Here is a 57,671-nt window from a genome sequence, read left to right as displayed (position 1 = left end):
AAGGCCGGATTTCGGATTTCACCATCACGGACATAGGGGATCTTCGCTATGAAACCGTCTTTCGCATAGCGAAAGGGTCGAAGCAGCATTCGGGCTACGTCTATGAATCCGGTGGACGGACGAAGGACCGAGAAGAGACGGCGCTAGCGAGCCAGCCTTCACGGCTATTGCCGATTCGGCCAGGCTCGCATCCGCGGGAAGCGGCCACGGTGCCGCATAATGGGTACCCGATCTCGTTCTACTTTGAGACGATCGGCAGCTACAGCGGCAAGGACGCAGGCATCCAAATCCAGCCAAGCTTCTGGTTTGTGAGCAAGCAGGGAGGAAGCGCGCAGGAGGTGGACTTGTACTACGACGTATCCGGACCACGGAACAAGCTGATTAAGGTCGGCTCGGCGCGGGATCAGGAGCTGTACAGCCGAACGTATCAGCTGGCGGATTTGCTGCGCGGGGTGACGACGACCTCGCTGAGCCAAACGGCGAGCTATGAATATGATTATCTGTTATCGCCAGCTAATCGGTTTGGCGCTTCCTGGGAGAAGTTCTGGAAGCACTACATTACGCGGAAAACGGTTATTAGTGCAGGCTACAGCTTGGAAGAGCTGTCGTATGCGTCCCGCACGCTAGTGGGCCCAAGCGGCTCGCAGGTGCCGGCAAGTGTGAATGCGGTGCAAGCGCTGCGGAGTGTGCAGCGGTGGTACGGGGAGTACAGCTTGCCGATCGCGCCGTATGTGCTGCCGAAGGGCACGAATATTTTAGAGGTGGCAAGGCAAAACGGCGGAGTACTCAATGGCAGTGAGGCAGCGTTTTTGAAAAACGGCTACCTGATGGTTCATTTTGATCTAAGCGCCTACCAGCAAGAGCGCAAGGCAAATCCGGAAATTCGGTATGACGCGCCGCAAGCAAATATGTGGGAAATTGAAGGACAGCCGCTCAGCAGTGTGAGTTATAGCGGTCAGACGTATCGTTTTCAATACGGGGATATCGCGATGTTTGAATCAAGCTTCTCGGTGCGCAATGACTTCCAAGGCACGGGGAGATAGAACGGGTAAGCGAGGAGGTGTGAAATGGCAGGCAAGCAGGTTGTATTTAAACCAGATGAAGTGCGAAATTTACAGCGCCGAATGATACAAATTGGGGCAGACACCGATGAACTGCGGCGACGGGTGAGCGGGAAAATAGCGAGCTGGGATCGGCCCTTGCCGGTGCTGGGGAATCTGGAGCAAATTCAGAGACAGCTGACGAGTTTGACACAGGAAGCAGAGCAGATGACGGAAGTGATCAGCAAAGCGCTGAAGGGCATCGAGCGTGTGCAGGCGGAAGCAGCGCAAGAAGCGAAGCAGCTGGCGAAGGGGCTCAGCGGATTGGAGCGTTTTGACCTGTTGAAGCGGGTAGGGACGACAGGTGGCGGCAGCTACACGCCTGTCCCCGTCACCTTCCGCCCGATGGTGACGAATCTGATCGACCGTATATTGCCGCAGGCCAGCCGGGACCGCTGGTCGAGCGATCCGTTGGTGAAGGAGCTGCGGCGTGTCGCGGGCCTGCAAGGAGCGACGGCGGCAGAGAAGCTGGATGCGGAAATGAAGCTGGAGGCGATATTCGCCGAACGGGATCTGATTGCAAAGGCGCAGACGGCGTATGCGGTGTACAAGCAGTTTGGCAATCATCTGCTAATGGCGGAGATGCATAAACAGGCGGAGATTAGCCGAGAGAAGCTGAAGGCGCTTGGGGTAGCGGAAAGCTATTTTGCCCCCAACGTGAATATGACGAGCTATTTCAAGCAGGTGCCGCTGCTGGCGTGTGACTATGATCCCTCCTTTGCACTAGAAGGGGACCTCACGACACGGGTGCCGTTGCCGAACAACGCTCGCTATTTGTTTATGGTGATGATGGCGCAAACGCAGGGTCCAATGGGAGAACTGGCGAGGGTGCAGCTTAAGGAAATTCATGCGCTGCAGCAAACGATTCGAACTGCAGCGGGCGGATTAGTCTCGGATATACAGCAGGGGCAAGTGAAAAGCGGTCTGCTGAACGTGCTGACGATTTTGCAGAGCATGCAGGCATTAAGTAAATATGATCCACCGCCAAAGGAAGTCGTCGTAGAGGAAAAGCCGGGCATGCTGGAGAAGTTTGGACAGGATGCGATGCGAACCCTTGAGATCAACTGGAGTGTATTGAAAAACCAAGCGGCGGTGGAATGGGCTGCAATCAAGCAAACTGGAAATAGCATAGCTGAAGTGGCAACGGATTTATATAATGCTCACGTTGATCGAGCGAACAAGAGCAACGACTCGGTCTATGATTTTTTTAACAATGCGACGATGGGCTTGCTTAGTGTGCCAGAGGCATTATGGAAGGAGCACGTTGATCGTACGGCGAATAAGAATGAGTCGGTGTCTGCGTATTTGGACTATTTGAGCTTGGGTCTAACGGGGATGGTGCAGGGAGCCTTTGCCCCAGAAAATCCGAATTCCAAGGAGCATGTACAGGATGTAATCGGAGTGCTCGGCTTATTGTTCTCGGTTAAAATAAAGGTACCAGGAGGAATAGAACCGACGGTTCCGAAAAGCCCCGAGGTCAAACCGGAGGGTGCAGGAAGTGGCCGTGGACTAGGATTTGGCAATCAGCTTGTGACCCCTGAGGGGATACAATTTATGGACTCTTTTCCTAATAACAAGAAGCCTATTGAAGTCCCGAAAACGGACGTGCAGAAACGATATCTGAAAGAGATGGAGCGGCTGAAGCGAGAGGCTGAGGGGACGGGTGAAAATAAATTACCTAATCGGACAATAGATAGCTTATATGAGAAGACTCAAAATGTTAGAGGCGATATTAACAGAGAAATAGAAAAAATAATAAATTCCGACGAATACAAAAATCTCTCAAAAACACAGAGAGATAAACTTGATAGAAAACTAAGAAAGTTAAGTAGTGGGAATGTCGCAGTGGCAGATGTAAGCATTCCTGGTGTTAAAAAAGAATTTCAAGCACACAGTCAGATTCATTCCTCTGATAGCGTTGGTAGTAATGTTGGAGATTTTAGTTCTTCCAAAGTTGATAAGTCATTGGAAACCTATGTTGATGATGAATTTCCAAGATTTAATGACACGGAGGCAAAGATTCTTGAGGATATTGCTTCTCAAATAAAAGACCCAAATGTTAAAGGGCGAATAGATTTGTTTACAGAACTAGATGCATGTCAAAGTTGTTCCAATTTAATTATGGAATTTAGACGTAAGTTCCCAAATATTGAGTTAAATATCTATTCTAAAAATATGAAATAAGGACTGATGATATGAACATGACAAGTTATGAATCAATAAAATCATCTATAGTTTTAGACTTTGAAGAATATATTGAAGAAGAAGGTTTAAATGTGGCGCAGGTTTCAGCAAAAACTTTGGAAGAGGATTGGAGAATAGTAAACGATAGTTTGTTTACTAAAACATTATATTTTGTTTCTATTACAATAGAGAGTTTTAAATATAAAGAAATTGCTGATTTTATATATTCTAGACTGGATAGTTATCTGAAAAACACTAAATTTGAAGAGTATATAGATAAATATGACATTGATAAGCTGTTACAAGACATTCGAATCTGTAAACAATTAATTAATAATAAAAGTGAATACACCATCAGGGAAACAAGCGATTCTACTAAATCAAGAGTAGAATACATCTTAGGTTTGAAAGCTGATTAGAATTTTAAGAGGGGACGCTGTTTATGGGGAATTCTCGTGTTGTACCTGATATGAGTGATCAATATTATGTTGCTAAATTTTATTTTTATTCAATACCAGATGTAATATTTACTAGAGTGATGTACGAGTTATCTTATTGATTTTCCTCAAGAACGCGTGCGAGTGGAGAGTTTTTTGAACAAAATTGCAGCGGGCTTTAGGATTGTGTAATTCAAATTTGATAGTACTTCTAAAATTATAGATAAATTCCTTTGAAAACCTATAACCCAATTTCTATGAGCTAAACGAATTAGCTCATAGTTAATCTTCTCAATAAAATGCCACAATGCGAGGTTACAGTTCAACCCGTATTTTGGCTTTCTTATATTCTGAATGGAGAAGGTGCTGGCTCTGGAGCCTGATCTAATTATCGTGCCAAATTTCCTAGATGCGGCAGAGTTTGAGGAATTGTCCAAAATCGCCCCTACGGTAGTCATTGATTATAGCGGCGACATTTTCAGCCGTCTGCGCACATTGAGCGAAATTGTCGGCAAGCCGGAGCAGGCTGAGGATTGGATTAAAAAGTATGAGGCCAAAAGCAAAGAAAAGCGCGAGCTGCTGAAGCCCGTTGTCGCAGCGGGCGGTACAGCCTCTGCATTTGTTGTATATATCGATGGCAAGCTTTATATTTATGGGCAGCAGCGTCTTGGGCCAACGATGTATGAAGCCCTCGGATTTAAAGCCCCGGAGAAAGTGGCTGAGCTGTTCAAGGACAGCAAGGACCTGTGGAAGGAAATCTCGCTGGAGGCGCTGCCAGATCTTGCTGGCGATCATATTTTCCTTATTTTGCAGGATGACAACGAGGATGCCGTGAAGGGGACGGAAGAAATAATGAATGGTCCAGTGTGGAAAAACATCCCTGCGGTGAAAAATGGACATGCCTACGTTGTAGGCAAACGCTGGTCGTTCAACGATCCGCTTACCCTCGATTGGCTGCTGGATGAAATGACGAATGAGCTTCTAGCAAAGCAATAAGCGGCTGACAGCGAGCCATTGACGAGTATAGCCGTGTTCTTTAGAAGTCTTTATGCGCTTTTTTGGCGTATGAAGGCTTCTTTTTTTAAATATAGGAAAGGATATGATTTTTCCATCCTTTCTCTCTATTTCTCGGAATGAAACGCGCCGCGCCGCCAGAGGACGGCGACAGCCGTTTCACCTTGAGCCGTTTACGTCTCTGCCGGAATCTTTTATAATGGGAGCATATTATTGATAATGGTTATCACTGGGCAGGGGGTAAAAGATGGCATATCAGCATGATGGACCAGCTTCTGCGTTTCCTCCTGCCCTCAAATTTTTGGGGCTGGAGTATCGGCTCTATGACTGCCAGGAAAATGAACAGCAGAGCAGAGGGCGGGCCTTCGTCTGGCTGGCCGCCTACACACTGCTAGCCGTCATGCAGGGGCAGGGCACCATTACGATAAACGGGGTGAGCCATCTCGCTGCATACGGCAAATGCTTTTTGCTGGCGCCCAACACAGCGATCAGCGTCGATAGCGAGGCTTTTCAGCCGCTTCGATTATATAAGCTTTCTTTCGAGATAGATGCACAGGATGAGGAATTGCTTGTTGGCAGCGGCGAAATGGTTTTTGAGCCGTTTACATTATTGGAAGACATGCTGCTGTCGCTTCGTGGCAAGCCGCCCCGTGGCAAGCTGGAGGCGCTCCAGCGCCATATTCGTTTTCAGCAGCTCATGCTGGAGTTTTGAAGCACCAGCACAAAGCGGAGGACGAGTTGGATGCTAGAAGGGCAGTGGAGCGGACGATTGCTTTTATGCAGCATTCGTACAAAGAGGGAATTTCTATTGGGCGCTCCAGCGCAGGAAGTGAATATGAGCCGTTGGCAATATGAGGAAAAGTTCAAAGCGTTGACGGGCAGTACGCCAACCGCTTATTTGACTGCACTGCGGATTGAGCGGGCGAAGCAGCTGCTGCTGAGTCAAACGTCCCGTGTTCGCGATATTGCCGGGCGGGTCGGCTTCGGAGATGAATATTATTTTAGCCGGCGCTTCAAGCAAATGACCGGGCTTACACCGACGCAATACATGCAGGAGTTCGGTCGCGCTCCGCGTATATTTTCGATTCAATAAATTGGGGAGCTGCTGGCGCTTGGCATTCGTCCGATTGCGGGGAGCAGCGCGATGTTCCCTGTTTTGCAGAAGAGCTGCTGCGCGGTGTTCATAGTATTGAGGAGCCTGTTGATGCAGAGCAAATTGTGCGGCTCAATCCCGATTTGATTTTATACCCCAGTTTTACAAAGGCGGCGCTCGTCGATCAACTGGTGAAAATTGGGCCAATGGCACACGTGAGCTGGCAGGATGATGTGTATGGACGGCTGCGTACGATGGGTGAGCGGCTAGGGAATTGCATCCGGCCGGGCGAGACGGCTTCGGCGTTCGTTTATGTGGATCAGACGCTGTATATGTATGGGACACATCATTTTGGGCATACGCTCTATCAAGGGGGCGGCTTTGAGCAGCCGGAGCGTTTGCAAGCACTGACGGAGCCGGAATAAGCAGCTGAACGGTATGGAACAGCCTGCCTGCTGTCCAAAGAGCTGCTTGAAGAAACAGGCTAATGCAGCACCGCTTCTGGTTCCTCAGATGCAGGCTTCTAGACGGCTGCCCGAAAGCAGCAAGGAAATTAGAACTATTTTTGCAGAAAATGGTTTTAAGCGCATGCAGAGGAGGTAATGATTGGGGGAATATTATTATCAATAGACAGGGGTAGATAGATGTGAAAAGCAAAAAAATGGTCATATCCGCAGCGGTATTCGGCATGGTGCTTACCGGCTCGGCAGGTGTATATGCAGGAAGCAATTTGGAGCAAATTAAAGCATATTTGAATAATGGCTTGAAAATCGAACTTAATGGCAGCACTTATACGCCAGTTGATGGCAATGGCGCCAAGCAGGCTCCAATTACTTATAAAGGCTCTACTTACTTGCCGGTACGCTCGATTGCAGATGCTTTGAACGTGCCCGTTACTTATGATGCAGGGAGCAATAAAGTGAAAATTGGCAGCAGCAGCTCCACGGGAGGCGGAGGTACCGGCAGCAATGTGTACACGGGCCAACGCCCGAAATATTTGCCGGCAGATTTCCCGATTCCGAAAGATGCGAAAATAAAAGAGACGGTGGAAAACAACCGGGACAACAAAAAATCAGTGTACTTCGTTTATGAGACGCAAAATGATTTAGACTCGCTTGGCGTATCCTACAAAGCCTATTTCCAAACGAAAGAGCTGACGGACACTTCAGAGGATGTAAGCAGCACATCTTTAACGATGGTAGGCAAAAAGGGTGATGATATAGCTGTAACGATTACCGGTGCTCCTGACCGGGACAAAGATGGCTATAACGAAATTACAGTGGTGTGGTCAGGCAAGTGATATAGTCGTTTTAGCAAGCTGTTATACTCGGTTTGAAAGCAGGCGGACACAGGGATTTCCTGTCGTCCGCTTATTTGCGTTTTGCCTGTTGTATAAATTTTTACATAAGATAAATAACAATTTAGCAAAATCTATTACTATTCGTATCGAATAGGTCGATAGTATTAATAGTATCTGTTGAATAATGTATTGAGCTAGTTTGAGGGGAAACTTTCGGCAGATCATATATAGAGAAATAGGTAGAAGAGCGAGGGAGTGGTTAATGTTTAGAATTTTCTGATAAATAAACCTGTATAAGGCTAAAGAACGAATCGGGAATTAGAAAATTTCGAAGATAGATCTTTAGTCTCAGTCGCGGATGGGAAGCGAATAGAATGCAGACAACTGCAACAGCCGGATGATAAAACCGTGAGCGAACCATCACCATTTTTTTGAAAGTAGCATTACATCATACACATAGGAGCGTTGACAGAATGCAATTCATAAAACGAATGTCCTTTTTTTCTAAAAATTTGCTGCTTGCCTTCTTTAACATTGTACTAATTGGATCGATCTTAATTGCATCAGGCTACATCATTCAAAAGGATATTTTGATAAAGCAGCTTCGCGGACAAATTAGTGCAATTACACAGGAATGGGCACAGGAAATGGACCCTGCGAAAATCCAGCAAGCGATCAACGAGAAAAGCTACGAAGGTGCCACACAATTGGAATTGAAAGCAACACTGGACCTGATACATAAATATAATCCGAATATCGCGCAGGCTTATGTATTCGGAACAGAGCTGACGAATGGCAATCAAACGTCAATTATTGCTATGCCTACGAATCTGGTAGAAGCTTTCTCCAGCGAAAATATGGGCGTGGGCACGATGTATGAGCAGCCAGCGGCGATGTCGACCGCTATAGGGGAAATGCTGAATACAGGAGTACCTACATTCACCAGCTTTTACTCCGATGATTTTGGTATTTGGACGACGATTCTTTATCCGATTAAAGACAGTAGTGGCAATGTATTTGCTTTCTTCGCGGCGGATGTAGATGCGAGTGCTGTGCCTAACGGTTTGCACACGCTGCTGATCAGCGGCATTTCGATCATGCTCATTTTCCTTGTGCTCATTTTCTTGCTTCAGTTCTTTATTTCACGTATGACAATGAAGCCGATTAAAGAGCTCATTAAAGGCATTGAGGAAGTGAGCGGAGGCAACTTGAATGTCGAGCTGAAATCGGGCGTCGACGATCTAGGTGTCGTCAATCACAAATTCAACATTATGATTCGCCGGATCAACGACATGATGGTCAAAGTGCGTCTAACGTCGAATGCTGTAACAGATTCTGCTAAGTCCTTGTATGAGTTTTCCGAAAAGAACAGCAGGACGGTAGAAGAAATTACCGAAAACATGCGGGAAATCAACGTTGAAATTGCTAACCAGGAGCTGTCCTCCAGCGAAGCAGCCAAAGCGATGAACGAAATGTCGACCGTTATTCAGAACATTGCTCACAGCTCGTCGAGCGTAGCAGTAGAAGCTGGCGATATGGAACACAAATCGAAGGAAGGCAACAAGGTCGTTGGCCAAGTTGTTGAGCAAATGGAGCAGATTGAAAAGTTTGTGGTGGAGTCCTCCGGTGCGATTCAATCCCTTGCCAGCCGTTCACAGGAAATTGAAAACATCGTTTCTCTCATTATGGGAGTTGCGACGCAGACGAATCTTCTAGCACTGAACGCAGCGATCGAAGCGGCTAGAGTCGGCGAACATGGCAAAGGTTTTGCAGTCGTAGCAGGCGAAGTTCGCAAGCTCGCTGAGCAGTCCAATAGCTCGGCAACGCAGATTTCCACATTGATTAAAGAAATCCAGCAGGAAATTACGACAGCTGTTGATGCATTGAATCTGGGGACAGGCCAAGTTCGTACGGGCTTGCAAATTTCCAGCGAGACGGGTTCGCTTCTGGACGATATTTTGTCCGCTACTCGCAGTGTAACACTCCAAATTCAAGAAGTATCGAGCTCTACAGAGCAAATTTCTGCAGGTACGGAAGAGTTGACGGCTACGGCTGAAAATCTATCGGCTTCCGCAGGCATTACAGCAGCAAACAGTGCGAAAATTTCTAAATCGATTGCCGAGCAAAAAGAATCGATGAATGCCATTGTGGAATCGTCGACGCAATTGACACAAATGTCGGAAGAACTGCAAGAGCTCATCAACCATTTCCAAGTCCGTACTTCTTAATCCCAGTATAACTATCATAAAGGGAGCCCTGCGGCTGCTTGCAGCTGCAGGGCAATTCCCCCACAGGAGGTTTTACAATTATGACGGAAAATAAACACACTACAATTAACCAGATTGCTTCCAGCGAATTTGTCTTATTAATCCCACTAGATTTTTCGCGTCATAACCGCACGTATTCTTATGCAACGGAAGAATACGCGCTGGGCGAACAGGTAAGCCAACTGATAGAAACGAGAAAAGAACAGGATTTAGAAGCAGAGGCCGCTGCGGCGTATGCAGCGCTCTTATACCGACTTTCAAGCGAGAAGCAGCTGCTCATCGGTGTGCAGGGAGCCCAGGGCAAGGTTAAGCCATGGTTAGCGCATATCGAAGAAACGAACACATTTGCAAGCCTGAAAACCTCGTTATTGCAAGCTGTAAATGATGGATCATCCTCGGCCCAAGCCCATTATGACACTCGCTTCTCGCATCGACACCCGGTACAGCCAACTTCGGAAATGATTAACCTTCAGCTTCTAGAACTCGGTGGAAAGTGGCAGCTCAGCATTCAATATGATCAATCACTGCTGGAAAAAGCGACTGTAGATCGCTATGCCGCTTATTATACGACGCTGTTCCTAGCGGCCTTAACTGATTCGGCCGCGCGTGTGGCAGCCATTGATCTATTAACCGATGTGGACCGGCTCGTCTATGAGAAAATGAATGCAACAACCGGCGCTTATGACCGCAAGCAGACGATTCATGGCATGATTGAGCTTGCAGCATCGCAGCATGGCGAGCGAACGGCTGTATCATCTGTACATGGGGAGCTTACCTATCGTCAGCTCAATGAGCAGGCGAATCAAATGGCGAACCTGCTGATCAGCAAAGGCGTGAGCAAAGGCGATTTCGTCACCATTTATATGGAGCGAAGCTTGGAACTGATCGTCAGCTTGCTTGGCATTTTGAAGGCGGGAGCCGCTTATGTGCCGCTAGACCCCGAGCATCCGGAGGAGCGCAACCGTTACATTTTGCAAGATACCCGGTCGGTGTTCGTGCTGACCAAAGCGAAATATGAGGAGCAGGCGCAGCATCAGTCCGAAGGGCTAGAGCAGTTGAAGGAAATCATCGTAGTGGAGCATATCGCTTATGACCGGGTAGAGGCTTCGAACCCGAATGCTCAGGTAGCGCCTGATGATTTGGCTTATATTATTTATACGTCCGGCTCTACGGGAAGACCGAAGGGAGCTCTCATTGCGCATGAAGGCGTCGTCAATCTAGGCGACACGGTGAGGCTGGACTGTGAAATCGGACATGAGGATATACTGACGCAGTTCGCCACCTACAGCTTTGACGCATCGGTATGGGATACGATTGGAGCGCTGTTCTATGGTGCGCATTTGTATTTGCTTTCTCCAGAGGAGCGCGTATCTGTTGAGGAATTTGCTTCAGCCATTGAACGGACGAAAACGACGATTATTACGATTTTGCCAACCGTCTTTTTTAACCAGCTTTCTGCTTATTTATCAGATGAGGGTTACAAAAAGCTTGCAGGCGTAAAGCTGATCACTGTAGCAGGAGAGGCGCTTTATGGCGAGCAGGTTCGGGCGTTCCAGCGGAAGTTCCAGGACAGCATTGCGATCGTCAATGTATATGGGCCAACGGAATGCACGGTGTGCACCACTACGCATAAAATCAGCAGCTATATTTCCGATGATTTGACAAACGTGCCAATTGGCAAGCCAATTCAAAACTACAAAGTGTATATCGTCAATGAGCTGAACCAGCTATGCCCCGTACATGTGCATGGCGAGGTGCTGATTGAAACAATTGGACTTGCGAAAGGGTATTTAAATCAACCGGAGAAAACGGCGGATGCGTTTGTAGCCAATCCATTTGGCGATGGTCAAATTTATAAGTCAGGCGATATTGCGAAGCTGCTGCCGGACGGCACAATTGAATATGTGGGACGCCGGGATTCGCAAATTAAAATTCGCGGACATCGCATTGAGATTGGGGAAATCGAAGACAGCTTTTCCAAAATCGCCAATGTGCAAAACGTAGCAGTCATCTGCAAAAAGGATGCACAGGAGCAAAATATGCTCGTCGGCTTCTTTACTTCAAAGGACGGTAAGCCGCTCTCTACCGTTACCATCAAGCAAGAGCTGGGCGATAAGCTGCCCTCTTATTTTGTACCGAAATGGATCGTCCAATTGGACGAAATGCCGATTTCGCCAACCGGAAAAATCGACCGGAAAAAGCTGCAAAGCTATTCCTACCAAGAGGAGCAGATCAGCGTAGACTACGTTGCCCCTCAAAATGGCATTCAACGAATGATTGCGGGCGCATGGGCAGAGGCACTCAGCCTTGTGCATATCGGCATTCATGATGATTTCTTTACGATCGGCGGCGACTCGCTCGGAATTATTCATATTTTAGCAAGTCTTAAGCCGTATTACCCGGAATTGAAAATTAATGATTTATTTCAATATAGAACGATTGAAGCGATTGCCGCGCGCATTGAGCAGCTTGCTTCCGAAGCGCCCGAGCAGCAGGAGACGGCCCGCCATGTTGGGCCAGCCTTGCCACTGGAAGAGTTGCCGGCTATGCGCTACAGGCCTGAGCTGCTTGTCAGCTTTGATCAGCAGCCGAAGGGCGTACTGTTGACTGGTGCTACCGGCTATTTAGGCGGATATTTGCTCTATGAGCTGCTTATGCAAAGCGATGCTACCATTTATTGCCTCGTACGGCCAGGTACAGAGCCGGGCGAAGCGAGACTTCGGAGCCATATTGCTTATTATTTTGGAGATGCGGCGATACCATTAATGGAAGGGCGCGTTGTAGCGGTAGAAGGCAATTTGGAAGCGCCACGGCTCGGGCTTGAGGAGCAGCAGTATCAGCAGTTGATAAGCAGCTTGGATGCGATTATGCACAGTGCAGCGGATGTGAGGCATTTTGGCGAAGAGGGACAATTTGCCCGTACGAATGTGCTCGGGACAGCATATTTGCTGGAGCTTGCCGCCGCTTGCCGCCAAACGGTTCGCTTCCACCATATTTCTACGCTTGGCATTCCGGAAGATCTTGCATTAAGCGGTCAATGGGAGGCCGTGGTAGCCGCAGGGGAGCTTGCGCCGGAGCTGCGAGTCGAGAGCTTATATGCGAACAGCAAGCTGGAAGCGGAGAAGCTGCTGTACGCTGCTGCTGAGCAGGGCGTGCCCGTCAGCATTTATCGGGCAGGAAATTTATCCTGCCACTCGGTAAGCGGCAGCTTCCAGCGAAACATTGACAGCAACGCGTTTTACCGGATGCTCAAATCGATGCTGCTGCTTGGACAAGCGCCAGAGGTTACTTGGGATATCGATATTACGCCAATTGATTATGCCGGACAATCGATTGTGAGCTTGGCACTTAAGCCGGATACAGCTGGAGGCGTCTACCATATTTGCAACCCGGAGCCGCTTCCATACGGGAGGTTGATGGACATGCTGCGCAGCAGCGGCTATTCCATCGAAACGTCAAGCCCAGCGGCCTATACGAAGTGGCTGCTTGATAAAGCCATTCCGAAAAATCAGGAGGGTGTGCAGCTCGCAATCGCGCAATTAGAAGGCGACGGGGCGAAGGACTCGGCCTATCGCTACAGCTGCGAGCTGACAAGCGGCGCCTTGCAGCCATCAAGCATTGCATGCGCAGCGCCTAATGAGCAGCTAATCGGAAATATGCTCGCGTATGCAACGTCAATTGGCTACTTCCCGCAGGCAAGTGAGCGTCGCCCGGTCAGATAGTCCAATTACCAATAAGCAAAACGCCAAGCATCAGACCTGTGAAGGGCTGGAGCTTGGCGTTTTTTTATACGATAAGAAAGGAGCGGATTAAAAGCTTGGGTTTGGCTTCTGGAAGCTTCTGCTGAGATTTTCAGCGTCAAGATCACGCACGCGCTTTTCGAAATCCTCCAAAACATCAATTAAATAGGATTCACCATCAGATTCTGCTTTGAAAATAAACTTATCGACATCGTGGATGACCACATCGTGGCCGCACAATTTAAGGCATTTGGCGTAATCCTCTACAGTAGGCTGCTGGTTTTCTTCCAGAAAAATCAACCCGTGCAGCGTCTTCGTTTCATGGGGGCGAATGATTTTGAAATGTACGGTATGTTGGATAGACATATGGGCTTCCTCCTTATTCTTCCGGGCTCACTTCTATTATAATCCATTGGACGCAGGGAAGCTGTGAAAAATGTTACAATCTTTTAGATGATTAGCTAACAGGAGGAAAAGCACATAGGTTGACATTAACTGAATGATCATTTATTATTAGCGAAGGCGTTCATTTTGCGCTTCATAAATCTCTTTTTAAATAAATGATCGTTCGTTTATGATGTATCCAGCTTTTATTAACCATCACTTAAAGGAGTAATTGCCGTGCTGACTGCTATTATCGTGCTTGCTATACTGCTGCTTGCGGTAGTGCTTGTTTTAAAATTCTATCCTGCGCTCGGAGGCGTGTTAACGAAGGAGCAGCAGGCGGCTTTTTCACATTTACCCCATTACCAAGATGGCAAGTTTAAAAATTTGAGCATGACGGTCATGGACAACAGTGCAGGGGGCTTACTTTCCATGCTGCGAGACTATATGAAAACAAACCCTAATCGCAGGCCGCAGGCTAAGCTGCCATTACAGCAGCTGCAATTTGGCGGGGATGATAAGGGAGAGCAAGCACAAGTCACTTGGTTTGGGCATTCGGCTATGCTGCTTGAACTGGATGGGAAACATATTTTGCTCGATCCGATGTTTGGCCAAGCGCCATCGCCGTTCCCTTTTTTCGGAAACAAGCGTTATAGCGGCAAATTGCCGTTTGAAATTGCCGAGCTGCCGCAAATTGACGCTGTTGTTTTATCTCATGATCATTATGACCATTTGGACTATGATTCCATTCTCAAGCTTAAAAACAAAGTTCGCCGCTTCATCGTTCCGCTCGGTGTAGGCAGCCATTTGGAGCGTTGGGGAGTAGATAAATCCATCATAACGGAGCATGACTGGTGGGAGGAGCTGGAATTTGAAGGCATTCGGTTAGCGGCTGCTCCAGCACAGCATTTTTCAGGACGAAACTTGAACAATCGGGATTCTACTTTGTGGTGCTCCTGGGTTATTACAGGACGAGCAGCTAATATATATTTTAGCGGAGATAGCGGTTATGGTGCGCATTTCAAAGAAATTGGCGAGAAATATGGCCCGTTTGACCTGACTCTTATGGAATGTGGACAATATGATCCGCGTTGGGCGGCAATTCATATGATGCCGGAGGAAACGGTGCAGGCACATGTCGATGTAAAAGGAAAAACGCTGCTTCCCATTCACTGGGGAGCTTTTACGCTCAGCTTTCACGACTGGAATGATCCAGTAGAGCGCGTGACGAGAGCAGCTCAGCAGCTGAATGTACAGGTTGCAACGCCAATCATTGGGGAGCCGGTAGCCGTTGGGGCCGGCCGCCTTCCATCTTCTATTTGGTGGAAGACAACCGCTCAGTAAAAGGCTAACCAAGGTGAAACGGCTGACGCCATCCTATGGGGGCGCAGCGCGTTTCATTCCGAGAAATATAGAGAAAGGATGGAAAAATCATATCCTTTCCTATATTTCAAGGTGAAACGGCTGACGCCATCCTATGGGGGCGCGGCGCGTTTCATTCCGAGAAATATAGAGAGAGGATGGAAAAATCATATCCTTTCCTATATTTCAAGGTGAACCGGCTGACGCCATCCTATGGGGGCGCGGCGCGTTTCATTCCGAGAAATATAGAGAACGGATAGCGCATGGATTTACCTTCCTATATTATTAAAAAAACCGTCCTGAAGCTCCGGCTTCAAGACGGTTTTTGCAATAGTTTGGGCAGCATGCCGAGCAGCTTGTTTCCTGTTTCCGCATCGCTGTAGTTCCAGCTATTGTCTACTACATAGGCATGGCCCCTTTGGACGGCCGCAAGCTGCTTCCAGAGCGGACTGCTTATGAGCGACTCCATCGCTTGCCGCGAATCGTCTGTTTCGGGAACAATCATAAACAGGCGATCTCCGGCATATTGGGGCAACGAGGCTACTGTTATTTCTTTATAAGCACGCTGAGCGGCAATGAGCATTTTCACTTCACTGACTGGGGCAAAGCCAAGCGGATGGTAGAGGGTGGATGCCAGCCCGCTGCCAGCCATAATAAACAGCCGATTTCCCCGTTCAAAAATGAATACGGAGGCTGTCTCGCCTGCCCTTAAATGGCTGCTTAGCTGCTGCCACATCTGTTCCGTCCGCCGCTTGTGCCTAGCTAGCCAGCGCAGCGCCTCCTGTTTTTTTCCAAGCCAGTCTCCAAGCATAAGCAAACGCTCCTCCAGCGTTCCCCAAGAGTTAAAGGCAAGCGTCGGGGCAATGTCCGCCGCCTGCTCATAAATCTGCTCGTCGCCGCTTGCCAAAATAATCAAATCAGGCGCAAGCTCCGTCGCCTGCTCTTTATTGAACATGGGGAAGTCGGAAAAATCCTCTCCCCCGATAGATTGAAAGCCAAGTACATGCAAGTCGCCCAGCGTCTCGCCATAATACAAAATGCGCTGCGGCTCTGCTGGGATGATGACTTGATGTCCCAGCCAGTCTTTGATCTGAACGCGCTGCCGCATGGACAAGGCATATTGCCTTGGCGAACCGCCGGTTATTTGCCGGAAGCGGCGGCTGAAATAATATTCGTCGGCGAAGCCGCACCATTCGGCAATTTCACGCAGCGAGGCATGGGAGTTTGCGAGCCATTCCTTGGCATGGTCAATGCGCAGGGATACCAAATAATCAAGCGGTTTTTTCCCCGTTAGCGCTTTAAACAAGGAGCTGTATTGCCACTGGGCCATGTTCGTCAGCGCCGCGAGCTCCTTGACTGTAAGCGGGCTTTTATAATGAAGCTGAATATAGTGCATGGTATCCTCAACTGAATATAGCTGGCGGTCGCCTTGGCTTGCCGGAAGATGCTGTTCTAGCAGCATGCCCATCAGCTTCTGGAAAGCGAGATTTTGTTTATATGCCTCGATGCCTTGGAGTGACTTGCCAGCTGCCTGTATCAATTCCAGCAGCTTGATATATGGAGATAGCGGGTAAAGACGCAGCTCGTGCTTGCTAGGAAACAGCGATTGCTGATAAAACGATGGCTGCACATAGTCCACACGAACAACGGAATAGACGAGGCAGTAGTAGTCCATCGTCTCATTCGTCTGGCCATCAAATTGGTAGCAATCTCCGGGAGCTAATTGGAATGCGCTGAACGCTTCAAACCGGATAAAGCGATTGTTCAAATACAGCGTGCCTTCACTGTCGACAATAATGAGCAGCGTATGGCTCTCTACGGTTTGCTCGGCAAAAGTAACGTCCGCGGACTTCGTTAGCCGCTTCATGCTTACAAGCTTAAGCAAGAGGTGGTGAAGCGGAACGGACGGGGTTTCATGGGCATTCATGCGAGCGATGCTCCTTACATTTAAGTTCTTTAGCAATACGATTGCTTTGTATCCTTTCATTATGCCACAGATAAGAGGGGAAGCGAATGGACGGAAAGAAGGATTGAACTTTTTGGCTGAAAAAGAAAACAGGCCGAGTCAGGGCTCAATGATGCCCTTTAACTCGACCTGTATCGTTTGTTATTTACCATTCGTAGCGAAGCTTGCGCAGTAAGCGTTATTTTTTCAAAATTTCTGCTGGCAGCGCGTCAATCAGCCACTCGCGGGAAGTTGCATCGCTGGAAGCTTTCTGAATGTCAAAGTAATATACTTTTCCTGCTTTTACGGCAGGTAGGTTTTTCCAAATCGTGCTTTTCAGCAGCTCTTCCGTGTCTTTCTTGGCATCATCAGGTACGGGATTTAAAATAAAAATCCGATCGCCTGCAGCTTCAGGCAAAATTTCTGCGGAGATTTCCCGGAAGCCTTCGCTAGCGTCAATAATTTCCTGAATGAGTGGAGTCGGCTTGAAGCCATCCTCGTTGTAAACAGCCTGCGGAAGTCCAGCATTAGCCATAATGAACAGGCGGTTGCCCGGATACATCGTGAAGATGGAAGCCGTTTCGCCTTCCTTCAGGCCATTCTCGTGCAGCATAGCCCACATTTCTTTGGTTTTTGCTGTATATTGGGCAATCCAGTCCTCGGCTTCTTGCTTCTTATTCAGCAGGTCACCCAAAATGCGCATGCGGTCCTCAAGCGGCGCAAACGTATCAAAGGTAACGGTAGGTGCGACTTTGGCAAGCGCCTCATACTGGGCATCATCTGAATTGCCGAAAATGATCAGATCAGGAGAAAGCGATAATGACTTTTCGACGCTGATTGGAAAGCCTACATCTTCCGCTTCTTTAACTTGCTCCTCGTAGACGGAGCCTTCTGTGTTTTTCATAACTCCGATAGGTGTAACGCCTAGAGCAAGCAAATCGCCTGTCGTTTCGCCATGGTAAATAACGCGCTGAGGCGTAACCGGCACTTCAACATCGTGGCCTGTCCAGTCCTTGAAAATTCGAGTTCCCGTTTCAGCTTCCGCCGAAGCCGCTGGGCTTTCCGCAGCTGGTGAACTGCTCACTTCTGTAGTAGGAGAGGTGCTTACTTGTTCAGCTGAAGGCTGCTCCGTGTTGCTTCCGCATGCCAACAATAATGCCCCCATTAATGTGACAGTAGTAAGTAAAGAAATCATTCGTCCCGCTTGTTTCATTGTGTTTCTCCTCCTGCGTTATCTCAAAGATATTGATAATCATTATCGTCGACTAGCATAATGGATTGCGGCCAGTTGTACAATGGATAAAATTCAAAGCTGATTTTGGTTTGTACAAATGCGTGCAAGGGCAGCTGCAGATGTTCACGATCCTGTTAAATTTTCGTGCGCCATTACACCCCATACTCTCCTATAATAAGGTTAGAGGAAAATAGTTCAAGGGGGTGTAAGCGATGTTGGCATTATATTGCTTTTTAATTCTTACAGCGTGTTTTTTTGGAGGCGTTATTTACATTATGAAAGCCGGAGCGACAATTGTTGAGGATGACTCGGTTATTCAGGATCGGATTCTTGAAGGTTTGAGATAGGTTAGTGGCAAAAGGGCGGCCAAGCGATCTTTATCGTTTGGCCGCCTTTTGTTTGAAATATAGGAAAGGATATGATTTTTTCATCATTCCTCTATATTTCTCGGACTGAAACGCGCCGCGCCGCCAAAGGACGGAGGGCAGCCGTTTCACCTTGCCCTTCGTATATTCAAGGCGATGCTCCTCGCGTTAGGTTGCAACTGTACAGGCCGGAGCGTAATATGGAAATAAGGACTTCAAGCTAATTTATCGTTAAAGGAGTGTAGGAAGCGATGCAAATTATTTACCATGGTCATTCTGCTGTACAGCTCATAACAGGGGACAAGTCACTGATTATTGATCCGTTTATCAGCGGTAATGGGCAGGCGGTTACGAAGCCCGAGGATATTAAAGTGAATGCTGTCCTTCTGACACACGCTCATCAAGATCATATTTTGGATGCGGCGCCAGTAGCTAAAGCCAATGATGCGCCTGTTGTAGCTAATTTTGAGCTTGCGGCATATATGTCCTGGAAAGGTGCGCAGACCATACCGATGAATATCGGAGGCACTGTCGATTTAGGCTTTGCGCAGGCGAAAATGGTGCCGGCTATCCATACGTCGGGCATTATTGACGAAGAAAAGCAGACGATTACATACGGAGGGCTTGCTTCGGGCTTTGTTATTCGCTCCGAAGGGCTGACGATCCTCCATGCCGGCGACACCGCTTTATTCAGCGATATGAAGCTGATCGGCGATCAAGAGGTTATCGATATTGCCTTTATCCCTATCGGCGACCAGTTTACAATGGGACCGGAGGAAGCGCTGCAGGCAGCGGAATGGTACCGGGCGAAGCTCGTAATACCGATTCACTATAATACGTTTGAGCCCATCAGGCAGGATGCCGAAAGCTTTGTGCAGGCTCTTGAAGCACGAGGCCTTAATGGCAAAGTGATGGCGCCGGGCGACAAGCTCGACATTATAAAGCAAGCGTAAGCGAACCATTTAATGAAGCCATGTTGCTGTACGTTTGAAAATAAGCCAAGCAGGCAGTCCATCAAGGACAGTCTGCTTGGCTTATTTTATCGGCCCCATTGCGGAGATTTTTACCTTGGTGGAAATATTGATTTCGGCCTGTGACAGCACTTCTCCCCATTCATCCTCTACTTTTTTGAACGCTTTATATTCATACGCTCTGGCGTATATGCCTAGCCCAATAGGGTCGATTTTGAGCTTTTGGATTTTGGCAATGAGCGCGTTGAACTGGGCGGTTAACTGCTCCTCAATCATTTTTTCAAGCTGCTTGCTGTCATGATAAACATCGAAGGGAAACAGATGCTCGGAGAGGCCGACGACTAGGCTTATTTTAAAATCATATTTGAAGCGGTTGTTTTGAAAACTCGTTTTTATTTTAGTTTTGACCTTGCCCGCAGTAAAGCTGACCATATTAGTTGCAAAAGGCGAGATTTCCGGCTCCTGTGGCAGTTGATAGGATAGGCTGAAGCCTGGCTCTGCATTTTTCTGCAAAATGCGCAGCAGCACCGTTTCCTGGGCGTCAAGGGTTCCCTTGTACAAGCCTGTCTGGGAAATAAGCGCTGTCCCCTGAAGCCGCACTTTCCCGCCAATGACTTTGACCTGTGAGATATATGGGGTAATTCCTGAGTCTGTAAATTGTCGGTGAAGCTCATGAGCTGTAGTGCTAACGGTTTCTGAGTGGGAGCTCGTTGAATCGACCATGCCGCGAAGCAAAATGGGAAGCATCGGCTGGTCTGGTGGATTCAAATACAGCATCTCGGGTACTGAACCATCAACGACTATGACCCGATCCGTTATTGTATTTCGGGCATCGCGGTAGATGACCTCAAGCATTTTGAACCAGCCCTCATAATTCAGCATTCGCTTGCCAATTAAAATGACCTGGTAATTTCTTCCCTGTGTTGACCCTGAGCTTTGAGCATCCTGCGCGGCTTTGGACTGCCGCAGCGTTTTTGCTGTGCCTGTTAATTCATAGCTCTTTTTCTTAATGTTGTTGCTGAACACGGGCGCAGTCAAATAAAAATGGAATTTTTCGTTTTTATCCAAATCCATCCCAAGCACAAGCGGGATATTCGCATTTTCCAAATTAAGCTGATCGCTGCAGCTCGAAAGGAAAAGAGACAAGATCATCATTAAACCGATTCGTGTGACGATAGGGCTCATGGACTGCTCCTTTCTTTTCTCCAAAGCTTGCTTAACCACAAATAACCAAGCAGGCATATTGGGAAAATGTATTCCATAAAAAGTCCTACCGAGTTTAAAGAATTGGCCATATAGGTGCTGACATTATAGGTGGGAAAATAAAAGTACGTCCCAATTGCCAACGATATAATCAGCACTCGAAGCGGAACGATAATGCTATCCTGCTTGAACAGCCAGGCAGTGCAAAAGGAGACGAGATAAATCGTTGGAACCCAAATGAGTGAAAAGATGAGCAGATAGAAGGCAATGAACGGAACTTCAATGCGTTCGATAAATTTAAACTCAATGGACTTTAATACGCTGATGACTGGATCGTTATACAGCTTGTTTTCTTCGGGACTGAAATAAAGATAGCAAGTAATCGTGACGAACAGGTAGAGGAGTGCCGTAATGGAATTGGCGATCACAATACCTTTTCCCGCATATTGCTTGTATTTCAGATGTGGATATAGCACGAATATTTCGACCATGCCCAGCATCGGATAAATGGTTGATTTCACCGCCGCCAGCACAGGCATCCAGCCGTTTTTGAGAATAGGCAGCAAATACAGCCAGTGTGCATGCTTTAATGTAAACAAGTAGATAAACGGTATCCAAAGCGACATCCATATGACAAGCTCGGCATATCTCGCCACGTTGCGGACGCCATGCCTGACAATGGAATAGGCGGGAATGAGCAGAAGCGGCATGAGTATGAACGACTGTGTAGTGGGCAGAAGCCAAGTCTTGGTAACGAGAATAGTGCGCGCAAGCCCATCGTACATCAGGTAGAAAAAGTAGAGTGCAAACAGCAGAGCGGCCAGCTTGCCTGCCCATTTCCCAATATACTCCGATAACAGGTCGAATAAGTTACCATTCGGATGAAACTTCATGATACGAACAATTGAGAGCCCGGCAACCAGGCTTAGCGCCCAACCGATGATGAGTGCAATCCAGCCGTCTGTGTCTGCCGCTTCCGCTAGCCGTCTGGGCAAGCCTAGTACCGCAACGCTGACCTGGCTGCCAGAAATGATGGCAATGAACTGGAATAGCGTGATTTGCTTCCCCACGTAGCTTTTCATTCGGTATCCTCCTGAATCCGGCTTTGTCGTTGACGTTTGGATTGTTTAGGCGCTGTGCTGAGCGGACGCTTGTCCATGAGCCAGAGAGGGACACGGATAAGCGTATCCTTCAAATCGGCTAGTCTCACAGGAGCGATAGGACTGCCATAGGAGGTACCCAGTGATTTAAGGGCTATAATATGCCCAATCATCGTCATAAAACCAATGACAAGGCCAACGAATCCAAACATGGAGGCCAATATCATTAAAATAAAACGGATAAGCCGCACCGCCGCGACCATGTCATAGTTAGGCAGAATAAAGGAAGAGATGGCGGTAAAGGCGACAACGATAACCATAACATTACTGATCAGTCCCGCCTGCACGACCGCCTGTCCAATGACGATACCGCCAACGATGCCAACGGTTTGGCCGACCGGCGCAGGCAGACGGATCCCAGCTTCCCTAAGCAGCTCTAGCGTAATTTCCATTAGAATGGCTTCAACGAACGGCGGGAAGGGAACCTGCCCCCTGGATTCCCCAAGCGTGAGCAGCAGCTTGAGTGGAATGATTTCAAAGTGATAGGATACGACTGATATATAGATGGCGGGCAAAAAGGCAGCCGTAATAAAAGCGAACATGCGCAGCAGGCGAAGAAACGTTGCAATCGTCCAGCGCGAGCTGTAATCGTCAATATTTTGAAAGAAGGACATAAAGGTGACGGGAGCAATCAAAACGTTCGGGGAACGGTCGACAACAACCGCACAGCGTCCTTGCAGCAGCTGGGAAGCGGTCGTGTCAGGCCGCTCCGTCGTTATGAGCTGCGGGAACAGTGAAAAAGGATTATCTTCGATAAACTCGCACAGCTCACCTGTATTAATGATGGCATCGACAGTGATTTGCTTAATTCGCTGCTCCAGCTCCGCCATATACTTGACGTTTGCAATATCCTCTATGTACAAAATCGAAACGGTCGTTTGTCCTCTTTCGCCGACCATAAGCCGTTTGATTTTGAGTCCGCGGTGGGGAAGATAACGGCGAATGAGGGCAATATTCAAATCGCCTGACTCCAGAAAGCCCTGATGCGCGCCCTTCAGCGATGATTCGAGCTGAGGATCTTCAATATTGCGCTGCGGCCATCCCTTAGTATCGAGGGAATAGGCTTGCTCACCGCCATCAATAAATAAGAGGCTGTTCCCCTGGAAAAACGCGAGCTCCGCTTGCTCCCAGCTGGACAAATGCCCCACATGGCCAACCGTGACGGCAATTTCCTGGCTATCCTCACCAAGCTCTTGCTGCAGGGGACGTAGAACATCGTCATTAATCGCCGCTTTGTCATTTAAGCCGTCGATGTAGATCAGAACAGCCTGTTTGCCTGATTGCTTAATGGTCAGGTGGCGGGTAACCATATCGGGTGTTTCTGTAAAAAGCTGCTGAATTTTTGCGAGATTTTCCTGTAAGTCGGTGCTGATGCGGTCGCTATGCGGTATGTTTTGCTCCGTTTTGTTATCAGGCATAGCGGCAGACATCCTCCCTGTTGATTTGCTTAGGCTCAGGTATTTTTTCCAGCAGAGGCAAATTGTATGCAGACGAGATAAAGCGCTAGTGGGGGATAAGAGTGCCAGCGGCTATTTTTTTCTATATAATGAATAGCAGCATGCCGCACAATCGGGCCAGGCCCAGCGCTGAACGTTCCAAGCTTTGCCTTGCCCTGCTGCGGCAATTAAGGGAGAGTCCAAGAAATGACGACATTTTTGACTGATCTATTATTGGAAATTAAACAAGCCAGGCAAGCCTCTTCCTCCCCAAGCTGGGCGGATGGCAGGCAACCGCTGCCAAGCCATACGCTGCTGTATGCAGCAAAAGGCAAGGGGGAGCTCATTATAAACGGAGAACGGGAGAAGCTTGCCCGCGATGGTTATTATATTTTTTCACCAAATACGGTAATGGAGCTAGCTCTCCATACAACTGCTCCAGTGGAGCTGTGCTGGGTGATTTTTGATATATTCCGCTTGAAGGAGCAGGGCGAGCATCAGCGGGCTTACGAGCGCGAGCTGGCGTTTCCGGTGGAAGGGCTTATTAAGCTCAAAGGAAGCCGCTTCAAGCGGCTGCTTTATTTGCTGACGGCTGAAGAGAGCGGTATGGAGGAGAGCAGCCGGTTTCTGGAGCAGCATTATTTGCATGAAATGCTCGGCAGCGTTATTGCACATGCGGCTCCAATGGCAGCTAATGATTTGGAAAAGCGGCTGGAGCTCACGCTCCGCTATATGCAGTCCCATTTTCGCGAGGACATTCGAGTGGACAAGCTTGCTGAAATTGCCCAGCTGCACCCGTCCTATTATTCACAGGTGTTCAAGAAGGTGATGAATAAGACGCCGGTCGCTTTTCTGACCGATCTGCGGATGAACAAGGCGAAGGAGCTGCTGCTGCTGACCGATAAGCCGATTCATGATATTGCTGGTGATGTCGGCTATGGAGACGAGTTTTATTTTAGCCGCCGTTTTAAGGCAACGAGCGGTTATGCGCCGACGGTGTACACGCGGAATCGGGATTTGAAAATAAGCTCGCTTTCCTATGCCTATACGGATCATCTGTTTACGCTGGGAGTAGAGCTCTGCGCTGCTCAAGTCCACCCCCATCTACCAATTGTGACAAGGGAGCTGGAGCTGCCAAAACATGCGGTTGACCGTTGGGGAATTGGGCGCCAAACCTTTCTTGAAGTGCAGCCGGATTTATTTGTTTGCAAGGATAATGTGCTGGCAAAGGCGCTGAAGCATATGAATGATGTAGCGCCAATCGTAGGCATTCCTTGGACAACGATGGATATCTACAGCCATATGCATGAGCTGGCTGAGCTGACGGGCAAGCAGGAGGCTGCGCGAAAATGGCGGGATCGCCATGAACGCAAGGCGGAGCAGCTGCGCAGAAGCTTGATGCGCTCTTTGTCCATAGGCACGACAGCAACGATTTGCGTCGCGCGGCAGGAGGAGCTGCGCATTTATGGCACCCGCAATATTGGACACGTGCTTTATCGCTCGCTGCAGCTGTCACCGCCTGCCAAAATTCGTGAAAAACTCCAGCAGCATGCGCCGGGAACAGGTTTCAACTGGGTTTCGATAACGCCCGAGGAGCTGTCCGGCTATGAAGCTGATTATTTGTTTCTCGTTTTCTCGAACGAGGCCGAGCATAGGCTGCTGGTAGCTTTGCTGAAAACGAATCCGGTGTGGAGAAGCTTTCCGGCTGTGAAAAATGATCGTGTATATTTCCTCGATAAAACAAAATGGATCGTCTACGCCCCTTATGGCATTGATTTGCAGATGGAGGAAGCCGGGCAATTGCTGCTGTCACCGAATAGATTATCGCTGTAAACCTGAGAATAATCCATATGGCGATCTTGAATTATGTCATGTACGGGAAAGCGGGAAGCGTTATAATGAATAAGATGATAATGATTATCAATATTGATATTCGGGGAGGCTTTACGGGTAAAGGCGTATGAAATGGAACAAAGGATATACGATAAGTTTATCGCTTATTGCAGGCTGCGCATGGCTTGTGTTCTCGCTGTTTATAGCAGTATCGAATGGCGCGAAGGAAATGGATTTGCATACGGTTTGGACGGCTGTTTTTGATTATAATGCCAGCTTGACGCCGCATCAAATTATACATGAGCTGAGACTGCCACGTGTGCTGGGCGCCGCACTTACGGGTATGGCATTTGCTGTAGCAGGCGCTATTATGCAGGGGGTAACCCGCAATCCGATGGCGGATACGGGCTTGCTCGGCGTAAATGCCGGAGCGGCTTTCGTTGTGGCGCTTTGCTTTGCGCTGCTTCCGGCGTTATCCTATTCGCATTTGATGCTGCTGTCCTTCGTTGGCGCTGCTTTAAGCACCTTGTTCATCATGCTGCTGGGCTCGGCAGCTCCTGGCGGGCTGACGTCGCTGCGGCTTACGATAGCAGGCGCTGTTGTTGCTGCTATTTTGCATTCGCTCAGCACAGGCATTGCGATTTATTTTGACCTCAGCCAGGATTTGGCTTTCTGGTATGCAGGCGGCGTTGCGGGAATGAAGTGGATGCATTTGAAGCTGCTGGCCCCCGTTATACTGGCTGGTCTGGCAGGTGCGATGCTGCTCGGACGCCCCATTACGTTTCTCTCCCTTGGCGAAGAAGCGGCAACGGGACTCGGCATTAAAACAGCCCGCATCCGCATACTCGGCCTGCTCATAGCTGTAGTGCTGGCTGGAGCTTCGGTGTCAGCCGCAGGCTCTATCGCTTTTGTCGGGCTTGTTATTCCGCATATGGCCCGCCGAATCGTCGGCGTCGATTACCGGTTTGTGCTGCCGTTTTCAGCGCTGCTTGGCGGAAGTCTGCTCGTCTGGGCTGATTTTGCATCGCGGATGGTCAATCCGCCGCGGGAATTTGCCATTGGCGCGATGGTTGCTATGGTCGGCGTTCCATTTTTCCTCTATTTAGCACGTAAAGAGAGGAGGGAGCTCTAGACATGGATCAATCGGCATATCGGGCTCGCAGGGCGATTACGGTCAGCGTCGTCATGTTTATTTTAGCCATTGTAGTCATTTTGATCGGCTTAAATACAGGGACCATTCGCTTATCGCCGCTTGCGGTATGGCAGACGCTGCTGGGCGGGGGAACGACGGAGGAGCAAATGATTTTGTTCGATTACCGGCTGCCGCGTATCGTTGTAACGATGCTTGGCGGCATCGGGCTTGGGGTTGCCGGAGCAGTGCTGCAAGGCGTATCACGCAATGCGCTGGCTGATCCGGGTATTTTGGGCCTGCATGCCGGAGCTGCCTTCGGACTAATCGTATTTGTATCCTTCTTTCGGACGATGGAAGGCTCGCTTGCGATGCTCATTCCGATGTTTACCTTTGCCGGGGGCAGTGTAATCGCCATCGTCATTATTTTGCTGGCGTATGACAGGCAGCGGGGCATTATGCCGATCCGGCTTATTCTAGTAGGGATTGCGATAGAAGCAGGTGTCAGTGCGATTACGCTATTCCTCTCCCTTAAGCTGGACCCGGATACGTATGCATTTGCGGCACGTTGGCTGGCGGGAAGTGTATGGGGCAGAGATTGGATCAACGTTTGGGCGCTGCTGCCGTGGATCGTCATTTTGGTGCCGATCATTTATTTAAAATCGAAGACGCTGGATTTGTTCAGCTTTGGCGATGAAATCGCTTCAGGCGTAGGCAGCAGCGTTACGCGAAATCGGCTGCTCATGATGATTCTTGCCGTAGCTTTGTCCTGCGCCAGCGTCTCCATGACCGGCGGTATTGGCTTTATCGGTCTCGTAGCTCCACATCTGGCCCGCAGGCTAGCCGGCCCTCAGCATCGCTATTTTTTGCCGGCGGCGGCTAGCATCGGACTTGTAATACTCGTAGCTGCGGATACGATTGGACGGTCTATTTTTCAGCCTAATGCGATTCCGGCCGGTGTCATCGTTGCCCTTATCGGCGGCCCATATTTTCTGTACATGCTATTCAGGAAAAAAGTTTGAGCTGGGCAGAGTAGTGTAGGTTATGTAGGTAATGCAAGTGGGGAAGTTTTAACAATTTAAATCAATTGATGCTGAACGAACGTTCAGACGATGAATACGGGGGACTTAACGAGTTATGAATAAATCACTATTTTCTTCTAAAGCGCTGCTGACGCTAATCAGCCTGATGGTTGTCGCCATGCTGGCGGCTTGTGGACAAGCTGCCTCACCACAAAGCACGAATGGAGGCAATGCAGCCCAAGGAGCCGAAGCTTCTGCAGAAGCGAGCGCTTCACCGAGCGCTGGGCAAGTGGAGCCGCATGGCTCTGATGTGAAAATCGCTTCCATGTCGATTCATATTACGAACAATTTGCTTGCTCTAGGGATTAAACCTGCGGGTTCGGTTGTCGGTGGCGACGTGAAGGATTTCCTTCCCCACGTAGCGGATCGTCTGGAAGGCACAGCGAAGCTTGGTGTTGTTACAGATCCGGATATGGAAGCTGTGCTGGCGCTGAAGCCGGATGTTATTTACATTGATGAAGTATATTCTGGCGCAGACCTTGCCAAATTCGAGAAGATTGCTCCGACGATTTCCATCGATATGGACAATGGCACATGGAGAGATCATTTAAAGCGGATTGCCGAGCATGTCGACAAGCAGTCAGAAGCAGAGCAGTTTATTAAGGCTTATGAAGCAAAAGCAGCTAGCGTAAAGACGCTGATTAGCAGCAAGCTTGGCGCCGATGCCAAGGTGATGGCGATTCGCACAACAGCGAAGGAGCTTCGCGTCATGGGCATGAAACGTCCGGTAGGACCGATTATGTTCGAGGATTTGGGGCTGACACCGGCAACGGGCGTTGAAAAAATTGCGGATGAGCCCTATGCGGTTATATCGCAGGAGGTGCTGCCCGATTTTGATGCGGATGCGATTTTCGTCATCATCAGCAAAGGCAATGAGGCGAAAGCGAATTTTGAGCAGCTGGAGCAAAATCCGGTATGGCTTAACTTAAAAGCGGTGAAAAACAATCACGTTTATGTGCTTGACGGGCAAAAATGGCTCGATTATTCGTCGCTAGGCCACAGCATGGCGCTTGACGATGCCCTGAGCTTGTTCAAGAAATAAACGAATCAAGTTGAGGAATGTCCTAATAAAACGGTGATAGAACGGAAGTCACCGACCGTTCTTCTAATGGCTGCAGAGCGCGAATGGGCTCTGCGGCCATTTTTTCAATAATAGTCTTAATATCACAACTAAAAAGTCGGAATACGATTAGCCTGAGCATGGCCCAATTCGCTATAATTATAAGGTAAGCAAGGCATCTACAGGCACGCGAAGGGATGGGATCGGTTTGGCAGACAAGTATGATCAGGCTACTGCTATTCAATATATTCACAATAAAAACGGGCCCAAGCTCGGCTATTCCACTTTGTCAGGCGTCCGTATTTTGGAGCAGGACGGCTTTTATTTTAAAGATTTGAACAAGGATGGCAAGCTGGATAAATATGAGGATTGGCGGCTTAGTCCGCAGGAGCGGGCTGAGGATCTCGCTTCGAAAATGAGCATCGAGCAAATTGCCGGGCTTATGCTCTACAGCAGCCATCAGGCGGTTCCGGCTAGCCTGGGCTGGCATCCGGGCACTTATGGAGGCAAGACATTTGCGAATAGCGGTGCGGACTCACATGCGCTGACGGACCAGCAGCTTGCTTTTCTGGAGCAGGATCATTTGCGCCATGTGCTGCTGACGATGGTGGAAAGCCCGGAAACGGCGGCGCAGTGGAACAATACGATGCAGGCATATGTTGAAGGCTTAGGGCTGGGCATCCCAGTAAATACGAGCTCTGATCCGCGGCATGCGACAGATTCGACGAAGGAATTTAATGCTGGAGCCGGCGGCAGCATTTCGATGTGGCCGGAGACGATGGGGCTTGCCGCTACGTTCGATCCGGAGGAGGCGAAAAAATTCGGCGAGGTTGCAGCCAGGGAGTATCGGGCGCTCGGAATTGGCACGGCGTTGTCGCCGCAGGTCGATATTGGCACCGATCCGCGCTGGTTCCGTTTTGGCATGACCTTTGGCGAAGATCCCCAGCTATCAACTGATATGGGTCGGGCTTATATTGACGGCTTCCAGACGTCGGAGGGAGAGCATGAAATTGCCGAAGGCTGGGGCTATGACAGCGTTAATGCGATGGTGAAGCATTGGCCGGGCGGGGGCTCGGGCGAAGGCGGCCGCGATGCGCATTTTGGCTATGGCAAGTATGCTGTTTATCCGGGAGAGCAGTTTGAGCAGCATTTGCGTCCTTTTACGGAAGGAGCGTTCAAGCTGGCTGGCAAGACCGGCAAAGCTTCTGCGGTTATGCCTTATTATACGATTTCGCAAGGACAAGACCCGATTAATGGCGAAGATGTCGGCAACTCCTACAACAGCTATCTCATAAATGATTTGCTGCGCGAGCAGTACGGCTACGACGGCGTCGTCTGCACGGACTGGGGTATTACCGCAGATGAAGGCGATGATATTACGAGGCTGATGAGCGGCGGCCGCTGCTGGGGTGTCGAGGAAGGCTACAGCGTAGCGGAGCGCCACTACAAGCTGCTTATGGCTGGCGTTGATCAATTTGGCGGCAACAATGAGACGAGTCCGGTTATTGAAGCCTATCAGATCGGCGTGCAGCAGCATGGCGAGGCGTTTATGCGCAGTCGTTTCGAGAAATCGGCAGTACGGCTGCTGAAAAATATTTTCCGGCTTGGCCTCTTTGAAAATCCTTATTTGGAAGTGGCGCAGACGACTGCGACGGTAGGCTCCCCTACTTTCATGGCGGCTGGCTTCGAAGCGCAGCTGAAATCGATTGTGCTGTTGAAAAATGAAGGGCAAACGCTGCCACTGTCTGCTGCAAGCGGGCGCCTGACCGCCTATATTCCCCGGAAGTTCCGGCCGGAGGGTGCGAGCTGGCTCGGTCTGCCAACGCCGTCCTTCGAAGGTTCCCCGATTAGCGTGGATACGGCCCAGAAGTATTTTGACGTGACGGACAATCCAGAGCAGGCGGATTTTGCATTAGTGTGCATTGAAAGCCCGCTTAGCACGATGGGCTACAGCAAGGCAGACGCTGAAGCGGGCGGAAATGGCTATGTGCCGGTCAGCCTTCAATACCGTCCGTATACGGCTGTGCATGCACGTGAGACGAGCCTTGCTGGCGATGCGCGCGATGTGCTGAATCGTACCTACAAAGGGAAGACGGTTTCTGTTGCCAACGAATCCGATCTGGATATGGTGCTGGACACGAAAGCGAAAATGAAGGGCAAGCCCGTTATCGTTTCGATTACGCTCAGCAACCCGGCGGTAGTCGCTGAATTTGAAGCTGAAGCGGACGCCATTATTGCCCATTTTGGCTTGCAGGAGCAGGCGCTTCTGGAGACGATCATCGGGGCTTCCGAGCCGTCTGGCCTGCTGCCTTTCCAGATGCCGCGGGACATGCAGACAGTGGAAGAGCAGCTTGAAGACACGCCGCATGATATGGATGTGTATGTCGATACAGTAGGCCATGCCTATGACTTTGGCTACGGTCTGAACTGGAGCGGTGTTATTCAAGATGCAAGAACGGCGAAATATGCAGGCGGCAAGCGCAGTACGAAATAACATTACAATTAAAAGCGTATGTATAGCTTTACAACAACGCCCGCCGCTGTCAGGGAACTGATGCTGGCGGGCGTTGTTTGCCTTTTCACAAGTGTGGGCAGGCTAGCCGGAGGCGTAAAGTCCGTAACGACGTTCACTTGTTCCATGCCTTAGATTCTATTATGATGAATTTAAAGGTTTGGAAAGGAAGCGAAGCATGAACGATTACGAAGCGAAAAAAAAGCAAATATTGGACGCCTTTTGGTTCAGGCATGCGACGAAGGAATTTGACCTCGAGCGAAAAATATCCGATGGGGATTTTCAGTTTATTTTGGAAACGGGCAGGCTGTCCCCTAGCTCCATTGGGCTGGAGCCATGGAAATTTGTCATTATTCAAAACAAGGCGCTGCGTGCGAAGCTGGCTGACGTATCCTGGGGAGCGAGAAAACAGCTGGAAACGGCGAGTCATTTTATCGTTATTTTAGCACGCCGCAATGTGCGCTACGATTCGGAATATATGAAACATATGTACACGCAGGTTAAAGGAATGCGCGAGGAAGTATATCAGAAGGTTCCTGTGATTTATAAGTCGTTTCAGGAGTCCGATCTGCATTTGCTGGATAATGAGCGCACGCTGCTGGATTGGTCGTCGAAGCAGACGTATATCCCGCTTGCCAACATGATGACCGCTGCTGCGCAAATGGGCATTGATTCCTGCCCGATTGAAGGCTTTAATCTGGATCAGGCGCATGCGATTTTGAACGAAGAAGGGCTGCTGGAGGGCGGGAATTTGGAGGTTTCCGTAATGGCTGCTTTCGGCTACCGGCTCGCTGAGCCAAAGCGCCCCAAGTCAAGGCTGCCGTTAGAGGAAATTGTACAGTGGGTCAACTAAACTTCGGTTTTGGATATGTTCGCTGATCTTATTATCTGCCAAAAATAAAAACGCAGGGGAGGTCTGCTTGCTTGCAGCACTACCCTGCGTTTTTGCGTTGCCGCGATTGCGGCCTGTATCACCAAAAAATATTAGCCGCCGATTTTGAAGAGCTTATCGAGCGAGCCGCCTTCGGAAATGATCTTAATGGCGGTTGCGATGAGCGGTGACATTGGCAGTACGAAAAATTTGTCCGAATGATCGCTTAGCGCAATCGTATCCGTTACAACCACCTGACGGATGTTCGGGTGCGTCAGCTTCTGGATGGCGTTGGCCGAGAACAAGCCGTGCGTTGCACAAACGTAGGCATCATGGGCGCCTTTTTTGTGGAGCGCTTCAACGACGTTTACGATGGTGCTGCCTGTATCGATCAAATCCTCAATAATAATCGGCGTCATGCCTTCCACTTCACCGATAATGTGGGTAATTTCCGACTGGTTGTGGGCCGGACGGTTTTTGATCATGATGGCAAACGGGCAATCCAAGTAGTTCGCCAGCTTCTCTGCTGTTGAAGCTCGTCCAGCATCCGGCGAAACGACGACGGGATTGACGATATTTTGGCTTTTCAAATGTCTGATAATGAGATCCAGAGCCGTCAGATGATCGACCGGGATTTCGAAAAAGCCTTGAATAGGATCTGCATGCAAATCCACGGTAATGATGCGATGAGCGCCGACCGTAGTCAGCACATCAGCCACCAGCTTGGCAGAAATCGGCTCACGAGGAGCGGATTTGCGTTCCTGGCGCGCATATCCATAATAAGGAATGACGAGATTAATGGTCTTGGCGGAAGCACGCTTCGCCGCATCGATCATAATCATCAATTCCACTAAATGTTCATTAACCGGATGGGACAGTGCTTGTACAATAAAGACATGGCATGTCCGAATTGGTTCTTCATACGATACGTGGATTTCGCCGCTTTGCTGGCGGGATATGGCGACATTGCCCAGCGGAATACCGAGTGAACCACAAATTTCCTCGGCAAGCGCGCGATTGGATGATCCCGAAAATATTTTAACCTTCTGCATTGTGCTCCTCCTTCAAGTTTTGCGCAGCAAAACTGCTTCGAAAGCGTAAACTTAAGTTTTGCGCAGCAAAACTGCATCGAAAACATAAACTTAAGTTTTGCTACGAAAAACTACTACATTCCATTATACATCGAAGGAGGTCAGATTCAAGTCATAGTTCGCTCGATTTAGGAAGTGAGCGTCAGCGTAATGTCATCATAATAAAGGGTGGTCAAGCCTTCAAAGCCTGAATCCGTGCCAACGAGCCAAAATAGCTCGCCCTTGTCGTTTGTCATTGCCGTAACGCTGTAATTAAAATAGACAAGCTGATAGCCAGCTTTGCCACCTTGCGGACTGCTTAAATTAAACGCAAAACAGCCTCCAAGCCTGCGATTAACGCAAGTGTGGAGGCTTGGAGGCTGTTTTATTAAAAATAGCGATTAACGTAGGTTAGGGATGGCAACATCCGGGTTGGCATCGGCTTCATAATCAATGCCGTCGGTTTCAAAGCCGAACAGCTGGAAAAACTCTTTGCGGTAGCCAGCAAGGTCGGAAAGCTCGTACACATTTTCTGTAGTCAGCTCTGACCATAGCTTCGCAACCTCAGCTTGGATTTCAGGTCTCATTTCCCAATCGTCAACGCGGATTAGGCCTCTGTCGTCAACGAGTGTTTCGCCGGAAGCATTGTACAGGCGATCAGAGAACAGGCGGTACATTTGCTCGATACAGCCTTCATGCGTGCCGTTTTCCTTCATAACCTTATACAGCGCGGAAATGTATAGTGGTACAACTGGAATCGCCGAGCTGGATTGGGTAACGAGCGCTTTGTTAACGGAAACGAAGGCCCGTCCGCCTTTCGTGCTGAGCTGCGTGCTCAGGCGCTTCGCCGTTGCTTCGAGATCATTTTTAGCATAACCAATTGTACCTTCACGGTAAACCGCATGCGTAATTTCAGGGCCGATATAGGAGTAGGCAACAGTAGTTGCGCCGTCTGCCAATAAGCCGGCTTCCTCAAGCTGATCGATCCACATTTGCCAGTCTTCGCCGCCCATAACGGCAATCGTCTGGCGGATTTCATCCTCAGTAGCCGGCTCGATTGTCGCTTCTGTTACGTCGCCGCTGTGGAAGTTAACCGTTTTGTTCGTGTAGGTTCCGCCAATCGGCTTAATGACCGAAGAAAAGGTTTCGCCGGTTTTTGGATGAGTACGGCGCGGTGATGCTACGCTGTACACGACGAGATCAATGGTGCCCAGCTCACTGCGGATCAGATCAAGCGTTTGGGTTTTGATTTCATCAGAGAAAGCGTCTCCAACGATGCTGAACGATTTGCGGCCTGCTTCTGCTGCCGCTTTCTCGAAAGCAGCGGAGTTGTACCAGCCTGCGGAAGCCGTGCGTGCGCCTTCAGCGGCTTTGTCGAAATAAACGCCAATCGTATTGGCGCCAGCTGCAAAGGAGGAGACGATGCGCGATGCTAGGCCGTAGCCTGTCGAAGCGCCGATTACGAGCACATTGCGTGGGCCTGCAATGGCCGGCTTGGATTTTACATACTCGACTTGACGAAGGACCTGCTCGGCGCAGCCTTCTGGATGTGCTGTCGTACAAATAAAACCGCGTGTTTTTGGTTGAATGATCATATTTAATTATTCCTTCCTATTTGCAAAATGGGCTTCCTATCCATATTACTGAACAATTCTCTACCATTTTACCGATTTTTTCGGGCAAATGGAAGGGCGCGAAAAAACGCAAGACCGAGTGGAGTCGGCCTTGCGTTAGATGCTGCTGGAATGGATCAAGCGCGATGGGCAATCAAGCCCGCTTATTCGTGAATTTGCGTCAGCAAATCGCCAAGGGCCTTCATCGCTTCGGCTTCCTGCTCGCCGTCGATTTCCAGCGTCACTTCCTCGTTCACGGCAATGCCGAGCGTCAGCATGCTGAGCGAGCTTTTGCCATTTACTTTTTTGCCCTTGTTCAGGACGGAAATTTTGCAGGGAAAGGCGCTTGCGGCCTGAACGAAAGTTTTAGCCGGGCGAACGTGAAAACCTGTTGGGTTAAGAATCGTAAACGTTTGACTGATCATGAGGAGATCACTCCATTTCGGATATATTTGTATTTGAAGTATTTAAATATTAGTCTAATTCTTATTTGCGTTTTTGCTCAACGAAATCGGTCACTTGCTCATAGCTGCTCAGCGTAAGCGCCTGCTCAGCGTAAGCAGCCCACTCGGCCTGATCCAGCTCGCCAACGAGCTGTCTAGCCTGCAAAATCGCGCCAGCGCTCATGCTGAATTCATCCAGCCCAAGCCCGAGCAGCAGCGGAATCGCCGTCGTATCGCCAGCCATTTCCCCGCACATGCCAACCCATTTGCCTTCCTGCTTCGCGGCTTTTATCACCATGCTGATGAGGCGCAAAATCGAAGGATGCCAAGGCTGGTACAAATACGATACCGTTTCGTTCATCCGGTCCGCCGCCATCGTATATTGAATCAAATCATTCGTCCCGATGCTGAAAAAATCCACCTCTGGCGCGAACAGGTCAGCAGACACAGCAGCGGACGGAATTTCAACCATCATGCCGACTTCAATATGGTCAGCGACAGCAATTCCCTCGGCAGCAAGCTTTGCCTGTTCTTCGGCCAGCAGTTTTTTCGCCTCAAGCAGCTCTTCGATGACTGCAATCATCGGGAACATGATTTTGAGATTGCCATGGCTGCTGGCACGAAGCAGGGCGCGCAGCTGTGTGCGGAAAATATCCTGGCGGTCGAGGCAAAGCCGCAGCGCGCGCTGGCCAAGGAATGGATTGCTTTCCTTCGGCAAATCCATGTAAGGCAGCTCTTTGTCGCCGCCAATGTCGAGCGTGCGGATGACGACGGGCTTGCCGTTCATTTTTTCGAGTACATATTTGTAGCTGGTGTATTGCTCCTCTTCGGTTGGCAGCGAGCTGCGTCCCATATAAAGAAACTCGGTGCGGAACAAGCCGATGCCCTCGGCGCCATTATCGAGCGCGCGCTGCACATCCTCGAGCTTGCCGATGTTGGCAGCGAGCTCGACCTGCTTGCCGTCTCGGGAAAAGGAGGGCTGATCCCTCAGCTTGGTCAGCTCAGCCTTATGCTGGTCATATTGCTGCTTTTGCTGCTGGAAGGCAGCGAGCTCGTCAGCGGACGGGTTGATGATGATGGAGCCAGCCGCGGCATCCATTAGGATGAAGGCATCCGCAGGAAGGGAGCGAAGGGCGGAGCCGACGCCCACGATTGCCGGAATTTCCAGCGTCCGCGCCATTATGGCGGAATGGGAAGTGCGGCTGCCGATTTCGGTAATGAAGCCGCGTACGACGTCCAAATTGAGCTGCGCCGTATCCGAAGGCGTCAAATCCTCGGCAATAATAATACATTCCTCCGTCATATTCGCGAGATCGAGATGGGGCACTCCGCGCAAATGACTCATAATGCGGCCCGCCACATCTTTAATATCGACGGCGCGGCCTTGAAGCAGCTCATCCTCCATCGCTTGCAGCAGTTCAATGAAGGACGTTGAAACCTCATGAAGGGCATATTCAGCGTTAATGCCTTCTTCGCTCATTTTTTCTTCTGCGGCATCAATGAAATCAGGGTCTTCTAAAATCATCAAATGGCCTTCGAAAATTTCAGCTTTATCCGCGCCAAGCTTTTGCTCCGTGGATACCCTGATTGCTTCAATTTCTTCCTGCGCCTGGGCTACTGCGCTGCGAAAGCGTTGAATCTCCCCGGTTCTATTTACAGCTTCAAGCTTTTTCGGCGTATAGTGGTCTTGATGAATAAAGTAAGCGGGTGCTGCCGCAAGTCCTGGCGACGCTCCGGTACCCTTCCATTGTGTTGTCATGCAACCTCATTCCTTTCCTTAACCCTGCGACTCATTGATTTAAACCGAGAGCCATTCGTTTCAAAGATGATCAAAGCTTGCTGTAGGCTTCTACAATTTGCCCGTGCAGCGGATGATCCGCTGGCAGTGACGTATAACGCGCAATAACCTCGCTCAGTGTTGAGCTTGCAAGAGCTGCCTGAATTTCCGCAGCTTCGGGGTCTTCTGTATAGGCAAAGCGCAGCGCTGCGGCCATTGCTTTAGTCAAATGGACAGTAGGCAGGCCAAGCTCGAAGGCGAGCAGGGCGGGCCGCACAAGACGGTCATCCGGCGACAGCTTGCGAATCGGCGAACGTCCAACACGCACCACTTCATCCGTCAAATAAGGATTAATAAAACGCTCTAAAATTTGCTCAATATACGCTTGATGCTCGTTTTCCGAGAAGCTGTAAGTACGAACAAGCATCGCGCCCGTTTCTTTAAGCGCGCCCTCGACTTCACTGCGGACAGCCGCGTCCTGCATTGCTTCCTGAATAGTGGCATACCCTTGCAAATAGCCATAATAAGCGGCAACACAATGTCCGGTATTTACGGTGAATAGCTTGCGCTCAATATAGGGCTGGAGCTGATCGACATAATGGATGCCGGGAATTTCCGGCGTTCCTTGCGGCAGTGCAGAGCGGTCAACCGTCCACTCATAAAAAGGCTCTACGGTCACTTGCAGTGGATCGTCATGCAGCTGTTGCGGAACGATGCGGTCAACAGCCGCGTCTGGAAAAGCAATCGCTTGCTCCGCCTGCGCTCTAACGTCAGCGGCCAGATGGGAATAAACAAGCGCCTTAAGCTGCGAACTGCCGCCAATCGCGTTTTCACAGGCGATAACAGGCAATGGAGAAGCGGAAGCTGCCGGGTTCTTAGCCAGACGAAGCGTGATGCCTTCAGCAATGGCTCCGGCAATATGCTTCAGGACTGACACGCCGACGGCTGTCGTGACGAGATCTGCCTCGGCAATCGCTGCGGCAACGAGCGCCGTATCATTGCCATTAATCGCGTCCACTCCCGAGACCGTGAACGACTCTGCTTGCTCGCTGGCAAGCTTAACGTTGTATTGCTGTTTTTCCTGCAGCAGCGCGACGAGGGAGGCATTTACATCGACGAAAGTTACGCGGCAGCCTGCTTGTGAGAGCAGGAGGCCGATGAAGCCTCTGCCGATGTTGCCGGCGCCAAAATGGACGGCCCTCATTCTTCCATACCTTGCTCGAAAATCGCGATAAGCTCAGCCTCTGAGCTAGCATTCAAAATCCGCTCCATATCGTCTTCCTCGGATACAAGCATCGCAACGCTTGTTAAGATGTTCAGATGGTCATCGCCGACCGCTGCCAGGCCAATAACGAGCTTGGCTGGCTCGTCGCCGCCAAAGTCTACCCCGCCAGGTACAATTAGGATGGACATGCCCGTGGAGTGGATGAGGCTTTTGGAGTCATTGGTGCCGTGTGGCATCGCCAGTCCGCCGCCAATATAGGTCGAGAGCAGTTCTTCGCGCTCAAGCATTTTGTCCACATAGGACGCCGGAACATGGCCTGCTTCAACGAGCAGCTGTCCCGCAAGGCGGATCGCCTCATATTTGTCATTAACTTGAACGTTCAATTTCACTTTGTCTGTGGATAAAATAGTCATGGCTCATTTCTCCAATCCAGTTTGAATTTGATTTCTTTCTCTAGGTGAAAGGATATAAAAGCTTGAATTTCCGCTGAGCTGCCGTGCTTGAGCAGCTCTGTCAGCTCCGACATCAGCAGCATCGCGCTCACTTCGCTCAAAATCTCCAAAGCGGTGCGGCGAAGCTCGGCAGGGCCAAGCATCAATAAAATTTGCTTCACGGGGACAGCGCCGCTGTCTCCAAATGGCAGCGGCTCATTAAACCGAAACAGGCTAAGCACAGGAAAGGCAATGGCATCCGAGCGAGTATGGAACAATGCCAGCTCCGTGTCTGGAATGACCTGGCTGCCATGCTGTTCCCGTGTTAGCAGCAGTTGAACGACCTTCTGCTCGTCGGTCACTGCATGCAAATGCTGAATGCGCTCAATGAGCTCCTCGGTGACGACCGCTAAATCGCCGCGCGGCAGGCCGGGCCGCTCCGGCATCGTATAAACCTGAAAGGTTTCCAGCAGCATAACCGCATCGGAAGCATACATTTTTAACTGCATCAACCGCTCCAGCGGCGAGTGGCTGCTCGTTTCCGGCGTTTTTGGCGACGGAGCATGCTTGAGCGTAATATTTTGAATAAAGGATCGCAGTCGTTCGACTTCCGCTTCCAGCAGCAGAGGGCTTAGCTTAATATAACGCTCGGCAGCTATCGGCAAATCAACGGTTGAAATAATGAGATCGTATTGCTGCTCCGGCATGCGAGCCGCTTCGTACCAAGAACGGTTGCCAATCAGCTCGATTTGCGGCAGCTCCTTGCTAATTCGAACGGCAAGCAGCTTTGAAGAACCGATACCGCTGGTGCATACGAGCACCGCTCTAACTTTTCGCGGAAACTGCCTCAGCCGTTCCATAGAGGCGCCAAAATGCATGACCATGTAGCCAATTTCCTCATCAGGCACTTCGATCGTGCTTATAATAGCATTAACGCCTTTGCGAATAAGGGTAAACAGCAATTCATAATCTTTCTTAATTTGTGTCAGCAGCGGATTGCGAATCGTGCTGCCTTCCTCAATTCTGCGAAAAGCAGGGAGCATATGCTGCTGCAGCCCTTCTCTAAGGGAGCGGTCCTCGGTAAAAGGCTCACCCAGCTGCTCCTCCATAAAAGCGATCAGCTTCGTTACGCTTGCGCTGAGCGTCCAATCTCCCTGGGCGAGCAGCAGTCCGTCTTCTTCAGACGAATCGGTCGCTTTGAGCAGCTTAGCGATATAGCGGACTTCCTCAGCAGGCAGCTCCAATGCAAGCATGCGCAGCAGCTCCTCTGCTTTGCTTCCCCCTCTTGCTGAGTAGGAAGGCAGAGGTCCGTTCACATGCGGCGGAATCAAATGCCCTTCCTGAATTCGCGTCAGCGTGACAGCAAGCCGAATGAGCAGATGTAAATGCTCCTTTTCTGACAATTGCAGCTGCCAGCCATCCTCTAGCTTCCAAAACGCCTGCTCCAAGGAGAAAAAATGCTTCCTGCCAACCATCGCCAGCAGCTCCTTGGATAAAGGATGCTGGGCTGCGGCTTCCTGAGCTTGGCCGAACAGGTCGGATTCGTCTAGATGCGTTTGCGCGAGCCAAGCAATGAACAGCCTTTTTGCTGGCTCTGGTCCGCTTATTTCTACGCCATAGCCGCGCCTTCGCACAAGTGTCAGCCCATGATTGCGAATCATTTGCTCCAGCTCATCAAGATCATGGCTAATCGTTGGCATCGTAACGCGCAGCTGGTGGGAGAGCGAAAATTGTTTAATCGGCTCGGTATGCTTAAGCAGCCTGCACAATATAAGCGCCTTGCGTTCCTCTGCTGAATATTCAAACAGATCTGCATGCTCGAGCGCCTGCTTAAAACGCTCTAGTCGCTCGCTGTCCGCTTCGAGTTTGATCCCGATTCCGGAACGCTTATGCAGCTTGATATGATTGGCAGCTAGTACAAGCTCAATGTCACTCAGCTCGCGGTGAATCGTTCGGGTGCTTGCCCCGACCTCAGCAGCAATATCGGCCGCTGTTATTTCATCCCGCTGCTCCAGCAGCAGCTCTACAATACGTCGCTGTCTCGTCGATACTTTGATAGGAGATCATCCTTATCCGGGAAATGGACTTAACGCCGACATTAAATGTCAGCGTTAAGCGCAAAGTCTAGACTTGCTTCGTTTAGCTTAATCTTTTAATTAGCGCATCATACTCGGGGCTCTTCAAGAAATCTTCAATGGAGATGTGCTCAGCTCCAGGAACTTTAAGGCGCGCCCGTTCAGTCAGAGATTTATGGGTAATGACGATATCCGCATCAGACGGTAGATCGTTGATCGCTGTGTTGGTCACCTGTACAGGGAGACCAGCTGCTTTGACTTTCTTTTTCATAATGGAAGCACCCATCGCACTAGAGCCCATTCCAGCGTCGCAGGCAAAAATAATTTTGTTTACTTCGTTTTTCGATTTCACCGTATTAGCAGCTGCGGAAGCTGTGCCAGCTTGAGCACCGGCTGTTTCAGCGCCTTTAGAGGAGGCCTTCATATCTTGCATTTTAGTCGTTGCTTCCTCAATATCGCCTTGAGCGTTTTTGCTTGTTTTCAGCAGAAGCGCGCCGATTACGAATGATACTGCCGCCGCGATAACAACACCGCTAATCATGGCAAAGTAGCCGCCTTTAGGAACGAGCGCAAAATAAGCGAGAATACTTCCTGGTGAAGGAGCGGCTGTAAGGCCTGCGCCCAGCAGGGTGAAGGTAAACGTACCAGCCATGCCGCCGCCGATAACCGCAAGAATGAGGCGCGGATTCATGAGGACGTATGGGAAATAAATTTCGTGAATACCGCCGAAAAACTGAATGATGATAGCGCCTGGAGCAGAGCCTTTCGCTGCGCCTTTGCCAAACAGCCAGTAAGCGAGCAGTATACCAAGACCGGGACCTGGATTCGACTCCAGCATGAACATAATGGATTTGCCAGTAGCAAGCGATTGCTCAAGCCCGATTGGACTTAAAATACCGTGGTTGATCGCATTGTTCAGGAACAAAATTTTACCCGGTTCAATTAAAATGTTCGCCAGCGGCAAGAGGCCGTGGTTGATGAGAAATTCTACGCCGGAAGAAATCAGATTGCTAAATGCGGTAACAAGCGGGCCAACGCCTTTGTATGCCCCAATCGAGAGAGCCGCGCCGATGATGCCGGATGAAAAGTTATTGATAAGCATTTCGAAGCCTGATGGAATTTTACCTTCCAGCGCTTGGTCAAATTTTTTCAATATCCATGCGGCCAGCGGACCTACGATCATGGCTCCGAGGAACATGGTAATGTCCGATCCGAGAATAACGCCCATCGTAACCATAGCCCCGATGACGCCGCCCCGGGTGCCGTGAACCATTTTACCACCTGTATAACCGATCAAGAGCGGAAGCAAATAAGTAATGGTTGGGCCAACAAGCGTTGCCAAATCTTCATTTGGAAACCAGCCGGTAGGAATGAACAGGGTTGTAATAATCCCCCAGGCAATAAATGCACCGATATTCGGCATAACCATTCCACTTAGGAATCGGCCGAATTTTTGCACCCCTACCTTTACGCCGCCGGATGACGATGGTTGTACTTCTTGACTACTCATGACATGACTCCTCCTCAATGAATTGCGAAGCAATAACAGCTTCGATAAGCGCGGGTATATGAATGAGCGAAGCGATCATCACGCGCAACAAGTTTTCACCGTTTTTCATACAGCTATTAACAAACGGGAATATAATCATGTTAATGGATAGCGTTTACAGTCGCAATGAAAGGAAAAGAAGAAAGCGTCATGAGCGCTGTTGACAGTATTTATTTTGGCAGAAATAAAGGGGGAATATGCTAATAATCAGCTATTGAATGCTGAATATTCATCTGAAAAGCGAACGTTTAGCAGCTTGGGATTCCAAAAGGTACGGGGATTTTGAGTGCGTCAAATATCGGTTTGTACAAAAAACAGCGACAGTATAGGACTGGAAATTAGCCCTATACTGCCGCTAGGTTGTTTTTATGGCGATTCACAAAAAGCTGCTTACAGCCTTCTGCGGTTGTAGAATAAAACGAACACACTCGACAAGATCAAAATGATTAAGGCGACACCTGCAGTAATAGCTTCCGAAATGCTGCCCTGCGGCTGGGCGTTTTGACCGCCGAAACCCATGCCATTGGGTGGCATCATACCGCCAAAATCCATGCCATTCGGCGGCGCCATCATGCCGCCTTGTCCGCCGGGAAAGCCACCACCACCGAAGCCCTGACCGCCCGCCGCGTTAGCACCATCAGCTGGAGGATTGCCGCCTGCTGCATTAGCACCATCAGCTGGAGCATTGCCCCCCGCTGCATTAGCACCGTCATTTGGAGCACCGTCTCCACCAGGGAAACCGCCGCCCATACCGGGCATGCCCCCTTCAAAGCCGTTGCTGCCGCTGCCGGAGCCATCGCCAGAGGATGGGATTGTTCCGTCGAGCTGCTGCGTGACGCTCGCTACCTGCGTGCTTGCAAAGGAAAGCACCGTCGTAATGCCTTGCTCATACTCCTCATAAGAATAGAAGGAGGAAGGGTCCGCTTTTACATAAGGAGAAATCAGCTCGGATATTTCTTTAACACGGGCAGCGAGGGTATCGTCTGCCAAATATCCTTCAATCATTTCTTTTATAATCGCGTGGTATTGCTCCTTGTATTCATCTACTGCCAGCAATTTTGCGACGAGAGGCCGTTCCGCCAGTTTGCCTGACGTCGGTTCATCAATGAGTACGCCTGCGCCTCCAAAGCCGCCGAAGGACATATTGTAATCCCATGGCAAAATCGAGAACAGGCCATCATCCTCATATAAATAGTAGTTATGCTTTGTCATCGACAAGTAGCTGTCCATATTGCCCGCGACTGTGTTCAAGGCGATAAACTTCAGCACTTCCTGTACATCCAAAACGCTGTCATAGTCCGTTCCGTTATTTAATTCATCGAGCATTTTCAACAAAATATCGTCATTGGACGAAGCCGATTTGAGATCAAGCCCCGTATACGATTTTAACGTTCCCAGCCAGTTCAGCTCGCTGCCGGTTCCGCCGTTTGCCTTATAAAGCGCACCGTAGCTGTTGCCAAAGTTACGCTCCAAATATTCCTCGCCAATTTGCTCAACGGCTAAGTAAAAGCCCCAAAGCTCACCATTTACATACACATTCACATAGGAATATTTAGGTGTTGGCAAGCCCATGGCTTCAGCAAGCTCATAGGTAAGGAACTCACGCATATAGGAGGCGTCGCTGTAATTGTTGTTCAGATTGATTTTGCTAACGCCTTCAATCGTCTGATTAACATATTCGTCGAAGGAGAGCTTTAAGCTGTAGCGGTCCGAATCTTTATTATTGACGACGCTGATCAAGCTTAGATTGCCCTTCGTGCGTAAGCCGACATTATTGAAAACTTGGCCATTGTAATCGACGGTCGCTTCCTTAAATTCCTCGGAGCTGGCATTGTCCAGCATATTTTGAAAATCATCTTTGTCCACTGTAATTTTTACGTCAATAACCTTGTCCTTGGGAAATACCGTCTCATCCAGCGTCTGCTTCCCATCCGAAACAACACTTGCTTCCGTTGTCGTTGTAGTAGAGCCTGTACCATTGGTACAGGCTGTAATGGTGAGAAGCAGAAGGAGGGAGCACAGGCTTAGAAGCAAGGTTGAAGCTTTTGCCTTCATGCCGGAAACCTCCTTATATTAAGATACATAATCCCCGCTGTAGCTGATCAAGACGGCATTTTTGACACCTTCAAGCTCGGAAAGCTGGTTAACAAACGCGCCTTCCTGATCACGCAGCCTAATTTCGATCGTCATTTCCACATTGCCGCGCGTAACGGTTTTTTGCTTCACATTGTAACGCTTGACGAGCTTGTTCAGGCGGCCGTGAATTTCTTTCTCGGTCGTTTCATTGTCGCAATTGACGACAAGCAGGTAAGGCTGCTCTACCGAGCCGCCTTTGACGAAGAAGAAGAGCACGAGACCAACAATGACAGAGCCAATAGCAGCGAGCGTATAGAAGCCTGCACCCGAGACGATACCGGCAACGGCTGCCCAGAACAGGAAGATCAGGTCGGTTGGATCTTTAATTGGCGTTCTAAAGCGGACGATGGATAATGCGCCGACCATACCGAGCGAGAGCACCAGATTGGAGTTGATCGCTATAATGACCATAGCTGTAACCATTGTCATGCCGATGAGCGAGACGTTGAAGCTTTTGGAATAAAGCACGCCGCTGAATATTCGTTTGTACAGCGTATAAATGAAGAAACCAATCAGAAAAGCTACGCCCATTGTAATGAGTATTTTTGAAATGCTAATATCGGAGGTAAAGTTGCTCATCACCGAGTTTTTAATAATATCGGAAAAAGAGGTTGCCGTTTCCGCTGCTTCTGTCGTTGCTGCTGCCGTAGTCGTTGTCTCCATCGTTTAAAAATCCTCCCAAGTGTTGAATTTAAGATATTTGCGGCAAATCACGTATTTGGATGCCGAGGTGCGGTTCAGCCCTTCGAGCTGAAGCGCGATTTTAATAGAGGCCGGAATGTATTCATCGAATTTCACTTCAAGAATCATCCGGTTATCTTCCAGGGCAATGACGGGATCAAGATTCGGGTCAAAAATGTCCAGCGCATGCAGGCCTGTTCGCAAATCCTTGTCGAATGTAATCCGCACATTGCCATTTTCGTAAACGTAAGGCTCGCGCACATAATCCACGATCACCTTCGGACGAAGCAGCCGGTACTTCATCTCATTGTAAATTTCCATAAGCAGCGGCTTATCGGGCCGATTGAACACCTCGTAGTCGCCAGCCATCATCTGGTCATACATAGCGCGCGTAAGCGGCTCCTTAACTTTGGCAATGTAATCCTTGAATTTGATTTTTTTCTCAAAATGGATGACCTTGTCCTGCGTATTGTAAATGCGAATCCGATATTTGCTTCGGTCACGTATGCCGCCAAGCTTCTCATGCAGCGCTTTATTGTTCACATCGTCGAAATACAAGCTTCGAATGTGGTATTCGCCTGTATCGCCGACATTTGCGTCCTGCTGCATCATATTTTTGAGCCGCTGCCGAATAATGAAATATTGATGCTGGTTGATAATAAATTTCAGCTCATGCCGGAACTTCAAATTTTGCTGCATATTACTCCCTCCTTCTCTCTATCAATCGTTTAGCTGTCATCATGTCTTGGCTAAGCTGTTTGTAAAGCAATTGTAAATTCAGATACTGATGTGAAAATGAGTGCCCGCTGAAAGATTGCTGAATGTCAGCTGAAAGATTGCTGAATGTCAGGTGAAACGTTTGACGTGCCTTGTGCGGGAGCGTTATCGTAAAAGGCAGCATGGGTACGAACTTCATGGGGAAGGAGATTGTGATGAAAAAGGAATGGATATGGATGATTGCCCTTTGCCTCGTGCTCCTGCTCGTTGTTGCAGGAATAGAGTGGCTGAAATCGGATGGGAACACAGACAAGGCTGCTGGTAAGCCTTATGCAGTCGTTACGACCTTTAAGGAGGATGCGGCAACGAGCCGCGCATTCACTTGGTTCACCGATAATCCGCAGTCAGGGACGGTGGTGGAATGGATGGAAGGAATGGATGCGGGAATGTTGTCGGGCGAGGGCAAAGGGATACAGGTCAGTCGTATCGAGGGGAAGACAACAACGCTGGATACGGGCAATGGCGTAATAAGAGGGGTGCATAAGCTGGAGCTGACGGGGCTGTCGCCCGGCACAGCCTATACGTACCGTGTGGGCGATGGCAGCGAGAATGGCTGGAGTGAAGCGTTCCATTTTATGACGGAGGCGCAGGATGCGGATCATTTTACTTTTATTAATGTGACGGATTCGCAAGGCATAACGGAGCAGGATTTCGAGCTGTGGGGAAATACGCTGGATCAGGCGTTTAGGACATTCCCTGGTGCGCAGTTTATGGTGCATAACGGCGATTTAACGGAAAATCCGGATGATGAAATCGCATGGCAAAACTTTTTTGGCAAGGCGCAGCAGTGGGTAACACGCTTTCCGTTAATGCCAGTTACAGGAAATCATGACGAGGTTGATGGCAACGCGGATGAATTTGTATCCCATTTCAATTTGCCAGAGAGTGGGGCGGACGGCTCGATCGCTGGAACGACGTATTCGTACGACTATGGCCCGGCGCACTTCATCATGCTGAACACGGAATCGAACAAAAAGGAGCAGACGAAGTGGCTGGAACAGGATTTGGCAGCTACAGATAAACGCTGGATTATCGTATCGGTGCATCGTGGTCCTTATGCCGGTAATCAATACGAGAAAATCGATGATTGGGTTAAGCTGTTTGACAAATACGGAGTTGATCTCGTGCTTCAGGGGCACAATCATGAATATGCAAGATCATATCCGCTGAAGGATGGCAAGGTGACAGGGGATGGAGAGGGTGTCATCAGCACTTCAAGCGGCACCGTCTATGTCGTGACTAACGCAGCGGGGCAGAAGTTTAATGAGAAGAAAGAGGATCAATTTTATCATAAGGTTCATTTTCAAAATTATAAGCAAATGTTTGCCGGCATTACCATCGAAGGAGATAAGCTGACATACGAGGCTTATGATGTGGATGGCAACAAGCTGGATGCGTTCGTGCTGCAAAGTGAAAAATAAAACAGGGTGTCCCGGCGGCCAGCTCATGGCTGTGTGGGGCACCCTGTTTGCATATGCGCTCTTAAGCAAGCTAAGCATCCTCTAACGGCAGCTTGACGGTGAAAGTACTTCCCTCGCCGACGATGCTGGCCGCCTCAATCGTGCCGCCGTGCGCCTCAACGATGGACTGCGTTATCGATAGTCCAAGGCCTGCTCCGCCGCTCAGGCGGGTGCGGGAAAATTCACTGCGATAAAAACGCTCAAACAAATGGGGGAGATGCTCCGGCTTAATGCCCGTTCCATTATCGGTAATGGAGATGGCGGCATAGGCTCCGGCTTTAGCGAGCTTTAGCGATATTTTTCCCCGATCGGCATCGGTATGCTGGACAGCATTTGAAAATAAATTAAGCACCACCTGCTTTAGCTGATCGGGATTGCAGCGTCCGCTTATGCTTACAGAAGCGTCAATTCGCACCTCTCGCTCTCCGCCCAAAATATGCAGCTGCGGCTCCAACTCATGAATGAGTTTGCCAATGCTCGTATCCACTTTAACGAGCTCCGGCGCCTGATCAAGCTTGGCTAGCAGCAGCAAATCCTCGACGAGCTTGTTGATACGCGTCGATTCCAGCTTCATGCTCGTTAAGGCGCGGTGCAGCTGTTCAGGATTTGTAGCGGCACCGCGCAGCAGCACCTCCAGAAACCCATGGATAGAAGTGAGCGGTGTCCGCAGCTCATGCGAAGCGTCGGCAACAAAACGCCGCATCCGCTCCGTCGTTTGCCGCTCCGTCTCGAAGGAGCTTTCCAGCCGGCCGAGCATGCCGTTGAATGCATCCGAGAGCAGATCGATTTCCTGCTGACCTTGCGATATAGGAAGCCGTTCTGTGAGATTGACAGCATCGGTGCGCTGGGCTGCTTTCACGATACGCGACAGAGGCGAAAGCGTCTTGCGCAGTATCGGCAAATACAGTGATAGGCCTCCTGCCAAGGCAAGAATAGACAGCCCAGCGAAAATCGCGAGCTGATACGCTAGTACCGTTTGCAGCAAGTCCGTGTCGTTGCCCGCTTGAAAGAGTCCGTCAGGCGAATCTGGCGGTCCGGCCAGCCTAAAGACGACAAGCTGCTGTGCCCCTTCGCTGTTGCTGAGCAGCTGATAGCTGACCTTGCGATGTTTTTTTAAATCATTTAAAGTTTTCATATATTCTTCTTGGCTAAGCTCTGGTGTCCAAGTTTCACTGCTAATCGTCAGTACCGTCCGTTCTCCTGTATTGCTAACATAGGCAAGAGATAACCTTGGCTGAGTAATGATAGGCATATTGCTTGGGTCCTCCGGCGATGCTGCAGATGGGACATCATTCGGTGCTGCATCACCTTTATAGGGTGATTTTTTTTGGTAAGCGCGTATGTTGTCCATATACCACAAGGGAGGCATCGCCTGAATTTGCGCTTCCAATGCCTCAGCGCGATTATTATAAATAAAGTCCTTCATAAAAACGTATTGCAGCGTTCCAATTAACAGAAGCAGCCCTGCCAGTACGAACAGCGAGCGGCTGAGCAGTTGGTAGCGAAGCGATTCGGGCTTTAAGAGACGAAGCAGCAGCGGAGCTTTTCGGCCCTTCATGGAAAATCCATGCGATAGCCAGAGCCGCGTAGTGTACGAATAAGTCTGTGCTCTTTGTCCTGCAGCTTCTCGCGCAGCGAACGGATGTACACCTCCACAATGTTTTCCTCGCCGCGAAAATGATAACCCCATACTTTGTCCAAAATAAGCGCCTTGCTCAGTACAATGCCGTTATTCATCACAATATATTTCAGCAGCTCATATTCAGTAGGCGACAGCTCCAGCACTTTATCCATGTAGGACAGCTCCTTGCGCAGATCGTCGATGCAAAACGGACCGTATACAACTTCCCCGAGCAAATTCGGAAACTGATTGCGAAGCCTCGCCTGAATGCGGGCAAGCAATTCCTCAAAGCTGAACGGCTTAATGATATAATCGTCAGCGCCAATGTTCAGTCCCTTCACGCGATCCTGCGTTTCGTCCTTGGCAGTCAGCATAATAATGGCGATATTATCGCCCGTTGCCTTAAGTGCCTGGCATACTTCAAAGCCATTCATGCCCGGCATCATCACATCCAAAATGACAACATGCGGTTTGAAATCGCTAGCGACCATGATCGCTTCCTCGCCATTGCTGGCTGTCCGAATATCCGCGCCTTCATTCAGCAAGCCAAGCTCCAAAAACTGCACAATATGCGGCTCGTCATCAACAAGCAGCAGCTTAATTCCATTAAACGACATTTTATCATCTCCAGTTTTGCAAACTAATGCTTCTTTCATTATTATCTGTTTCGTTGAAAGTTTCATCTGGTTTTTATAGTTTTAAGCAAATTTTCAGCTTTGCTTCATTCGGGTTTCAGGGAAAAGGCGCACAATCTCACATAGTGAAGCAAGAGACGGAAGTGAAAGGGCGGCTGAACGATGGCACCAATAAAAAAACAGCGATTAGATGCAATATTAATGATAGTTATCCTCGTTTCGGCATTTTTGAATGGATTTTTAATTTGGACAGATGACCATGTCAATACGTATTACACGACTACGGTCGCCAGCATGCTGCAAAGCTTCCACAATTTTTTCTTTGCAACGGTCGATTCTGGCGGCTTCGTAACCGTTGACAAGCCGCCGGTAACGTTCTGGATACAGACGGCCTTTGCCTATGTGCTGGGCCTGCATGGCTGGAGCGTGATTTTGCCCCAAGCGTTAGCGGGTATGGGCTCGACGATTTTGCTATATGTGCTGCTCAAACCGTCCTTTGGACTTGCGGCGGCGCGCATTGGAGCTGCGGCGATGGCAACGATGCCGGTTGCGGTTGCAGTGAGCCGGACAAATAATATCGATAGCATGCTCGTGTTTACGCTGCTGCTTGCGGTTTGGCTATTATTCCGCGGAACGAAGCAGGGCAAGGCGCATTGGCTGATTGGCGCTTTTGCCGCCATAGGCGTAGGCTTTAATATGAAAATGATGGAGGCCTACATGGTGCTTCCGGCGTTTTATTTATTTGCTTTAATGGCGTGGAAGGGCAAGTGGTTTAAGAAAATCAGCCTGCTGGCAGGGGCGACCGCTATTATGCTGGTTGTTTCCTTGTCCTGGGCGGTGACAGTTGATTCTATATCGACAGATAATCGGCCCTATGTGGGCAGCAGCCAGACAAACTCCGTGTTGGAGCTGGCATTCGGATATAACGGGCTTTCAAGGCTGACCGGAAATCGCGGAGGCGGTACCGGGTCAATGATGGGGCCGCAACAGCTTCCAACGATTGGAAACACAGCCTTTGCCCAGACGAATGTGGTCAATAGCTGGTTCAGCGGCGATGTACCAGGCGGCAACAGCAGCATTGCAGCTGTAGAGCAGGATGGTCGGGGGCTGGATGGTGATGCTGGCAGGAGCCGCGCTGGAAACAGTCAGGGCGTGGACCGCAATAAGGACGGAGGAGCCGGAGGAGGCGCTGGAGCTGGTGGCTTTAACGGTGGGCCTGGCATCGGTATGGACGGCATGGGCACTCGCGGCGGCTTTGGAGGCGGCGGATCAGGCGGCATGTTTGGAACAGGTACGGCAGGGCCGCTTCGATTGTTCCAAGCGGAGCTGTCGGGTCAAGCGAGCTGGTTCCTGCCTTTTGTATTTATCGCTTGCGTGGGCATGCTGGCGAGCCTTCGCCGACGCAACTTGACGATGAAGCATAAGGAAACGTTATTTTGGCTGGCGTGGCTACTGCCGGTTATGGCGTTTTTCAGCGTCGCTGGCTTTTTCCATCAATATTATTTAATTATGATGGGACCTCCAATTGCCGCGCTGCTTGGAGCAGGCTGGAGTGAGCTGTGGGGCCAATATCGCAGCAGAGTGGGCTGGCTAGGCTGGTTGCTGCCACTCGGAATTGCCGCAACAGCTGGGTTTGAATGGTATATTATGCAGCCATTTGACGCGACAATTGGCAGCGGGTGGTCGCTTGCCGTGCTAGTTGGCGGATTGGCAGCAAGCCTGCTGCTTATTGCATGGCGGCTAAAGAAGCAGAAGCAAGCAAAGTCATTTATCCGAAATAGCAGTGAAGGCATAGAGGGCATAGAAGGCTATGAAGCAAAGGCGAATGCTGGTGCAGATACCGAGCTGTATGGCGGCAAGCTGCCGTATGGGCAGGGAGGATATTTGACAGCCGGAGCTTGCGTTCAAAACGGAGAACATGGGGTGATCCGCCGCAAAGTCTGGCAGCAGCCTGCCGTGAATCTGATTGCGCTGCTCGGGCTGCTTGTTCTTTTCATTGGTCCAGCTTACTGGGCGGCGACACCTATCGTATACGGCCAGAGCAGCCAGCTGCCAGAGGCAGGACCTGATCAGACGAATGCCTCTTCTCGCGATGAGCCGCTTAATGAAGCGGCGCTTGCTTTTTTGAAGGCGCACCATACAGGCGAGAAGTACCTGTTTGCGACGAACAGCTATTCGACCGCGGCGCCATATATCATTGATTCCGGTGAAAATGTGATTATACTCGGTGGTTATTCCGGCTCCGATCCCGTCCTGTCGATAGACCGGCTGAAGGCGCTCGTGGCCGCTGGGGAGCTGAAATATTTCCTTGTTTCACAAGGGGGCCGTGGAGGCGGCAATAATAATGAGCTGACGAAGTGGATTACTTCGCATGGTCAGCAGGTCGCAGCCAGCGAATGGCAAACGACAAGCGGAAACAGCGATGCGGAAGACAGCAGCTTCCGAGGCTTTGGCGAAGGCGGCAGCAATATAACCATATATGAAGTGACGCCACAAGCGGCGTTGTTGAGCGGCAGCTAAAAAGTGCGGTTCTTTAATGGAACTGGAGCAAATCTTTCAGTAAAAAAAAGCATAAAAGCCGCGCAAAACCACATGCCAGTGGTTTTGCGCGGCTTTTGCTGTAGCTGCTGCTTGCTTGTTTATTATTTTGCTATTGCAAGCTCAATCCGAATGCTGGAAGGATCGGTTGCAAAAATAACGCCATCTGACTCGTCAAGTGCTGCTCCCGCCTCACGCAGCCTGCTTATAGCTGTATCGCGTTCCGCTTGATTCGGATAGACGATGGTGAAGTAGTCCAGCCCGGTACTGCTGGCGGCTGGTGCAGGAGCGCCAATGCCGGCCCAAATGTTAAGCCCGATATGATGGTGATAGCCACCAGCTGAGACGAACAATGCTTTGAAATCGGTGTAGTCGCCTACGATATCAAAGCCAAGCAGCCCATTGTAAAAGGCACGGGCAGCCGGAATGCCATTAATATGAAGATGAATATGGCCGATTATTGTGCCAGCCGGCAGCAGTGTGGCGGCAGCCGGATCAGCAGCGGCAAGGAGGCCGTCCCAATCGATGGGATTGCTAGCCATAATGTAATCGCCGTTCTCTTCTTTTTTCCACTCCGAGCGTGGCCTGTCCGCATAAATTTCAATGCCATTGTTGTCAGGGTCTGTAATATACAGCGCTTCACTGACCAGATGATCGGCTTGGCCGATATGAATGCCGGAGGCGATCAATCTGGCAAGTGCGGCGCCAAGCGCCTCGCGATTAGGCAGCAGCAGAGCGTAGTGGTATAGGCCGGTCGTTGTTCTGCGCTCAGAGACGATGGCATTCGGAATTTCCTCCAGCTCAATGAGTACATTGACGCCATCAGCCGTAAGGCTGGCTGTACTGCCTTGGCGCTCCAATACCTGCAAGCCAACGACCTCCTGATAAAATTGCAGCGAACGCTCCATATCGCTAATGTTAAGCTTTACTTTTCCGAGTACGGTATCGGTATTTATACTGTAGGTCATTTATAATTCCTCCTGTGCTAAGTTGATTACTATTTGTAACTAACTATATTTTATGAACTAACTTTTGTCAAGTTTAAAATCCAGCTTGCAGCTTATTGACAAATATGACGTATTCGTGACTAATTAGTGGTTAACTGTGGTTCTTATGTCATATATATGTTAGAGTATTGATAAGAGCTCTTGAACAAAGAGGGCTTAATAATTAAGAGGAGGAAGTAAGCATGGCAACATGGCTTGGCTTAGAGCTTCATAAAACGCATACGGGAGGCGAAGTTTATTATGAACCTTAGTGGTGGAGATCAGAGAAGAACACGTTCCAGCGATCCTTTTTTGTACTTGTTTTTTAAATGGATTTCTTTAACCTCATCGGCGGTTATTGTGCTGCTGTCCTTGTGGTGGCTCATTCAATTTTTATTTCAAAGCACCGTCGTAGAAGAGCAATAAGCGGGACAAAGGCCAGTACGTTTTGCCAGGCTGACCTGCGTGAGCATGTCTAACATTAGGAAAGTAATTGGCTGAACGTAAACGGCGGCTAATTTCAAATATATGAAAAGAGGTACAGCTAACGGTTCGAACCGTTAGCTGTACCTCTTTATTTTTTAAAATATAGGAAAGTATAGCATTACGCGACACCTGACAGAAAGAGACGTTTCACCTTGATGAGATCGTTATGGAGTATTACTTCAACAAGCCAGCGTGACGCAAGCCACCCCGAATGCCATTTTCACTAACATGGGTCGTTACGTAATCGGCGAATGGCAGCAGCTCCGGATGGGAGTTGCCCATGGCAATGCCCAGTCCAACGATTTCGAGCATTTCCTTATCATTAAGTCCGTCACCGAAGGCAAGTGCTTCCTCCGCCGTCAGTCCCAAATGCTTCAGCAGCGCGGCAATGCCAAGCGCCTTGGAGCCATCATTCGTAAGCACGTCCATTGCAAACGGGTGCCAGCGAATATAGCGCAAGCCCGGGATGACGTCTGTATACAGATGCTCGTCCTGCGGCTCACAGTGCAGGAAGATTTGATAAATGTCTGCTTTTTCCCAAAAGCTTGGATCAAAGCCCGGCTGTGCCACGCGCAGCGACGTTACGGAGTCGAACACCTGCGGATGCGCTTCAGCATTGGAAAAGAATGCATCATGTCCTTCAAAGACGAGCGAATGATTATGAAGTCCGGCATGCTCAACAAGCGCCTTAACATCTGTGCGCGGAATAGGATTATGGTATACGGGAATACCGTTGTAAACGACATAAGCTCCGTTAAGGCTGACGAAGGAGTTGATCGCAAGCTTCTCGGCAATATCCTTGAAAAAATAAGGCGCGCGTCCCGTCGCAATGACAGCCTCGACGCCCTGCTCCTGAATTTCACGAATCGCATCAATCGTATCTTGGGGAATTTGTTTATCTTCATCTAATAATGTGCCATCAATATCAAAAAAAGCAATTTTATAACTCATTTTTGTAAGTCTCCTGTTCTATCTGGATGATGTAGTTACTTGGAAGCCGAATGTTCTATACCCCTTATACCATTCGCTTCCGCCTTTAAGCAAGCTTATTTGAGAATTGTTTGCAAAAATCTCTGTAAGGGCATAGGAGTATACTTCATTATATTATATAATCAAATGTGGGAAAAACTTATTGGGAAATGCGGGCAGCCGCAATCCCAAATACAAGAACTAAGGAGACAGTAAAATGGCAAAAACATTTATTTTCGGGCATAAAAATCCGGATACGGATACAATCTGTTCTGCGATCGCATATGCTGATTTGAAGGCTAAGCTGGGCTTTGAGGTTGAAGCCGTTCGTCTGGGTGAAGTTAGCGGTGAAACGCAATACGCGCTGACCCATTTCAAAGTAGAAGCTCCTCGTCTTGTAGAAACGGTAGCTAATGAAGTAGAAACGGTTATTCTCGTTGACCACAATGAGCGTCAGCAAAGCGCGGCAGATATCGATCAGGTTCGCGTGCTGGAAGTTATTGACCACCACCGTATTGCGAATTTTGAGACAAGCCACCCGCTATACTATCGCGCTGAGCCTGTAGGCTGCACAGCTACGATTTTGAATAAATTGTATAAAGAAAACGGCGTAGCTATTGAGCCGCAAATTGCAGGTCTAATGCTGTCCGCTATCATTTCCGATTCCTTGCTGTTCAAATCGCCAACCTGCACAGAGCAGGATGTAGCGGCTGCTAAGGAGCTTGCAGCTATTGCGGGCGTTGATACAGAAGCATACGGCCTGGAAATGCTGAAAGCAGGAGCAGACGTACGCGATAAATCGATCGCTCAGCTGCTTTCGCTTGATGCGAAAGAATTCCAAATGGGCGGCAGCAAAGTAGAAATCGCGCAAGTAAACGCGGTTGACACCAACGATGTACTGGTTCGCCAAGCGGATCTAGAAACAGCGATTAACGCTATCGTTTCAGAAAAAGGCTTGGATCTGTTCCTGTTCGTCGTAACGGACATTTTGAACAGCGATTCCGTAGCGCTTGCTATCGGCAGCGCAGCAGGCGCAGTTGAGAAAGCCTATAATGTCACGCTGGCTGACAACAAAGCCGTTCTGAAGGGCGTAGTGTCCCGCAAATCGCAAATTGTACCTGTATTGACAGATACGCTTAGCAAATAAGAGACTGTGACGAAATAATGTACCGCTAATTTCCTCGCAGCTCCTAAGAGTGAATGAAAGGATGCCGTCCACTTCATCAGCCTGGTGCTGGAGAAGAGGGCGGCATTTTTTTATTTGGAGGAGCACTGGAAATACAAACATAAGCAAAAACGTCCTGAACGGGTTGGCGTTCGGGACGTTTTTATATTTAAGGGTATGATTGCAGAGCTTAATAGATACGGTGTAAAACGTTGGAAGCCTCCGCTTCGTTTACAATACGCGGCGTGCTGTCACGTAGCGCTTGTGCCAGTAGGACTCGCCAAGGCTGCTGATCGTTACGCCTGTGCTAGTAGCGCTGTGCAAGATTTTGTTATTGCCCGCATAAATAGCTACATGACTAATGCCTCTGCCGCTCGTATTAAAGAAGACGAGATCGCCAACGCTAAGATTTTCCTTCGTTACTTTGGTTCCAATGGAAGCTTGGGAGGATGAGCTGCGTGGCAGCGAAACACCCATGGCATCGAATATGTATTGTGTAAAGGAAGAGCAGTCAAAAGCGTATGTAATGCCTGCTGGGGCTCCATATTTATAGGGGGTTCCAATAAACTCCTTGCCGGAGTCGATTAATTGTAGGGATGTTTCAGTTGCGGCATGCGCCTGGTTGCCGGAAGCGAAGGTGAAGGCTGTCAAACCAATACTTGCGCATAAGCTCAATTTGATGACGGAGCGAAAAAAGTTTCTCTTAATCATTATGGTGTGATTCCTTTCGTTGTACGATTCGTTTTTGGCTAAAAACACTATACCACACCAAAAAATGAGCCTTTTCTCATGATGAGAGCGCAAATGGAGGGGAATTCGTGTTGTTTGGTGTTTATGAGAAGTTAATGAGAATTTATTCATTTATGTTTGAAACGTAAATGGGGGTGTAATGGGGGGCTGCGCTGCGTGAAGGAGTGAGGGCTCGATCGCCATTAGCACCCCGATTTCTATGAATAAATTTCTACCTTAGTAGGTAGAAATCGGGGCGCTAAAAGCGAACGCTCCGCTTCTCACTCCCCACCCACCCCACTTAAAATTTCAAACCCTAAACCGAATGGCAAAGATGAGAAGATCCAAGATCCAAGAGCCAAAAGCCAAAAGCCAAAAGCCAAAAGCCAAAAGCCAAGAGCCAAGAGCCAAGAGCCAAGAGCCAAGAGCCAAGAGCCAAGAGCCAAGAGCCAAAAACCAAACGTAATCGCTCTCCTCTAGGGAATGTTCCCCCTTTTGCAACTGGGCGGACACAGAAACAGCTATTTCAATCGAATGACGGGTTTTGGCACAGGCTGCGGACTCAGGGGCCGCTATAACATTCCCCATACCCATTTTGACGGGGCTTTGATAGCGATAACGGATCTCGTGTCCTCTTAGAGCCTGAAATCGGATGAAAGGACAAAATAGCGGAACCTCAGTCCTTCAAACACGGAGAGAGTGTCCGAGTTATGGAGTTTCAGCTACAATCGCAGTCTGCGGTTCATCAGCCTTGAATCGTTAGATGAGATTGCCCCCGAATTAGTGCCAAGCAAGCAGCAGTAGCAGAGCACCCCAGCTCTGGATTGTTTACATACTTTATAACCTTGGAAGTGGGTTATTGACAGTCGTTTGATTAGCGCTTTATAATTAGGTTGCCTATTATTTTAGTTATAAGATAATTATAGGGAAAATAATTAACAGGAAAATAATTGGTAGCCTACATGAAAGGCAGAGAGATATAAATGAAAGGAGGACTCGCATTGAAACATAACCAGAATGACACAAGCAAAGAAAGCAAGGCAACGGAACATAGCGAGCAAATTACGAATGAATTGATTCGTGTGTTTCGCAGCTTTCATCGGCTCAATTGGCGGCAGAAGCCTAATCCGGACGGCAAGTTTAGCGAGATGCAGGTGCTGATGTGCATCAAGCGGGGATCTATGAAGACGCAGGATAAGCCGGGGATGAAAATTTCGGTCATCAGCCGTTTGCTACGTGTTACCTCTCCCACCGTCACCCAACTGGTCAACGGCATGGAAGCGAATGGACTCGTGCAGAGAAACGCTGATCCTGATGATCGGCGAGCTGTTCGCATCTCGCTGACAGAGGAAGGGGAACGTATCGCGGAGAAGGTCATTGCCGATTTTATGAATCGAATGGCAGGACTGACGCAATACTTGGGAGAGCGGGATTCGCATGAGCTGATTCGGATTTTATCCAAAGCCTTTGAGTATTTTGATGAGCTGAATGAGTCTGAACAAACGGGAGATGAACAGCAATGTTAAAGTTATTTCGCTTTTTAAAGCCGTTTCGCTGGCTGATAGCCGCGGTGCTTGTGCTTGTTTTTATTCAGTCGCTGTCTGATTTATATCTCCCCACGCT

Annotated in this window: 46 protein-coding genes and 1 pseudogene (2 of these 47 cut by a window edge); 24 read left to right on the top strand and 23 right to left on the bottom strand. The window is 49.4% G+C overall.

Features of this window, described 5'->3' with window-relative positions; all coding sequences use genetic code 11:
- The 10 genes from ACSR9A_RS14895 to ACSR9A_RS14850 all read left to right on the top strand — a co-directional run.
- Window positions 1–1,043 carry the 3' end of a DUF5704 domain-containing protein gene (locus ACSR9A_RS14895; RefSeq protein ID WP_473757919.1) on the top strand. Its footprint begins 2,344 nt before the window's first position, so the window shows 1,043 of its 3,387 coding nt (coding positions 2,345–3,387); its start codon lies off the left edge, out of view; it ends in the stop codon at window positions 1,041–1,043.
- A 24-nt stretch (window positions 1,044–1,067) separates the two neighbouring features.
- Window positions 1,068–3,284, top strand: a complete 2,217-nt coding sequence (locus tag ACSR9A_RS14890; protein ID WP_473757917.1) for a deaminase domain-containing protein — start codon at window positions 1,068–1,070, stop codon at window positions 3,282–3,284.
- Window positions 3,285–3,295: 11 nt separating this feature from the next.
- Entirely contained in the window at window positions 3,296–3,703 is a 408-nt protein-coding gene (locus ACSR9A_RS14885; RefSeq protein WP_473757915.1) for a hypothetical protein, read from the top strand.
- Window positions 3,704–4,084: 381 nt separating this feature from the next.
- Window positions 4,085–4,717, top strand: a complete 633-nt coding sequence (locus ACSR9A_RS14880) for an ABC transporter substrate-binding protein (RefSeq protein ID WP_473757913.1) — start codon at window positions 4,085–4,087, stop codon at window positions 4,715–4,717.
- Between the two features lie 265 nt (window positions 4,718–4,982).
- A complete protein-coding gene (locus ACSR9A_RS14875; protein WP_473757912.1) occupies window positions 4,983–5,447 on the top strand; it encodes an AraC family ligand binding domain-containing protein in 465 nt (154 codons plus the stop codon).
- Between the two features lie 30 nt (window positions 5,448–5,477).
- Window positions 5,478–5,828, top strand: a complete 351-nt coding sequence (locus ACSR9A_RS14870; protein ID WP_473757910.1) for a helix-turn-helix domain-containing protein — start codon at window positions 5,478–5,480, stop codon at window positions 5,826–5,828.
- Between the two features lie 125 nt (window positions 5,829–5,953).
- Window positions 5,954–6,253: a substrate-binding domain-containing protein gene (locus ACSR9A_RS14865; protein WP_473757909.1), complete on the top strand. Its 300-nt coding sequence runs from the start codon at window positions 5,954–5,956 to the stop codon at window positions 6,251–6,253.
- Window positions 6,254–6,474: 221 nt separating this feature from the next.
- A complete protein-coding gene (locus ACSR9A_RS14860; RefSeq protein ID WP_473757907.1) occupies window positions 6,475–7,128 on the top strand; it encodes a stalk domain-containing protein in 654 nt (217 codons plus the stop codon).
- A 473-nt stretch (window positions 7,129–7,601) separates the two neighbouring features.
- Window positions 7,602–9,356 (top strand): methyl-accepting chemotaxis protein, encoded by a 1,755-nt coding sequence (locus ACSR9A_RS14855; RefSeq protein ID WP_473757906.1) that lies wholly within the window; start codon window positions 7,602–7,604, stop codon window positions 9,354–9,356.
- A gap of 80 nt (window positions 9,357–9,436) precedes the next feature.
- Complete coding sequence (locus tag ACSR9A_RS14850) at window positions 9,437–13,117, top strand: non-ribosomal peptide synthetase (protein WP_473757904.1); 3,681 nt, start codon at window positions 9,437–9,439, stop codon at window positions 13,115–13,117.
- Window positions 13,118–13,204: 87 nt separating this feature from the next.
- Here ACSR9A_RS14850 and ACSR9A_RS14845 read toward each other — a convergent pair whose 3' ends face one another.
- Window positions 13,205–13,501: a hypothetical protein gene (locus ACSR9A_RS14845; RefSeq protein ID WP_473757902.1), complete on the bottom strand. Its 297-nt coding sequence runs from the start codon at window positions 13,499–13,501 to the stop codon at window positions 13,205–13,207.
- A 255-nt stretch (window positions 13,502–13,756) separates the two neighbouring features.
- Here ACSR9A_RS14845 and ACSR9A_RS14840 point away from each other — a divergent pair, with 255 nt between their 5' ends.
- A complete protein-coding gene (locus ACSR9A_RS14840) occupies window positions 13,757–14,863 on the top strand; it encodes an MBL fold metallo-hydrolase (RefSeq protein ID WP_473757900.1) in 1,107 nt (368 codons plus the stop codon).
- Between the two features lie 331 nt (window positions 14,864–15,194).
- Here ACSR9A_RS14840 and ACSR9A_RS14835 read toward each other — a convergent pair whose 3' ends face one another.
- Window positions 15,195–16,808: a helix-turn-helix domain-containing protein gene (locus tag ACSR9A_RS14835; protein WP_473757899.1), complete on the bottom strand. Its 1,614-nt coding sequence runs from the start codon at window positions 16,806–16,808 to the stop codon at window positions 15,195–15,197.
- A 217-nt stretch (window positions 16,809–17,025) separates the two neighbouring features.
- A complete protein-coding gene (locus ACSR9A_RS14830; protein ID WP_473757897.1) occupies window positions 17,026–18,039 on the bottom strand; it encodes an ABC transporter substrate-binding protein in 1,014 nt (337 codons plus the stop codon).
- A 637-nt stretch (window positions 18,040–18,676) separates the two neighbouring features.
- Between ACSR9A_RS14830 and ACSR9A_RS14825 the strand changes: the two genes are divergently transcribed.
- Window positions 18,677–19,378, top strand: a complete 702-nt coding sequence (locus tag ACSR9A_RS14825) for a metal-dependent hydrolase (RefSeq protein WP_473757895.1) — start codon at window positions 18,677–18,679, stop codon at window positions 19,376–19,378.
- Between the two features lie 81 nt (window positions 19,379–19,459).
- Here ACSR9A_RS14825 and ACSR9A_RS14820 read toward each other — a convergent pair whose 3' ends face one another.
- From ACSR9A_RS14820 to ACSR9A_RS14810, 3 genes are read right to left on the bottom strand one after another with little or no spacing between them, the layout of a single operon-like run.
- Window positions 19,460–20,581: a Ger(x)C family spore germination protein gene (locus tag ACSR9A_RS14820; protein WP_473757893.1), complete on the bottom strand. Its 1,122-nt coding sequence runs from the start codon at window positions 20,579–20,581 to the stop codon at window positions 19,460–19,462.
- A complete protein-coding gene (locus ACSR9A_RS14815) occupies window positions 20,578–21,681 on the bottom strand; it encodes a GerAB/ArcD/ProY family transporter (protein ID WP_473757891.1) in 1,104 nt (367 codons plus the stop codon). The genes ACSR9A_RS14820 and ACSR9A_RS14815 overlap by 4 nt, the downstream gene beginning before the upstream one ends.
- Window positions 21,678–23,177, bottom strand: a complete 1,500-nt coding sequence (locus ACSR9A_RS14810) for a spore germination protein (RefSeq protein ID WP_473757889.1) — start codon at window positions 23,175–23,177, stop codon at window positions 21,678–21,680. Before ACSR9A_RS14810 ends, ACSR9A_RS14815 begins: the two co-directional genes overlap by 4 nt.
- 225 nt (window positions 23,178–23,402) lie before the next feature.
- On the opposite strand from ACSR9A_RS14810, the gene ACSR9A_RS14805 reads away from it, so the two are divergent.
- From ACSR9A_RS14805 to ACSR9A_RS14780, 6 genes are all read left to right on the top strand, one after another.
- Complete coding sequence (locus tag ACSR9A_RS14805) at window positions 23,403–25,028, top strand: helix-turn-helix domain-containing protein (protein WP_473757888.1); 1,626 nt, start codon at window positions 23,403–23,405, stop codon at window positions 25,026–25,028.
- Window positions 25,029–25,155: 127 nt separating this feature from the next.
- Window positions 25,156–26,160: a FecCD family ABC transporter permease gene (locus tag ACSR9A_RS14800; RefSeq protein WP_473757887.1), complete on the top strand. Its 1,005-nt coding sequence runs from the start codon at window positions 25,156–25,158 to the stop codon at window positions 26,158–26,160.
- Between the two features lie 2 nt (window positions 26,161–26,162).
- The gene (locus ACSR9A_RS14795) at window positions 26,163–27,179 is read left to right on the top strand and encodes a FecCD family ABC transporter permease (RefSeq protein ID WP_473757885.1); all 1,017 of its coding nucleotides are present in this window, start codon (window positions 26,163–26,165) and stop codon (window positions 27,177–27,179) included.
- Between the two features lie 115 nt (window positions 27,180–27,294).
- Window positions 27,295–28,281 carry an iron-hydroxamate ABC transporter substrate-binding protein gene (locus tag ACSR9A_RS14790; protein WP_473757883.1) on the top strand — a complete coding sequence of 329 codons (987 nt, stop codon included), beginning with the start codon at window positions 27,295–27,297 and terminating at the stop codon, window positions 28,279–28,281.
- Between the two features lie 220 nt (window positions 28,282–28,501).
- Window positions 28,502–30,793 carry a glycoside hydrolase family 3 protein gene (locus ACSR9A_RS14785; protein WP_473758020.1) on the top strand — a complete coding sequence of 764 codons (2,292 nt, stop codon included), beginning with the start codon at window positions 28,502–28,504 and terminating at the stop codon, window positions 30,791–30,793.
- A gap of 196 nt (window positions 30,794–30,989) precedes the next feature.
- Complete coding sequence (locus tag ACSR9A_RS14780; RefSeq protein WP_473757882.1) at window positions 30,990–31,664, top strand: NAD(P)H-dependent oxidoreductase; 675 nt, start codon at window positions 30,990–30,992, stop codon at window positions 31,662–31,664.
- 131 nt (window positions 31,665–31,795) lie between these two features.
- Here ACSR9A_RS14780 and ACSR9A_RS14775 read toward each other — a convergent pair whose 3' ends face one another.
- The 12 genes and pseudogenes from ACSR9A_RS14775 to ACSR9A_RS14720 form a co-directional block, all read right to left on the bottom strand.
- Window positions 31,796–32,734 carry a ribose-phosphate diphosphokinase gene (locus ACSR9A_RS14775; protein ID WP_473757880.1) on the bottom strand — a complete coding sequence of 313 codons (939 nt, stop codon included), beginning with the start codon at window positions 32,732–32,734 and terminating at the stop codon, window positions 31,796–31,798.
- A gap of 419 nt (window positions 32,735–33,153) precedes the next feature.
- Window positions 33,154–34,347, bottom strand: a complete 1,194-nt coding sequence (fabV, locus tag ACSR9A_RS14770; RefSeq protein WP_473757878.1) for an enoyl-ACP reductase FabV — start codon at window positions 34,345–34,347, stop codon at window positions 33,154–33,156.
- Between the two features lie 182 nt (window positions 34,348–34,529).
- Window positions 34,530–34,790, bottom strand: coding sequence for an HPr family phosphocarrier protein (locus tag ACSR9A_RS14765; protein ID WP_099519611.1), 261 nt, complete (start codon window positions 34,788–34,790; stop codon window positions 34,530–34,532).
- A gap of 61 nt (window positions 34,791–34,851) precedes the next feature.
- Complete coding sequence (gene ptsP / locus ACSR9A_RS14760; protein WP_473757877.1) at window positions 34,852–36,567, bottom strand: phosphoenolpyruvate--protein phosphotransferase; 1,716 nt, start codon at window positions 36,565–36,567, stop codon at window positions 34,852–34,854.
- A gap of 70 nt (window positions 36,568–36,637) precedes the next feature.
- Window positions 36,638–37,789 (bottom strand): mannitol-1-phosphate 5-dehydrogenase, encoded by a 1,152-nt coding sequence (locus tag ACSR9A_RS14755; RefSeq protein ID WP_473757875.1) that lies wholly within the window; start codon window positions 37,787–37,789, stop codon window positions 36,638–36,640.
- Complete coding sequence (locus ACSR9A_RS14750; RefSeq protein WP_473757873.1) at window positions 37,786–38,223, bottom strand: PTS mannitol transporter subunit IIA; 438 nt, start codon at window positions 38,221–38,223, stop codon at window positions 37,786–37,788. The genes ACSR9A_RS14755 and ACSR9A_RS14750 overlap by 4 nt, the downstream gene beginning before the upstream one ends.
- On the bottom strand, window positions 38,220–40,010 hold the full coding sequence (locus ACSR9A_RS14745; protein WP_473757871.1) for a BglG family transcription antiterminator: 1,791 nt from the start codon (window positions 40,008–40,010) through the stop codon (window positions 38,220–38,222). Before ACSR9A_RS14745 ends, ACSR9A_RS14750 begins: the two co-directional genes overlap by 4 nt.
- A gap of 141 nt (window positions 40,011–40,151) precedes the next feature.
- Window positions 40,152–40,271: pseudogene (locus ACSR9A_RS14740) on the bottom strand (HTH domain-containing protein); the annotation flags it as partial.
- Window positions 40,272–40,380: 109 nt separating this feature from the next.
- Window positions 40,381–41,826 (bottom strand): PTS mannitol transporter subunit IIBC, encoded by a 1,446-nt coding sequence (locus ACSR9A_RS14735; protein WP_473757870.1) that lies wholly within the window; start codon window positions 41,824–41,826, stop codon window positions 40,381–40,383.
- Between the two features lie 429 nt (window positions 41,827–42,255).
- Window positions 42,256–43,920 carry a CotH kinase family protein gene (locus tag ACSR9A_RS14730; protein ID WP_473757869.1) on the bottom strand — a complete coding sequence of 555 codons (1,665 nt, stop codon included), beginning with the start codon at window positions 43,918–43,920 and terminating at the stop codon, window positions 42,256–42,258.
- A gap of 18 nt (window positions 43,921–43,938) precedes the next feature.
- Window positions 43,939–44,664, bottom strand: coding sequence for a DUF4956 domain-containing protein (locus ACSR9A_RS14725; protein ID WP_473757868.1), 726 nt, complete (start codon window positions 44,662–44,664; stop codon window positions 43,939–43,941).
- 3 nt (window positions 44,665–44,667) lie between these two features.
- Window positions 44,668–45,381, bottom strand: a complete 714-nt coding sequence (locus tag ACSR9A_RS14720; RefSeq protein ID WP_341278530.1) for a polyphosphate polymerase domain-containing protein — start codon at window positions 45,379–45,381, stop codon at window positions 44,668–44,670.
- A 233-nt stretch (window positions 45,382–45,614) separates the two neighbouring features.
- Between ACSR9A_RS14720 and ACSR9A_RS14715 the strand changes: the two genes are divergently transcribed.
- A complete protein-coding gene (locus ACSR9A_RS14715) occupies window positions 45,615–46,880 on the top strand; it encodes a purple acid phosphatase family protein (protein WP_473757867.1) in 1,266 nt (421 codons plus the stop codon).
- A gap of 70 nt (window positions 46,881–46,950) precedes the next feature.
- On the opposite strand, the gene ACSR9A_RS14710 is transcribed toward ACSR9A_RS14715, so the two are convergent.
- Together ACSR9A_RS14710 and ACSR9A_RS14705 are read right to left on the bottom strand one after the other, a co-directional pair.
- On the bottom strand, window positions 46,951–48,477 hold the full coding sequence (locus ACSR9A_RS14710; protein WP_473757866.1) for a sensor histidine kinase: 1,527 nt from the start codon (window positions 48,475–48,477) through the stop codon (window positions 46,951–46,953).
- On the bottom strand, window positions 48,474–49,157 hold the full coding sequence (locus ACSR9A_RS14705) for a response regulator transcription factor (RefSeq protein ID WP_473757865.1): 684 nt from the start codon (window positions 49,155–49,157) through the stop codon (window positions 48,474–48,476). The genes ACSR9A_RS14710 and ACSR9A_RS14705 overlap by 4 nt, the downstream gene beginning before the upstream one ends.
- A gap of 180 nt (window positions 49,158–49,337) precedes the next feature.
- Here ACSR9A_RS14705 and ACSR9A_RS14700 point away from each other — a divergent pair, with 180 nt between their 5' ends.
- Window positions 49,338–51,695, top strand: coding sequence for a glycosyltransferase family 39 protein (locus ACSR9A_RS14700; protein ID WP_473757864.1), 2,358 nt, complete (start codon window positions 49,338–49,340; stop codon window positions 51,693–51,695).
- Window positions 51,696–51,817: 122 nt separating this feature from the next.
- On the opposite strand, the gene ACSR9A_RS14695 is transcribed toward ACSR9A_RS14700, so the two are convergent.
- Window positions 51,818–52,681, bottom strand: coding sequence for a VOC family protein (locus tag ACSR9A_RS14695; RefSeq protein WP_473757863.1), 864 nt, complete (start codon window positions 52,679–52,681; stop codon window positions 51,818–51,820).
- A 279-nt stretch (window positions 52,682–52,960) separates the two neighbouring features.
- Here ACSR9A_RS14695 and ACSR9A_RS14690 point away from each other — a divergent pair, with 279 nt between their 5' ends.
- Window positions 52,961–53,125, top strand: a complete 165-nt coding sequence (locus tag ACSR9A_RS14690; protein WP_341278524.1) for a hypothetical protein — start codon at window positions 52,961–52,963, stop codon at window positions 53,123–53,125.
- Window positions 53,126–53,359: 234 nt separating this feature from the next.
- Here ACSR9A_RS14690 and ACSR9A_RS14685 read toward each other — a convergent pair whose 3' ends face one another.
- Window positions 53,360–54,136 carry a Cof-type HAD-IIB family hydrolase gene (locus ACSR9A_RS14685; protein ID WP_473757862.1) on the bottom strand — a complete coding sequence of 259 codons (777 nt, stop codon included), beginning with the start codon at window positions 54,134–54,136 and terminating at the stop codon, window positions 53,360–53,362.
- A 235-nt stretch (window positions 54,137–54,371) separates the two neighbouring features.
- Here ACSR9A_RS14685 and ACSR9A_RS14680 point away from each other — a divergent pair, with 235 nt between their 5' ends.
- On the top strand, window positions 54,372–55,301 hold the full coding sequence (locus tag ACSR9A_RS14680) for a manganese-dependent inorganic pyrophosphatase (RefSeq protein WP_473757861.1): 930 nt from the start codon (window positions 54,372–54,374) through the stop codon (window positions 55,299–55,301).
- 249 nt (window positions 55,302–55,550) lie between these two features.
- Here ACSR9A_RS14680 and ACSR9A_RS14675 read toward each other — a convergent pair whose 3' ends face one another.
- The gene (locus tag ACSR9A_RS14675; protein WP_341278521.1) at window positions 55,551–56,030 is read right to left on the bottom strand and encodes a C40 family peptidase; all 480 of its coding nucleotides are present in this window, start codon (window positions 56,028–56,030) and stop codon (window positions 55,551–55,553) included.
- A 1,019-nt stretch (window positions 56,031–57,049) separates the two neighbouring features.
- On the opposite strand from ACSR9A_RS14675, the gene ACSR9A_RS14670 reads away from it, so the two are divergent.
- Both ACSR9A_RS14670 and ACSR9A_RS14665 read left to right on the top strand, forming a co-directional pair.
- A complete protein-coding gene (locus tag ACSR9A_RS14670) occupies window positions 57,050–57,574 on the top strand; it encodes a MarR family winged helix-turn-helix transcriptional regulator (RefSeq protein WP_473757860.1) in 525 nt (174 codons plus the stop codon).
- Window positions 57,568–57,671, top strand: the 5' portion of a protein-coding gene (locus tag ACSR9A_RS14665) for an ABC transporter ATP-binding protein (protein ID WP_473757859.1). Its footprint extends 1,624 nt past the window's final position; the window shows 104 of its 1,728 coding nt (coding positions 1–104); it begins with the start codon at window positions 57,568–57,570; its stop codon lies beyond the right edge, outside the window. Before ACSR9A_RS14670 ends, ACSR9A_RS14665 begins: the two co-directional genes overlap by 7 nt.

The sequence above is a fragment of the Paenibacillus sp. R-74696 genome (assembly GCF_055814915.1).
This window is presented reverse-complemented; position numbering and strand designations above follow the sequence as displayed.

What these genes read in the sequence shown, in the direction of transcription:
- ACSR9A_RS14815 (WP_473757891.1), bottom strand. Translation starts at nt 21,681, where the DNA reads ATGAAAAGCTACGTGGGGAAGCAAATCACGCTATTCCAGTTCATTGCC.
- ACSR9A_RS14715 (WP_473757867.1), top strand. Translation starts at nt 45,615, where the DNA reads ATGAAAAAGGAATGGATATGGATGATTGCCCTTTGCCTCGTGCTCCTG.
- ACSR9A_RS14690 (WP_341278524.1), top strand. Translation starts at nt 52,961, where the DNA reads ATGAACCTTAGTGGTGGAGATCAGAGAAGAACACGTTCCAGCGATCCT.
- ACSR9A_RS14855 (WP_473757906.1), top strand. Translation starts at nt 7,602, where the DNA reads ATGCAATTCATAAAACGAATGTCCTTTTTTTCTAAAAATTTGCTGCTT.
- ACSR9A_RS14780 (WP_473757882.1), top strand. Translation starts at nt 30,990, where the DNA reads ATGAACGATTACGAAGCGAAAAAAAAGCAAATATTGGACGCCTTTTGG.
- ACSR9A_RS14795 (WP_473757885.1), top strand. Translation starts at nt 26,163, where the DNA reads ATGGATCAATCGGCATATCGGGCTCGCAGGGCGATTACGGTCAGCGTC.
- ACSR9A_RS14830 (WP_473757897.1), bottom strand. Translation starts at nt 18,039, where the DNA reads ATGAAACAAGCGGGACGAATGATTTCTTTACTTACTACTGTCACATTA.
- ACSR9A_RS14720 (WP_341278530.1), bottom strand. Translation starts at nt 45,381, where the DNA reads ATGCAGCAAAATTTGAAGTTCCGGCATGAGCTGAAATTTATTATCAAC.
- ACSR9A_RS14695 (WP_473757863.1), bottom strand. Translation starts at nt 52,681, where the DNA reads ATGACCTACAGTATAAATACCGATACCGTACTCGGAAAAGTAAAGCTT.
- fabV (WP_473757878.1), bottom strand. Translation starts at nt 34,347, where the DNA reads ATGATCATTCAACCAAAAACACGCGGTTTTATTTGTACGACAGCACAT.
- ACSR9A_RS14850 (WP_473757904.1), top strand. Translation starts at nt 9,437, where the DNA reads ATGACGGAAAATAAACACACTACAATTAACCAGATTGCTTCCAGCGAA.
- ACSR9A_RS14725 (WP_473757868.1), bottom strand. Translation starts at nt 44,664, where the DNA reads ATGGAGACAACGACTACGGCAGCAGCAACGACAGAAGCAGCGGAAACG.
- ACSR9A_RS14735 (WP_473757870.1), bottom strand. Translation starts at nt 41,826, where the DNA reads ATGAGTAGTCAAGAAGTACAACCATCGTCATCCGGCGGCGTAAAGGTA.
- ACSR9A_RS14845 (WP_473757902.1), bottom strand. Translation starts at nt 13,501, where the DNA reads ATGTCTATCCAACATACCGTACATTTCAAAATCATTCGCCCCCATGAA.
- ACSR9A_RS14825 (WP_473757895.1), top strand. Translation starts at nt 18,677, where the DNA reads ATGCAAATTATTTACCATGGTCATTCTGCTGTACAGCTCATAACAGGG.
- ACSR9A_RS14810 (WP_473757889.1), bottom strand. Translation starts at nt 23,177, where the DNA reads ATGCCTGATAACAAAACGGAGCAAAACATACCGCATAGCGACCGCATC.
- ACSR9A_RS14835 (WP_473757899.1), bottom strand. Translation starts at nt 16,808, where the DNA reads ATGAATGCCCATGAAACCCCGTCCGTTCCGCTTCACCACCTCTTGCTT.
- ACSR9A_RS14750 (WP_473757873.1), bottom strand. Translation starts at nt 38,223, where the DNA reads ATGACTATTTTATCCACAGACAAAGTGAAATTGAACGTTCAAGTTAAT.
- ACSR9A_RS14700 (WP_473757864.1), top strand. Translation starts at nt 49,338, where the DNA reads ATGGCACCAATAAAAAAACAGCGATTAGATGCAATATTAATGATAGTT.
- ACSR9A_RS14685 (WP_473757862.1), bottom strand. Translation starts at nt 54,136, where the DNA reads ATGAGTTATAAAATTGCTTTTTTTGATATTGATGGCACATTATTAGAT.
- ACSR9A_RS14820 (WP_473757893.1), bottom strand. Translation starts at nt 20,581, where the DNA reads ATGAGCCCTATCGTCACACGAATCGGTTTAATGATGATCTTGTCTCTT.
- ACSR9A_RS14800 (WP_473757887.1), top strand. Translation starts at nt 25,156, where the DNA reads ATGAAATGGAACAAAGGATATACGATAAGTTTATCGCTTATTGCAGGC.
- ACSR9A_RS14730 (WP_473757869.1), bottom strand. Translation starts at nt 43,920, where the DNA reads ATGAAGGCAAAAGCTTCAACCTTGCTTCTAAGCCTGTGCTCCCTCCTT.
- ACSR9A_RS14710 (WP_473757866.1), bottom strand. Translation starts at nt 48,477, where the DNA reads ATGAAGGGCCGAAAAGCTCCGCTGCTGCTTCGTCTCTTAAAGCCCGAA.
- ACSR9A_RS14755 (WP_473757875.1), bottom strand. Translation starts at nt 37,789, where the DNA reads ATGAGGGCCGTCCATTTTGGCGCCGGCAACATCGGCAGAGGCTTCATC.
- ACSR9A_RS14805 (WP_473757888.1), top strand. Translation starts at nt 23,403, where the DNA reads ATGACGACATTTTTGACTGATCTATTATTGGAAATTAAACAAGCCAGG.
- ACSR9A_RS14870 (WP_473757910.1), top strand. Translation starts at nt 5,478, where the DNA reads ATGCTAGAAGGGCAGTGGAGCGGACGATTGCTTTTATGCAGCATTCGT.
- ACSR9A_RS14790 (WP_473757883.1), top strand. Translation starts at nt 27,295, where the DNA reads ATGAATAAATCACTATTTTCTTCTAAAGCGCTGCTGACGCTAATCAGC.
- ACSR9A_RS14885 (WP_473757915.1), top strand. Translation starts at nt 3,296, where the DNA reads ATGAACATGACAAGTTATGAATCAATAAAATCATCTATAGTTTTAGAC.
- ACSR9A_RS14875 (WP_473757912.1), top strand. Translation starts at nt 4,983, where the DNA reads ATGGCATATCAGCATGATGGACCAGCTTCTGCGTTTCCTCCTGCCCTC.
- ACSR9A_RS14775 (WP_473757880.1), bottom strand. Translation starts at nt 32,734, where the DNA reads ATGCAGAAGGTTAAAATATTTTCGGGATCATCCAATCGCGCGCTTGCC.
- ACSR9A_RS14765 (WP_099519611.1), bottom strand. Translation starts at nt 34,790, where the DNA reads ATGATCAGTCAAACGTTTACGATTCTTAACCCAACAGGTTTTCACGTT.
- ptsP (WP_473757877.1), bottom strand. Translation starts at nt 36,567, where the DNA reads ATGACAACACAATGGAAGGGTACCGGAGCGTCGCCAGGACTTGCGGCA.
- ACSR9A_RS14680 (WP_473757861.1), top strand. Translation starts at nt 54,372, where the DNA reads ATGGCAAAAACATTTATTTTCGGGCATAAAAATCCGGATACGGATACA.
- ACSR9A_RS14675 (WP_341278521.1), bottom strand. Translation starts at nt 56,030, where the DNA reads ATGATTAAGAGAAACTTTTTTCGCTCCGTCATCAAATTGAGCTTATGC.
- ACSR9A_RS14890 (WP_473757917.1), top strand. Translation starts at nt 1,068, where the DNA reads ATGGCAGGCAAGCAGGTTGTATTTAAACCAGATGAAGTGCGAAATTTA.
- ACSR9A_RS14705 (WP_473757865.1), bottom strand. Translation starts at nt 49,157, where the DNA reads ATGTCGTTTAATGGAATTAAGCTGCTGCTTGTTGATGACGAGCCGCAT.